Below are 56,519 nucleotides of genomic sequence, written 5' to 3'. Positions count from 1 at the left end.
ACGGCAGGTTCTGGAGGGGATAGTCGCTACTTGACGCATTCGCCGAGAAGACCCAGCTCCGCCGCGCAGGGTCGTGCGTCTCGTTGAGGCCGACGATGCTCACAGGTGCCGCCCCCCATCAACGACGATCTGGGTGCCGGTCGCGACCTTCAGATGGGTAACGCAGGCCAGGACCGCACTCGCGACATCCTCCGGCTCGACGACGCGCCCTAGCGGCGTTGCCTGGGCACCCTTCTCGAGGGCGGCCCGGTCCCGGCCGGCCACAAAATCGGTTGCCACCGCGGCGGGCGAAACGCATAAAGACCGAATTCCGAGGCCCAATGCCGTGTCAGAGACATCGTCATCGTATCGAGCGCTGATTTCGAAGCGCAATAGGCGATACTGCCTCCGGATCTCGTAAAGGCGGAGATCGAAGAAACATTGACGACGACGGCCCCACCAGCAGCTTCAGAAATGGCAGGGTCGCGCGAATAACGGAATACGGGCCTCGCGCGTTCGCGGATAGAATTCGATCGTACAGCTCGTCATCGAGCTTATCGAGATCGTATTGCGCTATTGAACGGACGGCTCTTTCCCGGCGTGTTTAAGGAGTTCGCCTCGCTACCTGTGCGCTCAGCAGAGCTGCGAAGGTTTCGAGCAGTTCTATATCCCAGCTATCCCTATTAGCAGCTCTACTCGCGAACGATCGGACAGCTCTCGTCCTTGGCCCAGTCAGCGAAGCTAAGATAATAAGCACGGACGTCATCGTATCCCGCTCGTACGGCTGCGATCGCCGCGAGTGCAGCCCGACCTCCGCCATCACAATGCGTGACGACGTGGTCGCCGGGGCGGAAAGCCCTGACGGAGCAAGGTGGCCCGTATTCCTGGAATGGTCGTCTAGCGGATGGCATCGAAGCGCAGAAGTGAAGCAACTTGTTACAAACGAGACTCTGAAAGCCATGACCGAGAAGCAGGTATTCTTATTTGATGAGAATCGCCTTACGCGCGTTTTTAGCGGCATCGAAGAGTCCAAGTTTAGCGACATAGAACATGCGATCGAATATCGCGTGAGTTCTTACGATGCGGAGACTGAGGAAGATGTGGTCCTGTGATGGCTCTCTTGGCTGCGCCCCGAAAGCTGATCAGACAGTGAGCTTCCCCAATCGCAAGGTCTGCCTGTATTCGATTGCCTCGGGCACTTCGCGGAATTCCAGAAGCTCACCTGCAAGCTGAGCAAGGTGCGCCTTAGCTTCCAATGGGGTCGCGCGAAAAAATTCCCGCCGTCGATTTACCTCGTTGACCCGGTGGCCAGCCAACCGATCATGCATGGACATTTCGATGCCTACGGCGTCGTTGGAGAAGAACAGTGCATGGACATCAAAATTGAACGGCACGGATGCGTCGCTCAATTCCCGAATGCGTTCCATCGGATCGAGACGCCTCGTCATCCCGATCTTCACCATCTTCTCGCCAAACGAGCCAATGTTGGAAATTACGTACACATACCCTGCGCGCGTGTTCGCCGCGCGAGCTTCAACGCTCGCGATAGCCGTCTCTACGTCAGAGATCTGCTCCTGAAGGCGTCTCATAACGCCACGTCACTCTCGCGGATGGTGCAAGCTCAATAGAGCGATCCAATAGCGACAACGCTTCCGAGAACTTTCTCTCAAAGAACAGAACGATTCCTAGACCCTGACGCAGACAAAAGCTGAATTTGGCTGAAGGCGTAAAGCACGTTCGGCGTATTCTCGAGATGAATCATGCTTGCCAACTAGGATTGTATAGACCCAAGAAGCGATTGCTAGCGCAGTACCATCTTCAGGATCGGCTTGGACCGCCTGCTGAGCGATCCGCTCAGCCTCAAGCACTCGTTCCCTATACGCATCCGCTTGGCATCTTCGATCCAGTTGTAGATCGTTTGGTCGGAAACGCCGCACGCAGCGACCGCCTCCACGACGGTCAGGAACAAGCGAAGGCCAGCCATTCCGTCTCCCGCCTGGCCGAGCTGACGGACGCGGTCCGCAATTCGCGCTGCATCAGCGGACAGCTGGTCAAGGGCGGCGACCAGTGTGTTTTGGTTATTAGTCATCGCGGTCATTTCTTTTGTCGGTCATTACCTGTGAGTTCATGGGAACGTTGTTTCAACCCCTTGGAGAATGTGGGCGCTAGTGATGCCGAGCGCGCGAGCGCGACCCGCATTAGTAGGCGCGCGGGAAGGACCCGCTCCGCGTGCCACGCTTGTCACGCTTGCCACGCTCCATCGGTCTGGCGTGACAGCAGGGACAACCGTGACAGCCGTTTCCATTTATCGACCCCACGCGCGCGCATCTGGTAGTAATGAGAAAAGGCCGTCACGCTTGCCACGCCTGCCACTAACTACACATCACACATCAGTGCCGTCGTTTCAGCTAGCCTAGGATCCAACTCCGGACAATCTAACAGAGTACGTCACTTTGGCTTTGAACCCCGGCGCATTTGGCTGGACATATCTCAGGCCAGTCAGTTGCACGAAAATTGGACTCGCCCAGCATTCCGCGACAGGACCACCCCAAGTCAGCGCTTGTGCCTCTAGCACTGGAAAAACGCAGCGAGGCTAACGAATTGAATCAAACATTTAGTTGGGGGACGTTCCATGGCCTTGACCAGACGAGAGACACTAAGGCTGTCGGCCGGAGCACTTCTGGCACCGACCGTTCTGCCAAGCCGTGCCGCCGGGCAGTCGCCTCGCACCAAGGTCGTCTTATTGGGAACAAGCGGCGGGCCGCCGTTGCAAGTTGCCCGCGCTGCGCCTTCAAACGCCATCGTAGCGGGCGGCGCTCTATACATTGTCGACTGTGGCAATGGCGTTGCCCGCCAAATCGTTCAAGCAGGTTTAAGGCTCAACTCGCTCAAAAGCATATTCATTACGCATCATCACTCGGACCACAATTTAGACTACGGAAACTTGTTTTACTTCGCTTGGTACTTGAGCCTTCGAAATCAAGTTGATTCCTATGGACCGCCACCACTGTCCGAAATGACCAGAAAATTCTTCGAACTTAATGCGTTTGATATCGACATTCGAATCCGGGATGAACGGAAGCCAGATCCCAGAGCACTTTTAATTCCACATGAGATTTCGTCCGCTGGCGTCGTGCTGCAAGATAGCAATGTAAGGGTGTCATGCGTCTTGGCCGACCATCCTCCGCTTCCAGTGGCGTTGTCATACCGATTTGATACAGCGGATCGCTCGGTTGTATTTTCGGGTGATACCAGAAAAACCGATGCTCTCATCGAACTCGCTAAGGGGGCTGACGTGTTCGTATGCGAGGCGCAATATCTTCCCGGAATGCGCAAAGTGCTCGACCAAGCTGTGCAGGTGGGGAGATTTGATAAGGAGACCGCGGCCGATCTTTTCAAGAGCGTTTCAGGCAACGCACTAACCGTAGAGCAAGCAGGTGAAGTGGCTCAGGCGGCGGGAGTTAAAACGCTGGTGCTCAGCCATTTCGTTCCCGGAAACGGCGCTGTTCCCGATCAGGTATTTGTTGAGGAAGCTCGTAAAGCGTTCTCAGGGGAAATTATTGCAGGACGAGATTTGCTCGAAATCTAGCCTTCGCTCGCGACGCACAATGTAGCTATGGGTCAATCGCGTCGTTCTGACACCGCGACCGCGACTTCCCGTCTTGCTCAACGAGCAGACATGGTCGGCGCCTATCTGCATGTCGCAAACGTGCCAACCCCAGTCCTTGGCCGCCAACCCATCCGAGGATATCCTACAGGTTGCAATCCCGCTGGTGGTCAGATTTTCCCTTGAACAATAGGAATTTGTTTATGACGAATAATGGAATTACCCGCCGCCGCATGCTTCGCAGTTCTGCAGCTGGCAGTCTCGCGGCAGCAGCCCCCGGCATCACAGGTGCCGCCCGCGCCCAATCAGCGAGCAAGACCTTCGTCTTCGTCAGCGGGGCTTTTTGCGGCGGCTGGATATGGCGACGGGTCACCGATCGGCTCGAACAGAGCGGCCACAAAGTATTCGCTCCATCACTGACCGGTCTAGCAGAACGCTCGCATTGTTGAGCAAGGACGTCAATCTGGACACCCACATCGCCGACGTCGTCAACCTTTTCAAATGGGAAAGCCTCGAGAACGTCTGCCTCGTGGCGTGGTCCCTTGCAGGTTATGTAGGTTCCGGCGCGATCGAAAGCATCGGCGATCGCGTCTCATCGGTTGTATGGCTTGATGCCTTCATTCCAGCCGATGGGCAAAGGGCCGCGGACACCGCGGCCGAGCCGGTTCGCAAAGGCATACAAGCGGCCATCGACAAGGGCGAGGCAGGTGTTCGTGGATCGGCAACGTATCCGCCAGCTGTCGTTGCCGAACGCGATCGGGCGTTCGCGGAGGCCAAAGTGACTCCCCATCCGGTCGGCGCCTATCTTCAGCCGATCAAGGTAACCGGGGCGCTCCAAAAGGTGTCGAAGAAGACATATATCCGTCTTCCCAAATTTCGACTGCCGCCGTTTGATAAGGCTCTGGCAGACTGCAAGAGCGACAAGTCTTGGGCCACATTCGAGCTGCCTGATGTCGGGCACATGGCCATGCTCGACGCACCAGACCGCCTAAGCGAGTTGATATTGCAAGCCGCCTGAGATCGCCCCATAGCGTAAGGTGCGGACACTGCACCGAAGTGCGTTGCCCCGCCATGGAGGCGGACGCGGGTCCGCTTTGGGTCAAACTGCGACGTCAAACCTGTTTCAGGGCTGGTCCGGTCTGGATAGCGCACGCTGCGATGGCGGTTCGCGTGAAGGTCAGCAGCGGGCCAAAGCTGTCTTAGATGCCGACAGATCTCCGCTGCGAGCAGCAATCGAATTGCAATTGCGAACAGATAGTGCCGCGGGAATATTACCCTTGGGCTACGAATACGTACCTGCTGCCATCCTTGGCTAGCCGGCCGACGTTCGGCATCAACCAGTGAGTCCCCGAAATGGTGAGCTTGTCGGCGACCGCGCGATCGAAGATCTTCCTTCGCGTTTCGACAGCTCTTTGCGGATCCTGGTCGATAGCGAGCTGCCACTCGGGATTTGTTGAAATGTGTGGCGCAAGATTGACAACGTCAGCGCTGATCAGGAACTGTTCGCTGCCGGAAGTGACCAGATGCGCGACCATTCCCGGGCTATGGCCAGGCGCCTGAACGGCGTGCACACCGGGCAGGAGTTCTGGGTTCTCCCTCAAAGGTCCTGACGTTTTTCCAGGTCGCCACCGTGGCCTGAATTCGCCGGGCGAGGCCTTTGCGCGTCGGTCCGAGATCGATCGACTCGACCCCTGGGCGCGTCCACCATTTCAATTCCGCGGCGGGCACCACGATGTCGGCATCCGGGAAGACCTGCGCATCGCTCTCATTGTTCATGAGGCCATAAATGTGGTCGCCGTGGAGATGGGAGATGAGGATCGTCTTGACGGCCTTGGGATCAAGGCCCGCCGCCGCCATGCTCTCGAATAACCGGCCGTTCCCCTCACCGTAAATCGGATGACCGCCCGTACCCGAGTCGATCAGGACCACTTGATCGCCCAGCTTGAGCGCCATGACGATAAACCGCAGGGGCGCCTGATTGTCGGGAAAACCGGCACCACGCAACACGGTCTTGACCTGTTCGACGCTGACATTCCTGACCATGCCTCCCGCAGCGGAACGTCACGCACGCCATCGATCAGAGAGAAGATTTCAATGTCGCCAACCTTGTATTTGCGGAAGGGTTGAGTGACGGACTGTTGAGCGTGAGCCGCGTCGACAAACGTGATCGGCTTGTCGAGTCCAAACGCGGCATAAGCACCGGCTGCGCCAAGTGTCACGTCCCGACGCGAGATATCGGACATCGTTCGGGGCTCCCCCTCCGACTGAATGGATCGAGCATATCAATGGGGATGTGCACTGCACAAGGTCGGCTTTGGGCAAAAGCACTGTTGGGATGATCGGCCGTCCGATTCCGGTCTACTCCGATCCGCCGACAATTTGGCGCTCCGCTGGGAGTTCGTCTTGCCAAGAATGGACGCTCCCCACGGTTCATCTGATATTATCGACTGCCTCAGCAAATACAGCTTCTATGAGATTGAAGCGGCCCGCGGGATAAACCGCGATAGCGCGCAAGCCACTCTCGGTCAGGAGCCGATTATATTCCCTTTCCGTCCGTTCCCGTCCACCTGGACCGCGCAGCATGTTTAAATCGCTCATCGCGCACGACCTGTCCGCGTCATCGGTACCGGGCAATTCCGGCATCGCACGTTCGACTAATAGCAGTCTGCCTTTTTGGGGAAGCGCTTTGCGGCAGTTTCCCAAAATGATGTGGCTGCGCTCATCATCCCAGTCGTGAATAATGCTTTTCAGGATGATCGCATCGGCCACTGCAGGCACCGCGTGAAAGAAATCGCCTGCAACAAAGTCGACGCGGTCGGAGATTCCGAGGTGTCCGAAGTGCTGGTTGGCGGCGTCGGCGCACCTCGGCAGATCGAAGACGGTTCCTCTGATGGTTGAATATGCCCTCGCCACCGCGCCCATGAGTTCCCCGGAGCCGCCTCCGACATCTATCAAGTGGGAGATCGTGCCAAAGTCGTAGGCCTGCAGTAGATCGTGCGCGACCAGCCGTGTCAGGTCCGTCATGGCTTCATTGAATATCCGCACATGCTCCGGCGAGCGCGACATCAGGTCGAAATTGTCGTCGACGTCCTGAAGTTGGGAAGCCGTCTTGCCCGACATGATCGAATCCAGAAGACCATCCCACCTCCTGGTCAGCATGGAGCCTTCAAAAATGACCCAGTTCTTGAACGATCGTCCCGCAGCACCGTCGAGTCCCGCCCCCAGTTCGGTTAGCAGGTAGCGGCCTTCGCCGGCGTGGGAGCAAATGCCGACGGTCGAGAGAGCGACAAGCAAGCGGGCAAGTGCGTCCCGATCCGCGTGGGTTCGGCTCGCGAGTTCTTCGACCGTTCGCGGTCCGTCGCGCAGCAACTCGGCGAGCCCCAGCCGGGCAGCGACATAGATCACGGCCGTCACGCGGTGCGATTGAACAAGATCCAACAACTCTTCGCGGGGATCGGTGGTCATGTGCCGCTCTAGCCTTCGATCGGGAATCCTGACGCCTTGACGATCGGTCCCCAGCGTTCGAACTCGGCGCGCTGGATATGTTTAAGTTCGTCCGATGTCGTTCCTGTTGGCTCGCACCCCATGGCATGAATCCTCGCGCGCATTTCGGGATCGCTCCCGATTGCAATGATCTCCTTTCCCAGGCGCTCAACGAACTGACGCGAGGAATGGGCAGGCGCATAGAATGCGAACCACCCGGCTGCGTCGATATCGATCCCGCTCTCCTTCAGAGTTGTGGCCTGGGGCAGGAAGGAAGATCGCACAGCGGCGGCGGTGGCGATGATGCGTATGCCACCGCCCCCATGTTGCTCCAGGAGTTCGGAAAGAAACGCCATATACAGCGGGACCCGGCCGGCCAGCACATCCGGGAGGGCAGCAGGCGTACCCCTATAGGGCGTGTGGCGCAGGTTGAGGCCTGTGATCCGGCCAAACTCGCCGCAGATAAAATGAGGTGCTGTACCTGCTCCCGGCGAGCCGTACACGGCCTGTTCGGGATTGGTCTTCATCCAGTCGATGAGTTCGTGCACCGAATGGATGGGCAGCTTCCCGCTGACCGCGAGAGCGAGATCGACCGTCATCACCTGCGAAAGCGGCACAAAGTCGCGCTCTGCATCATATCCCAGGCTCCTGAAGAGATGCGGCTGAAGTGTGAATTGCGAAGCGGAAGCAAACAGCACTGCCTCCTCTCCCGGTGCGGCATTCTTGACCGCCTGAGCGCCGATGCGCCCGCCAGCGCCGGCGAGGTTCTCCACAATCGCCACCTTGCCGAGCCTGGTATGAAGTTGCTCGGCAAACAGCCGGGCGATCGAATCTCCCGACCCACCAGGCGCGAATGGAAACACGATCTTCAGCGGCTGGTCGGCAGCAATAACGGGTAGCGGAAGAGCCAGAGCCGAAAACCCGGCCAGTATGGCGCGACGCGAGTAAAGCTGCATGGCGTTCTCCATGTGCTTGGGACAGCAATGCGACGATCCGGCCGGCATTCCATCTCGCTATTCTGAAGCAACAGCCCTATAACCCGAAATTGCATTTTCCTATCGGGCTATAACGTGAGGTGAATACCCATGCAGTGGCACGACCGCATCGGCCGACGCCTACGCCTCAAGGATCTGCATACGCTGCAGACCGTCGCAGAGGTCGGCAGCATGGCCAAGGCGTCTCGCCGTCTCGGGTTGTCGCAGCCGGCGATCTCAAAAGCTATCACCGATATGGAGCATGCCGTCGGAGCTGCGCTGCTGGATCGCACGTCGCGCGGAGTTGAACTCACTGAGTGCGGTCGCCTTCTTGTCGATCGAACGCGCGTCGTTTTCGACGAAATAAAGCTAGGTGTTACCGAGATTGTGCAAAGGTCGGATCCGGCGCAAGGGCTCGTTGCGATCGGTACAACCGAGCCGGTCACCGCTATCGTTACGGAAATTATCGGACATCTTGTCTGCAGATATCCAGGCATCAGGTATCATATCACGATAGGTGATCGGGATGCGCTGGAGCATGCTCTGCGCCAGAGAATGCTTGATCTGGCCATCACGCGCTGGTCGCCGTTGCCGGTCGCCGATGATTTGTCCGCGGAGGTGCTGTTTAGATCCTCCCTTGCGGTGATGGCGGAGCGACGGCATCCGCTCCTGCGATCGAGGAAGAAGTTGAAGCTCGCAGAACTCATGCAAGAGCAATGGACGCTCTCGCCGCCCGACAGTTTTTTGGGGCGTACCGGCGTCGAGCTATTTCGGCGACATAACCTGCCGCTTCCGCCAACGACCGTGACCACGATTTCAATCTACATGCGGTTGAATCTTTTGGCGAGCAGCCGGTTTATAACCCTATTGCCCATGCAGATACTCAGAATGCGATCGAGTAGCGCATGGCTGCGCGCGCTGAACGTCGATCTTGGCGATACTTCCGCCCCGATAGCCTCAATCACCTTGAAGGGACGACGGGCCGGAGGTGCCGTCAAATTATTCCAGGAGGCCAGTCGGGAGGTCTGTAAGGCGCTGGTTGGAGTGAACTGATTGGTCGACTGACTTCCGCAATGGGTCGGATAAGTTTGGATCACGGCTCGCGGGTCTCTTTAGGCCTAGAAAGCGGACATTCCAGCTCGTAAGAAGTCCCCCCTTGGGCATAAAAACCGCTACCGCCGATAGACACCGTTTACTCTCAAAGCCAGTGAAGGGTAGTGACCTTCACTCTCCCATTATCCCCTCCACATGCGTGTAGAGAGTGAACAAGATCAGTGATCACTACCCTTCACCGTTCACTCAGAGGGGTCGGGTCAGTCCCAGGGGGCGGTGAATCCTTGCAGAAAAAGGGGCTTCGACCGGCCCATAGGAAATCATTCATATCCACAAAATGGAGAGTTTCGCAAAGGCGGATGTCCGGTGTGTTGGCGAAACCGGACATCTGTGGAGGATCAAGGCACGTCTGCAAAGGGCAAAACTCAGACAAAAGGTTCGGAGACAATCGGTCTGCTCACTGGCCGGGTTGAGCAGGTGGGCTGGGCCAATCCGATCGCAGATTGTTCGGGTTATTCCGATCGAACAAGTCCTGCCTAATAAGGCCGGTCGGGCGAGGATCAATTGCGGACTCAATTCTGCGAAGCTCATAGCTTCGTGTGACTACGACCCCGGGTCTTTCGACGCAACTAGCAGGATAACCAGCGTGCTGGCAGTAAACTACGGCACTCCCCGTTCCAGTGCTTCCAGCTAAGAACACAATTATTAGCGACGCCGAAAACGCGATTGATCGCCGCATTTTTACCTCCGTGGCCAACCCGCGCAGCAGCGTGGGTAGGATTTTTGTCACTGGATTGCTAATCAGTCCGGCCGACTACCAGAAGTTTGATCTAGATCAATGGGGCGAAGTCTGCTCAGGGCCAATGCTCCGCATGGTTTTTCTCCTGCGCGCTTTGATCACTGTGTTGGTCATGTCTGTGACCGCGCCGATGTCCGAACAGGTGCATTAAGGGGCAGACAAGAAGCAGCAGATACGGGGCCGCTGACAACAGATGGCCGGTATGATTCCAGAGCAAATACGCACCGAGCCGCTAGCGCGAACATCGCAGCAACCCCGAGCTTTGAACCCAGAAAGCATCGCATAGTATTTGTGGATCACAGAACCAGCAGGCGCTGCTTGATTGAGATCAATCACGCAACGGCGAATGCGGAATAATCTTTAACTTCAAAGTCGACAGACGAACGTGCCATGAAGACGGGCTTATGGAAGGTTTATGCCTGTTCGCTCGCGACCACTCTGGCGATTGCATACGTGGGGTGTGCGATCTTCGACGCTTTGTTTCCACCGTACGGGATGTTGGTGGCATTCGGCCCCCACAGCCCGTAGCCGCTTTACGGAAGCCTAGTCGGGTTGCTGTCAGGATTTGTGACTTTTGGGATCGCCGGTTTTGTGCTGGGCGCGCCCGGGCAAATCTGGTCCGCCATGCCTCACTGAGCGGACCTCAACGAGGTGGGACGCTTCGTCGCTGAAGGGCCAATAGGCGACATCAAGATGGAGGAGGCCGTCAGCGCCAGCAAGCGAATGGTCTCCACCTTATTGCTCCCGGACGCCCCCCTTTCTCAGCCCATCGAGCATGTCATCGATCTCCCGACGAAACTGCGGGTTGGTTGACATTGAGTAAGCGAGATCACGATACCAATGGATCGTAAAGTCTGGCCGGAGCTTGTTCAATTCGGTCAAGCTCCGCTGTGCCTGTTCGGATTGCCCCGTGGCTCCATAAGCCGATGTCAGATCTACATAGGCGTATAAGTTCGAGTTCAGATTGACCGAGCGCCCGCATTCCTCGATGGCCTCTCCATATTGGTGCAGGTGCAAGTGTGCATGGCAGAGCCAAAAGTGCCACTGGAAAGCAAAAGGATCTCGGGGACTGAGACGGAGAGCCAACTGGACCGGCGAGAAGGCCTCGCGCGCACGCCCGGAGATGACGAGTGCAATTGCTTTGGCGGCGTAGACAGCTGGATTATTTGGATCAATTTCGAGCGCCGCATCATATTCAGTCAATGCTTCCTCAGGACGTCCAAATAGAAGGATGGTTCCCTTGGTCGTATGAGCACTCGCGCTTGCCGGGCTTTTGGACAGAACTCTGTCGATGAGGTCGATTGCTTGCTTTCTGTCTTCAACAATGAACGCAGACCATCGGTTGTTCACAGCAGCCGCTAAACACCGCGCTTTGCCAATCATGGCCTCTACGTTGTCTAGATCGAGGCGTAGCGCACGATCGAACAAGTCCTGTGCGTGAGCATTCTGGATCTTCGATTGCGGCTCATAGAGCTTTGCCCAGCCGCGCATCGTGAAGTCGATGGCGTCTGGATTCGTCGACCGGTCCACTTCGCTGCGGCGGCTTTCGGCCTGGATCAGTTCAATGTTCAACGAGCGGGCGAGCCGCGCTGTGATCTGGTCCTGCAAAGCGGCGAGGTTCGTGCGATCGCCGTCGAAACGATCGGACCAGACGTCCCGATTGTTCGCGACATCGGTAAGTGATACGTTGACCCGTACGTGATCCCCGTTGCGCCGCACCGCGCCCTGGACCGCCCAGTGGATACCAAGGTCTTTGCCGAGCGTCCTGAAGTCGATCTGCTTGTTCTTGTATGTAAAGGCCGTTCCGCGTCCGATAACGAACGCGCCGGGCATTTGCGCAAGGTCCGTCGTCAGATCGGTCGTAATGCCATCGGCGAAATAGTCCTGCTCCGGATCGTTGTTGAGGTTTGCGAATGGCAGCACGACTAGTGACAAGCGCGGAGCAATGTCGGGCCGGGCCATAGCCTCCCTCTGCGTCTGCTGCTTGTCCGGAAACACGTCAGTGCGGAGCGTCTTCCACACAGTCCAGTAGCCGACGAGGCCACCCGCAATCGCGCCGATAGCGGCAATTGGAGCGAGTGCCCCGCCGATTAACTGCAATCGCGCCCGAACGCGACCCTTGAGAGGCGATGCCGGTTTGTCCGGTAGCTCGTTATCAGATGCCTTCTCGTCCAGTGGATCATTATCGGATGCCGGTTTGTCCGGTAGGTCGCTGGGGACTTCCGAGTTCGTCACCATTGCCTCCCCGCAGGGGCCAAACGCCCGGATTATTAAGCCTAGCAGATTTTTGCGGCTTCACGTTGGTCAAGGATGCTGACTAACTTCACGCCTCTGGTTGCGGAACGGCCGGTTTGCCGACCTCGAATAGATGTCCGGTTGGGGTCAATCGCGTCGTTCTGACACCGCGACCGCGACTTCCGCTCTTGCCCAATGAGCGGACATGGTCTGCGTCTACCGGCAAGTCGCAAACGGGCCACGACCGGACTCGTGCGATACGGCAATGCGCGGCAGAAGACGAAAACCCTCACACCCGACCGGCCATCAACACCCTTGAGCGGCTCCATATTTGGCTAGGCGGCAGATGCTTGAGAACCGGCATCGGCCCCACGCCTTGAGCGAGCAGATGCGTCACGTCGAGGCCGTCATCAAGATGTTGACGCCAGCTACACTTGGGCGGATCGCGGTGAAGCGCCGGAAGCCAAATCCGAGGTTCAAGCGCGGCACCCTCGACGGGCGGGCGCTTGACGTGCTCCAGACGACCACGGAGCACGATCGCCCATTGTCTGCTTTCAGAGGCTTGCGGCCATGGTGGTGCCGTGAGGCTGCCTTAGGTCCGCAGCGAATGACCTATCTCGGGCGGCTACGTCGAATTGCTAGTGAGTTGTTTGAGCCATTATTGAATATTTTTCCGCGCTGAATTCGCTAATAGGCACGGTGCCGACCGGGATGATCGCGTCGCAGGGAACGTTAGCGCGACGCGCCGCTAGGCGGATCGCCTCTTCGTTGGGCGCCTCATAGAGACAATAGGTCTTACGTTTATCCGCACTGAGGAATGAAAATAGCCATTCGACTCCGATCTCGTCGTTAATTTGCTTAATCTGCAGATTGCTGGCATCGTTAAAGATCACATCTTCTGCGAAATTCCGCTCGATCAAAAACAGGGGCATGATCGCTCCTCTGGAATTAATGGACGCAGCGTCCGGGAAGCCACCCGGGCCGGGTTGAATGATCTGCATGTTGCCGCATAATGGTCTTAGGTGCCAGTGGCGCTCGCGGGCATGAGGCTTCAAATGGCTGTGCGAGGGGAGATTTTTGTAGGGCGTCACCGCGAGCTCGACACGTTAAGCACGGCATTGAACACCGCCTGCGACGGACATGGCCGCCTCGTCCTTGTTGCCGGCGAGCCGGGCATCGGCAAGACCCGTACCGCACTGCAAGTCGCTGCGATGGCGTCCAAGCGCGATGCCGTTATCGCTTGGGGCCGCTGTCACGAAGAGGCGGGCGCCCCGCCGTATCGGCCGTGGGCTCAACTATTGGGCGCCGTTGCTTCATCCCAAGATGCTGGCGATTTGCGTACAGACCTCGGTTCGGGCGGCCCCGATATCGCGGAAATCGTCCCAGATATCAGGGCTCGACTGCCGGATCTCGATCCGGCGGCGGCATTGAGCGATCCTTCGGAGTCGCGATTCCGACTGTTTGGCTCAATCGTTCGTTTTCTTCTCAATTTTTCGCAACGCCGCCCTCTTGTCCTTATTCTTGACGATCTGCATTGGGCGGACGCTCCAACCCTTCGGTTACTCGAATTTCTGACACAGGAAATCGCCGATAACCGGTTGCTGGTGATCGGCACTTACCGGGACACTGACGTATCGCGTAGGCACCAATTGTCGGACACCCTGGGGGCGCTGATTCGCGTGCCGCAAGCGCTTCGCCTGCATTTGTCCGGTCTCGACATCGCTGACGTCCGCCAGTTCGCCGCGACCGCCGCCGGCATGACACTGCCGCCTTGGCTCACAAGCGCAATACACAGCCAAACCGAAGGAAATCCGTTGTTCGTGCGGGAGGTCGTGCGCTTCCTCGAACAGGAGGGGCATTTAAAGCTTGCTTCGTCGGCGATGATCCCGGCAACCATTCGCCTCCCCGAAGGCATCCGCGAGGCGATCGGGCGCCGTCTCAACCTGCTGTCGGCGGCCTGCAATGACGTCCTGGCGACGGCAGCCGTGATCGGCCATGAACTTCGGCTTGACGTTCTAATCCGCGCGAGCCGTCCGTATACGGAAGAGGCCATACTTGAGGCAGTCGACGAAGCGCTTGCCACTCACATTCTGGAGGAAATCGGCTCCGCTCTCTACCAATTCACTCATACGTTAGTGCGGATCACCCTATACGACGAATTACGGACGGGCGAGCGTCGCCGGCGGCACAACGCGGTTGGCGAGGCAATCGAAATGGTACATCGCCACGATTTAACGCCCGTCCTTAGCAACCTCGCCCATCATTTTCGCGCCGCGGCCCTCGGGAGTACCGTCGATCGTGCGATCGACTATGCCACCCGCGCTGGACACAATGCGGACGCGGCGCTGGCTTCCGAAGAGGCCGTCGACCTGTTTCGAAACGCTCTCGACATGCTCGACACAAAGGAGACGGACGAACCGGAGCGTCGCTGTCATCTTCTGCTCGCGCTCGCGCAGTCGCAGCGCAAGGTGCATGACCAAGGAGCCCCGGAAACGCTGCTCGCTGCAGCCGACATCGCGCGGTCCCTGAAGCTCTACGACGTCCTGGCCGAGATTGCCCTGTGCTACGCCGAGGTCATCGTGCGCTACGTCGCGGAAGCCGCTCCTGGTCATGATGAGTTTTTGCAGGAAGTGCTCGATCTCCTCCCGCCATCCGAGCTGGGTTTGCGCATTCGTCTGATGGGATCGCTTGCCCGGGTTCGGTTGCACGCGGGTCGGCTGGACGAAGCTAGGGCGATCGGGTCGCATGCCATTGCGATGGCACGACAACAAGGTGACCCGGCGACGTTGGCGACGGCCCTCGCAGGACTGGCTGAGTTTCCCTGGCAGCCGCATGAGACGCAAGAAAATCTTCGCGACGCGATTGAGATGGCTGATGCCGGCGCGCGTGCCAACGATCTGGAGGTCGTCAGCCGAGCACAATTCCGACGCGCGATCCTGCTGCTCGAGCTCGGCGATATCAAGGGGGCATCGGCTGCCGTCGATGAGATGGCCTGTGTTAACGTCCATCTACGACAACCGTTCTTCGATGCGTATCAACATGCGATCAGAGGAAGACTGGCCCTGATGCGCGGCGCTTTCGACGAGGCAGAAGAGGCTATACGCCTCATTCAGGGGATGCGAGCACACAATATGCCCGTCAACGATCCGGCTGCGCAGATGATCTTTACCCTGCGCCGGGAGCGCGGGCAGCTGGGAGCGGTCGGTCCGGTGATTGCGATGTTCCTGCGCCAGACTCCGGCTGTCGCAGTGTGGCGGCCCGCTCTCGCGTTGATCTACGTCGAGGTTGGCGATCTCCATTCTGCGCGCACCGTCTTCGACGAGTTGGCATCGGATGACTTCCGGTCGCTCCCGGTAGACGCGCGTTGGACAACATGCGTCGCGTATCTCGCCGAAGTCTGCTGCGCGCTCGACGACCGCGCGCGCGCGTCCCGCCTCTATAGGCTCCTACTACCATGGTCGGGTCGCAACATTGGTGTAGGTCTCGAGTGTCAGGGATCGAGCGATCGTTTTCTCGGGCTTCTCGCTACGTTAGAAGAGCGTTGGGCAGACGCAGACCTGCATTTCGAGCAAGGCCTCGCAATGAACGATCGGATCGGCGCCATCGTAGCCCGGGAGCATACTAGGCGCGACTATGCCGACATGCTGGCAAGACGCGGCGCCGTCGGCGACCGTGCCAGGGCGTCGGCGTTTCTCGATATCGCGGAATCGCATGCGAAGCGGCTGGGACTGATCGCCCTTTGCCAGCGGATCGCGCTCACCCGGCAACGTCTGAATGATGCGTCGGCAAAGGGGCCGATGCCAGACAACCTTACAGGACGAGAGCTCGACGTCCTCCGCCTGATCGCCATTGGAAGGGGCAACGCAGATATAGCGCTGGCACTTGCGATCGGGCAGAGCACGGTCGCGACCCACGTGCATAATATTTTGACGAAGACCGGATGTGCCAACCGTACGGAGGCGGCGGCCTACGCTGCTCGGCTCGGTCTCACCTGAAATTCCGCATAAAGAGCGGCCCTGACGATACCGGGTGCGGATCGGTTCCGAAGCGCGCGATCACGGTTCGTTCTGGTCATGGTAGCAGGTCTCTCCACAGGCCTGTTGAGCTCGGTGGGTCCAAAACCCTGCCATCCGCCTCCATAGACCTATCGATTTTCCGCCGGGGCGGCGTGGAGCATCATCGCAGCAAGCCGGAAGGGGCCGGCGCCCAGGAGCTCCACATGCTCACTCAAGATGACGTCTTGTCGAACGATCTGCTGACCAGATTTGCCGAGCGGTGCGCGATCTACGACCGCGAGAACCGGTTCTTCAGCGAAGACTTCGTGGATCTAAAGGCCGCGGGCTACCTGACTATGAACGTTCCGGCCGATCTCGGCGGCCGCGGCCTCACCCTCGCCCAGAGCTGCCGGGAGCAACGCCGGCTGGCCTACCACGCGCCAGCAACGGCGCTCGGCATCAACATGCACATTTATTGGGTCGGTCTCATCGCCGATCTCTGGCGGCAAGGCGACAAGTCGCTCGAATGGGTGCTCAAGGAAGCTTTGGCGGGCGAAGTCTTCAACGCCGGCCATTCCGAGCGCGGCAACGACATTCCCGCATTGCTTTCGACGAGCAAAGCCGAGCGCGTCCAGGGCGGATTTCGTATCACCGGCCACAAGATGTTCGGCAGCCTGGCGCCGGTATTCACGCGTTACGGCGCGCATGCGATGTGGGCCGACGCTGAGGGTGGCCCCAAAATCGTGCATGTCTTCATGCCGCGCGATACCGCGAACTACAAGATCGTTGAGACCTGGGACACCTTGGGCATGCGGGGTACCCGGAGTGACGATGTGAAGCTCGAAGGTGTCTTCGTGCCGGATCGATATGTAGCTCGCATCGTGCCGGCCGGCGTTCCCGATGCCTTCATACTTGGGATCTTCGCTTGGGCGCTAATGGGTTTTGCGAACGTCTATTGCGGCATTGCGCAGCGCGCGATTGACCTTGCCGTGGCCTCGGCGAAAGGCAAGACCTCGCTCGCCGTCACCCGCACCATGGCCTATCATCCAGAGATCCAGCATCGAATAGCGCAGATGGTGATGGCCAACGACACGATAGCACCACATCTCGATCAGATTGCCGACGACTGGTCCAACGGCGTCGATCATGGCGCGTTGTGGCCGGCGAAGATCGTGTCCGCGAAACATCACGCTGTTGAAACGGCCTGGACAATCGTCGATTGGGCAATGGACATATCCGGTGGTGCCGGCATGTTCCGCGGAAACGAGTTGGAACGGCTGTTTCGTGATGCTCGCTGCGGGCGCTTCCATCCCGCGAACACGTTCCTTGCTCACGAGATTGTTGCCAAAACGGCGCTCGGCATCGATATGGGCGAACAACCGCGCTGGGGCTAGTTCGCAAATAGCGGTCCCGCGATCAGCCAAGCGAGTTGCGGGACCGCACACGTTCCGCAAGGGGTAACACTATCCTTTAGAGTTGCAATCGTCATTTCGGTTGGGAGGCCACTATGGGTACGATTGATGTAACCGGGCTTTGCAAAGACCACCACGCCGATGCGGCGGATCGTTGGCCTTTTCGATAACTGCCTGAGGGTGCTGTACGAATGGCAACAACGCAACGCAATGCGAGGTATCATGTATTGCTTGAGGGACAGGGAGCTTGAAGATATAGGCACGACCCGATTGCGACTTCAACCGTGTTGCAGGGCTGGTCCGGTCTACACCGGATACCGGACACTCCGGTGGTTCGCGTGAGGTCAGCGGCGGGCCAGAACCGGACGCAACCAGAGTGGTCAACGACGCAATTTAGACGCCAGAAAAATATAACGATTGCTGCTGAAAAAATATCGGTGGGCTTCGTTCAGCCGGCCAAATTCGTCGTGCCATTCCTGCAAACTTTCGGCTGAAATTTCATTTCTCTGCCCCACAAATTGCCGGATAAGGCCTGCCAGACCCTTGCTATACAGTTCGTCCTCCCATTTCAGGTTCAGGATTGGAAAGACGGCCAGTTCATCGAACCGAAGTCCCGCTTCAGTCAGGCGAAGAGCCAGTGACCTCGGCAAGTGCGGATGCGCACAATGCGCTTCCCAGCACTTCAAGACCGACCTCATGCGATCCGGCGCATCCGAATGCCATATGAGTGCGTCCCAGTCCGTTGCAACAAATACTGCTCGGCCGCCACACTTCAGAACGCGGAACGCTTCGGAAAGAACGCGGTCGACGTCGGAAACGTACTCGGCGACCTGCGTGCACACAACTACATCAAATGAAGCATCGGGCTGCGCAAGTTGAGTTGCGTCTCCCACCATGAATGACAGCCATTGCGGTGGATTGCGTCGCTTACACAACTCGATCAAGTCACTCGAAATATCGATGCCGACCACGGCACCATCGCCGCCGACAGCCGCAGCGATGCTTTCGGATAAAAAGCCGGGTCCACAGCCTATATCAAGTACTCGTTCGCCATCCAAAAGAGCGAGCCGTCGAATGGTCTCTGCCCGTTGCGCGACCACATCTCTTGTCAAGTAGAGGCTTTCGAGCCGTCGCGCAGCCTCTTCCGTGAATTCGAGTCCGCCCATGGTTACCTCGAAATTCGATCTCGACCTGGTGGAGTAAACCGCAAAAGCGACCTTGGGTCGAGAGAAACACGTCCGTTCTGGGGTCAATCGCGTCGGTTCGGCTCGGACAAAGTGGCGTCCGGTTTACCCCTCACGGCCGACATCTAGGCGTCGGGCAGAATTCGTCGCGATGGGCCACTAGCAGACAAAGAGCAGCTGACCGGAGCGCAACATTTTGCGGGGTTTTCTTTTGCCGGGAGCCCGGCTTCGCGGAGCGTCGCGTGACTCCTTGCCTGGCCGGAATTCACGCGCCTCCGACCGCTGGATTGATCACCAATAGCGTGATCTCGGAACGAAACGTAGGCCGCATCGAGGCTGTTCGGCGGCTGGCGCCGATAAGATAACGCTTCTCTCTGAGAAGAGGGTAAGCTAATCTCAAAGGACAGGCATTGTTTCCGACCAGATCATGCTGGAATTTCGGAGGCTGTGATGTATCAACCTAAGATGCAGATTACGAATGCCGCTGAAGTGCGCGCCATTCTTGGAGCGCCGTTAGGCAACCAAGCAAGAAAAGTCATTGACCATATCGACGGCCATTGCAGGTCCTGGATTGCGCGAGCACCGTTCATTGTCATTTCCAGTATCAACGCTGCGGGGGCAATGGACGTGTCGCCCAAGGGCGACTTGCCGGGGTTTGTAAAGGTTGTCGACCCGCATACGCTGGCGATACCCGATCGCCCCGGAAATCACCGGGCCGATACGCTCCTCAATGTGATCGAGAACCCCAGCGTCGGGATCATCTTCATGGTGCCGCGGCGGCGTGAATTCGTTCGTGTCAACGGGACAGCGTTGATCGTGCAAGATCCTGACCTGCTGGATGAGTTGGCAGTTAACGAAAAGGCTCCGGCATTTGCAATCGTCGTGCGGGTTCGCGAAGCCTTCTTCCACTGTGGCAAGTCCGTGATCCGGTCGGGTCTGTGGGAATCCGAGCGCTGGGGCCCTATCGATGGCCTGCCAACCTACGCACAAGCAATTAAGGATCACGCCAGTTCGACTGATGCCGTTGAGACCATCCAGGCGCGCATCGACCAAAATGATGAGCTCCTCTACTAGCCAACCGGAAGGTCTGCATTTCGATCCTGTTTGAGAGAGTATCCAACCATTGGACCTACTCGGCCGCAAGGCGACCCTGCATCCCAGGGCCGATTTCGATTTGAGTAGCTCTGAGACTGACGTAAGGTCACGGAACTCGGAATGCGGGTCCGGTATCTTGTTTTTTAGAAGTTACTGGCGGAATCGCGACCTAGCGGCGGCTGTCGATCGGCTCAGTTGGTGGCGCCCATGACAAAGGCGAGATACTTCGAGATCGGGGTGGACTGCCTCGAAATCATCGCGGTGCTGCTTGCACTCCTTGTGGCAGTGTACGTCTCTATCTGGATCGGCCTCCTCCTACTCGTCGTGCTCCTCCTGGGACTGGTCTCGCTGATTTGCAACTTTGATGCCTGGGTCGTGCGGCGGCTTTCGACGCAAGAGGACCCGCTGATCTTGCCGCTTTGCAAGACTGGATTTGTCGGCAGGCATCGGCGAATGCTGAGGCTGCTGCCCTCAGACCCGCGATGCAGGTTCTGCATGGTGCCGTTCGGCGGCGCAGGTAAAGTGTTTGGCATTAGACCGTCGGCGGCGAACCCAAATTACTGCCGAAGCTGCTTTGAGGCTATGCCGACGACAACTCACGAGCAGGAAGTTGGAATTCTTTTCGCGGACCTGCGTGGGTTCACCTCGTGGTCCGAGACCCATAGCTCGAGCGACGCGGCCGAGCTAGTGAGCCGCTTCTATACGAGTGCTAATCGAGTGCTGACCTCCGATGACGCCTTCGTTGACTTCATCGGGGACCAAGTGATGGCCATCTACCTCGTGGATATGCCCTCGCTTGGCAAGCGAACGGCGGACATCATGCTCGCAGCGACGAGACGGCTGGTCGATGCGGTGCGCCAGGATGCACAGTCTTTGCCGGTAGGTGCCGGAATGCACCTGGGCAAGGCGCAAGTCGGCTCGCTGGCCACTGGAGAGTCCAAGAATTTTACTGCTATCGGGGATGTGGTGAATACGGCCGCGCGCTTGCAGAGTGCGGCTAGAGCTAACGAGATTTTAATTTCGGAGACGGTTTACGGCGCGCTTTCCGGGGAGAAGCCGCAGGCTGATCGGACCACTCTTGTCCTGAAGGGAAAAGCCGATCTACTGACCGCCTTCGTCTTGCGCTAGCCCCGTCATTAGGTCGGGCCTGGGGAAAGGAGTGCGGGCGCATCAGCATCCTCCTGCGTCCAAAGATCATTGCCATGCTACCTCAGCTCCGCTTCGCACAGCCAGGGCCAACAGCTGACGTTGCCAATAAGCCGACGCTCTATCCCATGTCTGCTTCGGGCCAGAAGGGACATCAGCTAGTGATGGCCTTTAATATGCGGCAGACGGTCTTCGCGCGGCACTAACCCGCCATCGATGATAAAGAACTCAGTGTCCGCCGCACCTTTCCTATGCTGTCTTGCTTTCTGATACTCCGGGCTGTCGTACCAAGCCTTAGCCGCCGCCACATCAGGAAATTCAATCAGGACGACGCCTTCGAGCGAAGACATCAATTCCAACGGGGTGAGCGGTGCATAGACAGAGAGAAACTTGGCACCGCGCCCTTCGAAAGTCGGCGGGGCCGCCTTCCAATACGCTTCCAGTCTCGCTCGATCACTTACGCTTCTGTTTAGGGCGATCATATAAGCTGGCATTGTTCGCTCCCATGTGTGCGTTTCTCAGCTACGCGGCCGCTTAGCGCGAGCCCAGGCGCGTTGGAGATACTGCATTCGGGCCTGCGGCGCATCGACTTTGGCACCCCAAATCCGTACGATCTGCCGCGAGCAACCGGAAAGCTCTGCGATCTCCTTGTAACTCGCAAGGCCATTCTTGAGCATGTAAAGGGCGGCAGCCTTCGTTACGTCCCATCTTTGCTTGCGCATATTCACTGTTGGCCTGTCGGCATTGCTCGATTTGGAAAAGCTTGACCTCAAGGAAATACCGGGAGCGAGCGGAGATCAAGCTTCCATAACGTCTGCAAAGGGTCCAAAAGCGGGTGTCCGGCGCACCCGGCGGACACGTCAGCCATGGGCCAAAAGCGGAAAGTGGCCTGCTCCTCTATTGTCTTGTATGCTGCTCATTTTTAGGGAAGCGGTTATGGCAGACATCAAGCCCGACGAACTTCCGCCGCACATTCAATTAATTCAGATGGGGCGTGCCCACGTCGTCGCGAGGACGGTTTATGCAGCGGCCAAGTTGGGGTTGGCAGATCAACTAGCCGCCGGACCGAAAAGCGCTGTACAACTTGCCGGACTTCTGCAGGTGCATGCGCCTTCATTGCACAGGCTAATGCGTGCCTTGGCGAGCCTGGGTATTCTTACCGAGAGCACGGAGCAACGTTTTGCTTTAACAGCATTGGGCGATGCTCTGAAGACCGGCGCGCTCGGCTCAGCAAGAGCATCTGTGATTTTTTCTGGCAATCCGTCGCCACAGTGGTTGGGATCATATCCTCTATTCCATTGAGACGGGCCGTCCAGGCTTTGAAAAGGCACAGGGCACCACGTTTTTTGACTACCTTGCACATCATCCCGAGGAAGCATCGCTATTCAGCGAGATGATGGTCGGTCTAAATAGTCAGGAGCCTGCAGCTGTTGCCGCGGCTTATGATCTTCCGTTTTCGATACCGTTGTCGACGTCGGCGGTGCGACTGGAAACATGTTGGCGGCGGTCCTCTCCCATCATGCTCGGCCGCACGGCATCTTGTTTGATCGGCCGCACGTTGTGACGGATGCACCGAATTTGCTGAAGGCCAAACGCGTGAGCGACAGGGTGACGATTGAGTCAGGCGACTTCTTTGAAAACGTTCCAGCTGGGGCCGACGCTTACATTCTTTCGCACATCATCCACGACTGGAACGAGGATCAGTGTATGACCATCCTTGGTAATGTTCGCAAGGCGATGAAAGCGGACGGTCGGCTGCTCCTTGTTGAAATGGTGCTGCCGCTCGGCGATACTCCGCATCCGGGGAAAATCCTTGATATAACAATGCTCGTCAGTATGGGAGGTCAGGAGCGAACCGAGGTTGAATACGGGGCACTGTTGAGCAAGAGCGGTTTCAGACTAACGCGGGTCGTCTCGACCAGTTCGGCTTCGAGCGTACTGGAGGCTGCGATGGCATAGGTGCGAGGGGCAATTGGCGCCGCCTCCGGCCTAATCCTCGAGTGATCAACGCATTGCTTCCAGCACGCCACCTTTACCGGTAGTTAACGTCGGCTTTGGGTCAATCGCGTTGTTATGACACCGAGAACCGAGACTTCCGATCTTGTCCAATGAGCAGACTTGGTCTGCGCCTATCGGCATGTCGCAAACGGGCCACTTTCGGACGTGCCTGCAAAATTAGCGCGGTCCGTCGAATTAGCCCATTTTGATGGGCTCCAGTTTTCGCATCAGCCTCGTCGGGAAGCTATGCGCTCAATATCGGCCGCGCATTGATCATTAAGAAGATCACCTAGCCTGCCCACATCCTTGATACCGAAGTACACGTTGCAAGGTGTCTCGGCCAGACGGAAGTGAGGCAACCTGTGCCGGAATACTTTCACGTATCTGCCGTCACGAAAAACCGGCTCAGATTTATATGTGTCGTATCTGAGTTCGCCAAACGAGCCGACGATATGGCGGACGCTCACAGTTCCGTAGCTCCACAGGCCGGCATAGACGCGAGCGCCGTTGAGGTACCTCAAGCCGTATGTAGCAAAGCCATCCGCATCGGCGACGCTCTTGAAGTACCTAAGCCATCTAACGAACATTCTTGCCCGATCGATTTTCACAATCATTCGTTCTGTCGTGAGAATATACGCAAAGGCCCCGCCAATCCGCAGCGCGAATAACTGAGGTATGAAAGCAAATACGGCTATCACGCATACAACTATCCATCGTCCTCTTACGAGCCCTTCAATCGCCTGTTGCTCGGGTGTTAGCGCATAGATTCCATGATACGCGAACAGCGCCAGGCAAAAAGCTCCCCACGTGGGAACTGTCGTTGAGCAGAAGAAAGTACTGAACCATCCTGGCGTGCCAATCCAGATAACGCGCTCATCTTCATCCAGCTTGGGCGTCACCCCAGTGGCGTCGACCAGGTCCTTTGGTGGTTCAAATACCGACAGACCGCGCTTGATCATTGACTGGAAGCTCACTTGCAGGGCGCACGTGAAAGTCGAGATTGTCCCGCTACGTATGAACTCTTAGCACAGGCGAGGCGATAGTACACGCTCGGCGTGTGTCGGCCCGGAGCAACCGCCATCCCAATGCTGGGCGCGCGATTTGGTCCGCTACGGGTCAAAGGCTGCCCCCGCCACCAGCAGGCCGTTAGTCGGCTTACCTCTCCGAAGCAGACATCGCCGCGCCCTGCGCTGAGATCAGCCACGGGCCCAGAAGCCGTCATTCGTAACGACGTCTGCACGAGCATGCGCTCATTCGGGTACCCCCGCCTTGCGCAGTCCCTCAATATAGAGCTTCAACTTGGATACTCCGCCCCGGGCAATTAGCGCCGACAGTGTGAAGGTACGGTCGAGCTCAAGCAGACAAGCCACAGCCTCACGCGCCTCAGCATCGCGGTCGATGTGGGCACAAGCGGACGCCAGACAACGGTAAGCTACCGAATACGAACTGTTCCAACGAAGAGCTTTCCTTGCTGCGGCGATCGCCTCCTCGAAGCGGCCAAGCTCGATAAGAGCGAACCCCATACCAACAAGCGTTTGGTGCAGCATTGGATCTACCGGGCTCATACGCAAGGCACGTTCAAAGCCATAAACAGCATCCTCTGGCCGCCCCGCGGCTTCATAGACCCAGGCTCTGGCGAGCCATGCGGCACGTGAATTCGCGTTGAGCTCGACCGCCCGGTCTGCCATTTCAATCTCACCTTCGATATCGCCGACCATGAAAGCTGAGACCATCGCAGCGAACGCTAGGATTTCCGGATCGGCACCTTCGCTGTCCAATGCCAATCGAGAAAGACGAATCGCTTCTGTGCGCTCGAATTGGGGATCGCTAGCGTAACCAAAGAGAACGTTTAGCATGTGGCAGATGCCCGCCAAACCAGCAGCGACGGCGTATCGAGGGTCCAGTTCCAGAGCGCGATGGGCCAACCTGATCGCTTCGGCATGCCCTTCGCGGGTCGCTAGGTAGAACTGGTGCATACCTCGGAGAAAAAGATCGTATGCGGTCAGGTTCTCTGATCGTCGCCGTACGGCAAGTGCGATCTCTGTTTCAAGCAGCTTCGGCTGGATGGCTGACACGACTGCGACCGTGAGCTCGTCCTGTAGCGCGAATATGTCCGTCAGATCACGCTCGAACCTGTCCGCCCAAATATGCGCACCGGTCACCGCATCGATCAGCTGGCCGGTAATGCGAACTTTTCCTGCTGCCTTGCGCACCGATCCCTCCAGAACGTAGCGCACGCCAAGCCTGCGCCCGACCTCCTTGATATCGAACGCTCGGCCTTTGAATGTGAAGCTCGAATTGCGCGCAATTACAAAGAGGAACTTGAACCGCGACAGCGCTGTAATGATCTCCTCGACCATCCCGTCCGCGAAGTATTCCTGTTCGACATCGCCGCTCATATTTTCGAATGGCAGCACCGCGATAGAGGGCTTCTCTGGGCGTGCCGGGCCAATAACAGTTAGTCGGTCGATCAGTGCACCATGTGCCCCCGCGCGAACAGCAAAGGTGCGCACCGGCTTGGAGATATTCTTGAGCTGTTGCTCGCCTCGATCTTCGAAGCCAACGTCCAGCTTGGTCTCGACTTCGAGGTACACCTTTTCGGAGATGAGAATACCGCCGGGATCGGCGAGCCCTTCCAGCCGGACGGCGATGTTGATCCCGTCGCCGAATAGATCACCGTCGGCTCCGACAATAACCTCGCCGAGATTGATCCCAATCCGCAGCTCAAGAGAGCTTGCACCCGATGAGATGCTCTCCTGTATCTCCATCGCACATTGCACCGCAGCCGACGGACTTGCGAACTCGGCGATCGCGCCATCACCCGTTGTCTTGATGAGCCGCCCGTTGTGACGGGAGAGGCTAGGCTTGATCAATTCTCGAACGAGGCGCTCAAACTCAGCATACGTGGCTTCCTCGGCGCGTTGCATCAGCGCGGAGTAACCCACCACGTCAGCAGCGAAGATGGCTGCCAGTCGCCTCTGAACCGCTTGCTCGGACACGGCGCCCTCCGCTTCCGCCTCGGATAACTTCCCGGCAGGATAAGGAAGCTTAGCACCTTGTTGCTCGCGTGTAAGGCGGCAATCGCAACAGCGAGTTGCTTCTAACCTGTCGACCTACCTGCGCCACATGAACGTGGATCAATTCGAACGTCGGCTTCAGGTCAAACTGCGACATCAGTGCCTCCGGACCGGGCGTCTGCTGTACTCTCGGACTCAGACGTCTTGGCGCTGGCACCGGATACCAGCAACGGGCCACCACAGGAAGACGCCGCCAACTGAGGCGGCCTTTGGCAACCTGCCCAAGCCCACCGGCGTTTTCTTACTGAACGATTTCGGCTTGCCCTTATCGACCACGAAGACGTTGATCAGCTTCAGCGTCTTATCACCACCAATCTTGAATCCCGCGTGCGGCACGCCGCGCTGGTTGATAACTCCGGCGCCTGTAGGGTAGTTCGCGCTGCGAGCCATCTGGCAGGATCAGGGTCGCGCCCTGAATGACGTACACGATCTCCTCGCCGTAGTGTGTACGAAGCGGGAGACTTTCACCCGGCGGGACTTCAAGGCAGACCTCGATGGCTTCCATGTTAGTCCCAGCCACGTCAGACCGCTTCAGTTCTTTACGGACGATTTGAGCATTAGCGGCGGTGGCGGACATGAGCAAAATCAGCAGGGCAATACGCCGAACAATTCTGAGGTTGTTAGACGATTAGCTAAGCCGCAGACCAATGAAGAAAGACGCAAAGGCCAGTGTTGCCGATGTTGTGACGTAGCTCTTGCTAACCCCAAGCGGTATGCGTCCAAACCAAGAATGAAGCGGCGTTCGCTATTCGTATCCCGCCTTCTCCAGTCCACCGAAATAGAGTTCTCGCATCCACGCTTGAGAAATCATGGTTCTTTCGGTTACTTCTTTAAGCGTCTGCATTGGCGTGAGTGATCGGAGGACAGCGACCGCCTTCAAAGCGTCCTCACTTCTGCCGAGATGCGCAAGAGTTGCCGCCTTATAACGCCACGTCACTCTCGCAGATGGTGCAAGTTCGATCGAGCGATCGAATAGCGACAAAGCTTCCGAAAACTTTCTCTCAAAGAACAGAACGATACCTAGACCTTGGATCAAGAAATAATTGCGCGGATCAAGCGGGTTGATGCGCAGCGCTCTTTCGAAGTTTTCGCGGGCAGCGTCTAGTTCGCCGCGATAAAAATAACCAAAACCACTATTGACGCAGACAAAAGCTGAATTTGGCTGAAGGCGTAAAGCACGTTTGGCGTATTCTCGGGATAAATCGTGCTTTCCGACTAGGATTGTATAAACCCAAGAAGCGATCGCTAGCGCCGTACCATCTTCGGGATCGGCTTGGACCGCCTGCCGAGCGATCCGCTCAGCCTCAAGCACTCGCTCCTTATATGGCTGCGCGCCCATGATGCACTGTCGGCCAATACAATCAGCCAAGAGCGCAAGAGCACTGGAATATTGCGCGTCAAGGCTAGCGGCCAGGCGGAGCAATTTTTCCGCCTGTGTATAGGACTGTGGATCGAATTGCCGGATAAGAGGCTGCGCCCGCAGGAAGTAGTCGTAAGCGCTCAGGTCTGAAGCTGGTCTCCTTCTTGACCTTTCTATGTCCCTAACAAGTTTCGTAGATTCGTCGGCACGGGAGCGGCTACTTGCGCGAGATGCTGCCGAAGCCGATCGCCGATCTCGTCGCAGATCGCACGGGAATGGTGATGATCGAGAGCAAGCGGGTCGGGGGCCCGGCGTAGTTTGACCATGGCGGCACCAATGATTGCGCGAGGCATTTATTGCCTTTGCCCTGCCGCCACGGCAGCAACGCCGATCGGCTTACTTCGATCCCTGGAACTGAACTTTTTTAACATAGGGGAATTTCCCCATGGGCTTCGCACCGCGACGCAAACATGACGGGTCTTTCGGCGGGCGACGTGGTTCTGACCGTCGCAACCCTGAGCGCGGCCTTCCTGATCGAGGTCGCAGTTTTCGCGTTGAGATTGGAATGTTCTAGCCGAGCCGGCGCGAGGGCGACGCGCTGATCTACGCCGGCAAGGTCGATCATGGTTTTGACAAAGCCTCGGCCGCTGATTTGCGCAAGCGCCCCCGCTGATCCGCAAGACGCAGCCCTACACCAAGCGCATCAGGCACAAGGGAATCTGGGTCGAGCCGAAGATCCTTGCCGAGATTGAGTACCGCGCGAAATCAGCCGAGGGCAAGGTGCGGCATCCTTTCTTTCCGCGGCGTGCGAGAAGACCTCTGAGTGGGCCGGCATGCATCCTATGTGACGACACCGGCTGGGTTTGCGAGAACCACCCGGATCAGCCCTGGACTGGCAATCACGCCTGCAGTTGCGGCTGCGCCGGCGCTCCTTGCCCAAAGTGCAACAGGCCAAAGCCTGACGATGAATCTCCGCGGCTGCCGCGAGGGTTTCCGAGCATGTCCAGTAGGCGGGACAAAACGTGAGTATACACACGCAGGGAAAGCTCACCGCAATCTTCGTGCTGGAGCTGCTCGTTGCTTGCGCTGATCAGTTCATCCGAACAGCAAAGCGCCCACACCGATGATGAGAGACGCCACCGCTAAGCCAATTGGGCTGTATTCGACGCCAGCCATGCGATCGAACTCGAACATGATCACAGCCTGCGGATTGTCCGATCCGGTGGGCCCCAGCTCAGGGGGTGAGCTGGGGCTGCCGGGGCTTCGGAGGCCGCGGCGGTAGCCTCCGCTCTTTCACGCTACCGCTTTCCAGAACTTCATCCAGAAGAAATCGCAAATGCTGCGGCGCGCTACTACCTTTGCCCCACGCACGTGCCATGGTTCCTCTCACACGGCGCACCTTATCCGCCGTGGGCCACTGTGTCCCACGTAGCCCGTTTTGATCAGGCTTGCCTGGCACAATCGGTATAACGCAAACGGGCTATGCCGGCGATGATCTGGATGCTCGTGCCGCGCCCTAGCGATCTGCTACCATGTCGTCTCAACGGATAACTTCTAATCTGGTCGAGGGGAAGCTGCTCGCCGAGATCGAGTACCGCCCGAAATCAGCCGAGGGGGAAGGTGCGGCATCCGTTCTTTCGTGGCGTGCGGGAGGCCCCCGCGAACCCCAGCGATGCAGCGCTGCGATGATACGAGTTGGATCTGTGAAAACCACCAGGATCAGTCATGGGCCGGCATAACGCCGCCTTGACCTTAATCTGGCGCTTCTGCCCAAGTTACGAGACTCGCCCCCGCCGAGACGAAAGGAAGACGCCTCGGTATCATCGTTCGGCAACTAGGAAGACGTTCAGCCAAGCGCAGCTTTGAGATCGAGAATTGCTCGAAATGGCACGCTCACCTTCCCCACAAGCGCCGTTCCGTGGACCGTTGCCGAACCATCGCCGTAGGTTCCTGTAAAGCCGCATGTCACTTCGCGACCACCGAACAGAAAATTGACCCCCACCGCGTCCGCATGTTGGCCCGTTGTCAATTCACCGCGCCATTTTCCGTCCTTAAACTTGTAAGTCCCAGAGTAATAGAAATTGCTGTCGCCGCCCATGATGCGGCCGTCGATAAGAACTATGACGCCGCTAGCATGCGCGTTCGATCCGTCCTCCATGATGATCCGGATCGAATATAAGCCATCCTTGACGTCCGACATCGTGCGCCCTCCCCGGGCTCAAAGTATCGTCGCCTGACCATCGGGGCGATGACTATTATCGTCGCAGTCGCTTTCGACAGGATTACAGGATCTGTCTCGATCAGACCCAACGCCTTCGCCTCCTGCGGCTCTATATACCAGCGTGACGGAGCTTTTGCCTGATCTTCATCGCTCGGCACGTTTGATCTCAGGATGAGATTCTGAAAGCCCTCGCTCTGCATCGCGATCGAGCATTCGATCTCGTTGAGCGTCACCGTTACAGCTGCAATGCACCGTCGTTGAAGGGCCATCGATCACCAAGTTCTTCGCATGCTTGCGTTCATGGGTCACTAGACGCGTGCCGGGCGCGAGGTGACGGCGGCGCAACCGTCGAGACCTGCAATCGCGCCGCGCGAGTAAATTCGCGCTTCACGCTGTCCGGCGATTTGATCGCCCTTTGCCACGACGACGCCGCGTTCGTTGACGACGGTTTCGAGGAGGCTTCGACAGTCTCGCCGCCTCCGTCGCCCCCAGCACGGCGGGCTCAGTCGTTGACGGTTCGTCCACTGATCCGAAGCGGCAACTTTCGAACTGCGACCGCTGTTTCGAGCGCGCCAAGGAATAGCCGCCCCTCCTCGGTTATTTCCACCCCGCATCATCGCGCACCACAAACTTAGCGGAGAAGATGTTCAGGGCCGGCGCATGCTCGGCCAATCGTTTCATGCGATCGGTCCAGTCCCTGCCGCCATTCATGAGGATTGCAACGGCGTGCCGCAAATCGGCAACGGAGGCTCGCCCGGCGGACTGGCCGGCCAGCACTTTCAAGACGGTCAGTTGGAAGGACACTTCCACGTCTCCGGTCTGGCTGGTCGTGCACTTTGGATGAGATTGGTTAACCGCCAGTCAAAGAACCCGGCGCGAAGAGCTCCGCGGTGAACGGCGATAGTAAATGCCGAAGCACCTCGACCTAGTCGTCTTCGTATTCTCGCCGAACTGGAATTCGAGACCATATCTCATGAGCGCCGCACAACCCAACGCTTCTGCGTGGCTGGCACCGATTAAACCCTAGTCGCATCGACATCCCGTATTAACCAGTGGTTGCGTATGGGCATGGCGCCGTGATCTAAGCGACCGTCTAACAATAAGCTGGGGAGGCTAACCATGAAGAAGCTCATTTTGATCGGCAGTATGATGCTCGCCGGAACGGCCGCGCAGGCGCAATGGACAAATCCGTACACGCACACTTCGTCCGGGTACACCAGAAGCAACGGCACTTACGTGCAGCCCTACGTCGCGACCAATCCGAACGGCACCCAGCGCGACAATTTTAGCGCGAGCGGTAACACTAATCCGTACACGGGCGCGGCTGGCCATCGGACGCCGCGATACTGATCGCTTGAGGAGTTTTCCAATGGCGGCAGGCAGCGGCGACGAATTCTACAACCGCGTCGGTGGTGACAGAATTGGCTCTAGGCAGATCGACGAATTAGTCGGCATTGCACGAGGCCTCGTCGCAGACAATCAAATCAACCAGGCGGAAGTGGAGTTCCTGCAAAAATGGCTAGCTGCCAATCTTCACATAAGCGACCAACCGGTTGTGCGGGTGCTCTACAAGCGCGTCACGGAAATGTTGAGCGACGGGATCGTCGACGACAACGAGAAAGCCGAGCTGCTCGACACACTGAATCAGTTTTCAAATCGCGATATTGGCGGCTTGGGCGAGATTCTCAAATCAACGTCCCTCCCCTTGAATGATCCGGAGCCACCATTGACGTTTGCAGGTCAACGGTACTGCTTCACAGGCACGTTCAACTTTGGCTGCCGCAAGGAGTGCGAGCGCGTGGTCGAGAATTTGGGCGCCGAAGTCGGCAGCCTCACACAGAAAACAACGGTTCTAGTTATTGGCATCTATGCGACCGACTCTTGGAAACACTCGTCCTTCGGGAACAAGATCATGAAGGCTTGCGAATGGCGCGACAGCGGCTTGCCGATTAGCATCGTGTCGGAGACGCACTGGAGGGGATACCTTTCGACGTGAAGATCACACTTGACCGGCGAGAGGTACGTCGTGGCTTTGCTAAGCTTATTCTATGCGGCCGCCATCGAGGACCGTGGATCGTCACGGATTGTCTCGCCAGCCGACTTAACCACCAAGGCGCAAGGCGGCAGCCTCAGAACGAAGCTCTGATCGCTGGGCGCATCCTTCACGGTCGGATTGAAGCTGACCAGATCTCCGAGCCTTCCTTCCAGGCCGTGGGGATAAGCCCTCAAGATTTCGATTGGACTTCAGCACATAGCCCGAACAGATGCTGGCTAACGCCCCACATAGGTTAGCCAGCCAACCGAGCTAACTCGATGTGATAACTGATTTTTGCTTGACTGGTGGCGCTCCCTAGGGGAATCGAACCCCTGTTTCAGCCTTGAGAGAATTGCATCTCGCACTTTGGCGAACGTCGGCGAACGTCAATAACACAAACAATATCAATTGCTTAGTTCGTACACGTTTAGTACTATTCGCCAGCATCTTCGACCGCCGTTTGAAGAAAACTTGAAGAAATGGAGAACGCCGATGGCGCGCTCGGCGCGGCACTCGTCGCTTGAAACGCGGACTGCCCGCGCGAGACTGAAGACCCGACGGACGCCCTACTTCGCCAAAATCGCGAAGGGACTGCGCCTCGGCTATTACCGTGGCGCGACCTCAGGATCTTGGGTTGCGAGCTTCTATTGTGGTTCCAAAGGTTATGTGACGAAGGCAATCGGCGCGGCCGACGATACCATCGACGCAGATGAAGTGACTGTCTTTGACTTTTGGCAGGCGCAAAGCCAATCCCGCGTTTGGGCTGAGCAGCAGCGTCTTGTTGCGGCGGGGATTGTGCGTACCGGGCCGTACACGGTCGACGACGCCGTCAAGGACTATTTGGCGGAAATTGCGGCTGAGAAAAAGCCTACAGCCGTCAAAGGCGCGAAATACGTGTTTGATGCCTGGATTCTACCCGATCTTGGCTCACTCGAGATCGAGGACCTCACGGCTGAGAAGCTCGTTCGCTGGCGCAACAAGATCGCGACAGCGCCAAGGCGCGTCCGCACGAAACGCACCTCGCGGGAGCCGGCCACGCGACAGACAGCTGACGACGATGACGCGCGCCGCTGCCGGAAGGCGACCGCCAACCGGATTCTCACGGTGCTCAAGGCGGCGCTCAATCGAGCATTTTATGCAGATCGCGTCTCGTCAGACACCGCCTGGCGCAAAGTCAAGCCGTTCAAGAACGTCGATGGGCCGGTCGTTCGGTATCTCGCTCTGAGTGAAGTACGTCGCTTGGTTGAGGCTTGCCCTCAGGATTTCCGCAAGCTGGTTGAAGCGGCGCTATATACAGGCTGCCGCTACGCGGAGCTCGGCCGCCTCAAGCGCGAAGACTACAACCACGAGAGCGGCACTTTGTCCGTCAGGCTAAGTAAGGGGAAGGACCGTCATGTCTTCCTGACGGACGAAGGAAAGCTGGCGTTTCGGCACTGGACGGCCGACCTCGAACTGGGCGCTCGGATTTTCTTGAGGTGCGACGGAAGGCCGTGGGGCACTTCTCACCAACAGCGGCCACTGGATGAGGCCAGTGATCTGGCCGGAATAGCCCCCGCAGTGAACTTTCACATTTTACGGCACACGCACGCGTCCTATCTTGCCATGGCAGGAGTTCCGATGGCCGTAATCGCTAAGCAACTTGGCCATGCAGACACGCGAATGACCGAAAAGCACTATGCTCACCTCGCGCCGAGTTATGTAGCGCAGACGATCCGCGAAAACTTTCCCGTGCTTGGCTTGGGTGCGTTTGGACAGGTTGCGCAGTTTCGAAATCGAGTGGCATCGTAAGGCGTTCATTCTGGGCGTGTCGCTGGAAACTCGAAGCTAGATTTGCTCAGCTCAGGCTCTTGGGGGCGCTTCGTATCTGATGTGACTGGGGTGGGATGCTGCCAGGATGCCCAATTTCGAGTTTCTTGAATGCAACGGCGTTAGCGATTCGTCACGGTCTTGACCGACAGCGTTTGCAATGATGGTAGGCCTGTTTGAGCCGGCGTCTCTTGGGAGTCCTTGAAACCCCTTACTCATGATGCGCTTGACGCGCGTCGGCATTGGGCTTTTGTCTCGTTCCTAGCTTGTTGAGCACCTTCTTGGCATCCGCCGCATCTTCAAGCTCGAGGATCAGGGCTTCCTGTTGCGCAAGCCGCCGACTGCAGCGAAACGCTGTGCCTCAGCCAAAAGCCGTTGGAGTAATGCCCGATGCTTAGCCGCACCTTTAAACCGCACCCGCGGAAAAGGAGTTAGCCTAGTATTTTAACCGTCTTTGAGGATCGGACTGGTGCCCCAGGCTTCATTCCCACGGCCGTTGGCGCAGTCAGCCATTCTAGCATCTGTGCCGCCTCCCCGGTTCTGGCGCGCTTTCCTAAGCAGAATTGGCCGCTCGATCGCCGCGAAAGCGTCTTAGCTTGCACCAGATCTCGCCCGCCGATGCTCTTGGGAAACGGTCGATCACCCTGCCGTGTAAGATTGCAGACACCATAGTGAAGCAAGGAGTATCCGGTCGGGGCGTCCTAGAGCGGTCGCGAACCCGCCGTTAAGGCCTGAATAGGACCTTGCACCAATGGAGCCAGGTCGGATGCCAAACAACCGCCGCGAGGTCGAGAAAGCTCGCTTGCCATTTTGGGCGGCAGCATTCGTGGCGTTTGCCTGCATGGCTATTCTGGCGCTCAGTGGATGGCGGGAATGGGAGGCTCGCCAAGTCGAACTGCGCAACGCCGACGTCGACATGGCCAATCTGGCCCAGTCGCTGACGCAACATGCCGAAGACACGTTCGAGCTCGCCGACACCATCCTGGCAGGAATGGTCGACCGTATGGAGGTCGGGGGAACGAGCCCGGCCGCGCTCGAGAAGGTCCAAAGGTTCCTACAATCCCGCAAGTACAACCGGGAGCGCATCCGCGGCATCTTCGTCTATGACGAGACCGGCCGTTGGCTCGCGACGACCGAAAATGTGGATCTCGTTCATCTCAACAACAGCGATCGCGACTACTTCCAGCACCATCGCGCCTCCGCGGACCGTGCGACGCTGATCGGTAAACCGGTGAAGAGCCGGTCCGGGGGACAGTGGATCATCACCGCGACGCGCCGCTTCAATCACCCCGACGGCACCTTCGCCGGCGTCGTCTTGACGAGCATCGATGTTGGCTTCTTCACGCAGTTCTACCGGCTTTTCGACATCGGGCCCAACGGCGCACTCTCGCTGTTGAGCATCGACGGCACCATGCTCGCCAGAAGCAACGACGAGAGCGGCAGCTATGTCGGGCGCGACATGTCAGGTTCGCTCTTGTTCCGGACCATTGGCCAGCGTCCGGACGCGGGTACTTACAAATTCCAGTCTTCGCTGGACGGAGTCGAGCGGCTGAGCTTTTACCGGAAGAGCAACCGGTATCCGATCGTGGTGCTGGCGACTAAGGCAAAGATGGATGTCCTCGCCCCATGGCGCCATCAGGCGCTGACGCGCCTCGGCATCGTCACCGCGCTCACCCTGTCGATGGCCTTGATCGGCTTTTTCCTGGTTCGCTATCTCTCAGCGGCCCAGCGCATGGCGGCCGCCCTCGTCGCCAAGGAGGGGGATTTCCGCCTAATCGCCGAGCAGTGCAGCGACGTGGTGATGCGCATCGGTCTGGACGAACAGATCCTCTACGCCTCCCCGTCATGTGCCCGCACCCTCGGTCGGGAGCCGGCGAGGCTGCTGGGAGCTCACGCCCTCGCGGGCGTCAATTCGGACGACCGTCCACGCGTGGAGCAGGTCGTGGCGGCACTGAAGGCTGGAGAGGCAGAGGAGGCGCGCATCATCTATCGGGCTAGCCATCGCGAGAAGAAGGAGATCTGGCTGGAAACGGCGCTGCGGGTCACCAGGTCTTCGAAAACCCATGAGATCGACGGCGTCGTGGCGATCTCGCGTGATATGACCGAGCAGAAGGACCTGCAGGACAAGCTCTCGGCGCTCGCTACGTCCGATGGCCTGACTGCGCTCGCCAATCGTCGCCATTTCGACGACCGCCTCGCAGACGAATGGGCGCGCGCGAAGCGCGATGGCACCCCCCTCTCGTTGCTGCTGCTGGACGTCGATCACTTCAAGAAGTTCAATGACCAGTACGGCCATCAGGCCGGGGACGCCTGCCTGCGCGCGCTGGCTCGGATCCTCTCCGGCCAGGTTCGCCGGCCGGCCGATCTCGCAGCGCGCTACGGCGGCGAAGAGTTCGCGTTGATTTTGCCGAATACGGACGCGGAGGGCTGCGAATTCGTTGCTGAAAACGTGCGGCAGGCACTGCGCGACCTTGGCATGCTGCACGCACTGAACCCGCCGTCCAAGATCGTCACGGTGAGCATCGGCGGCGCGACCAACATGCCTTCGCAGGCTGCGCTGGACTGCGGCTCCCTGGTGGCGGCCGCCGATCGCGCGCTGTACGCCGCCAAAGACAGCGGGCGCGACCGTCTCGTCATGTCTGGACAGGTAGTCGCGTGGCCCGGCGCCAAAAGCGCCTAAGCCGTCTCGGCTTGCGCGACCTTCGGCCAGTTTGCTTCGGTGCGGGCAGCAAGGGCTCACCAGCAAGGCTGTCGCCGTCTCGCGCATTGACGATCTTATGCCGAAGGCGACTGTGTTTCGCTCGACTACCGGGCGTATGACGGCCAGCGCTTGCGTACGTCCTCGCCATCGCCAGAACGCGCTCCGCCCTTGAGCAAATGCGTCGAACGAGGTCAGTCAATTGTGGCGAGGAACTTAGGAGAATATTGGTCAAGAATGGAGGCCTTGGCTGCAGTGCCGCTGCCCACCACTTGCGACATCGCCCTGCTGATATCCGCTCTGACTGGCATCTAAATCAAAAATGAAGAAGTACGGCACGGACGATTAGCCGAGAAAGTTGAGGTTAACCTCGCCATGTTATTGACGCCGCGTGCATTTGCCTGATCCCATTGCAGCGGAAACTGCACACTCAGCCACGCCGGAGATCTGGGGTGTCCTTCCAGCTGACTGTTCTGAAAGTTCTGGCCGGTCAGCCTACCGGGCGGGCTTCCGTTGTCGAAATTCGACATGCAGTCGAAATCCTCATGAACAGTGGCAAGGACTGGACCGATCGCATGAGGCGGCTGGCTCAACATGCTCCGGACCTAAACATCTTTTCGGCCAAGTTCGTCCTTCGCGATGCGGCCGGTTGGGAAATCACACAGGACGGGCGGCAATTCCTGGCCGCGCTCGAAACGGCGGTCGCGGCCCGAAGATCGCCGCTTCAGTCAGTCGGCGTGCCGCCAATCAACGAACCCGCGCCTCAACCGGTGGCGGAAACGGCGAAACGGCTCGATCCTCCTCGAACTCGTCATCAAAGATCGCGGCGACGCCGCGGGAAAGGCCGATCCAATCGGCGGACGGCATGAAAGGTTTTCTGCGGCTGATATGGAAAGTGGGATGTCTGCCGAGATCAAGATCATATCCGCGCGGCTAGCGCCCGCTCACGGAGAGCCCGTAGGCGTGCGCCCGGAGAGACCGGACACCAGCCCAAGAAATAGAACGGCCCCGGCGTGGTCGGGCGTAAGCGTCGTTCTCAGGCCACGGCTTTGAGGTCGTGACGGCAATAGGCCATCGAAGCAGCTCATCGATCTTGCTGTTTGGATGGCCGTTGACGATCCTGATGAAGGCATCGGTCAGATAGACCGGTTCGCGCAGCGTGTGTGCATTCTTCCCACCGCTACCAGTGATACTGGCGCCAGAGCCTTCATGCAGCCTCACCAGCGGCAACCGGTAATGTAGAGCCAAGTCTTCAGTGAAGATGCTTTTTCGTAGGCCGGCAGGGTTCGGGGAGCCCGCGCCCATGGTAAAATCTTCACCGCCAACCACACAGTGCCGGCCATTGATACGACCGATACCGAGCACGAAGTTTGCCGGGGTGAAAATGAGCTTGCCATTTTCGTCCCGTTGACTCGCACCGGCGATCGGCCCAACTTCATTAAAGGACTCAGCGTCGAGGACCCCCAGGATGCGCTCGCGAATGGTGAGCTTGCCTTTTGCACACTGCTTTCTGATCGCCTCCTCTCCCCCTTGCACATTGGCGAGGCGACGTCGCTCATCAATTTCCGCGGCCCGCTCCTGCCAAGGTATATCGCGAGTCATTGGACGATCTCCGAATTCAACTGCTTTTCACGATGCCCATTGGCTCTTCACGACAACCAGTGGCTCGTCCTCATTCACCGTCTGGTCCGGCTGGCAAAGAATGCGCGCGACGATGCCCGTAACGGGACTCGTCAATGGGATTTCCACCTTCATCGCTTCAATGAGTGCTATTTCCTGACCGGCTCGGATCTGGTCGCCCTCGCTCACACTGACGTCCAAGATTCGCCCGGCCATTTCAGCGAGCACCATTATCTCAGCCATACGCCCTCGCAATTTCCCATAGTTCTGAAAAAGAACTAACATTGAGATTCATACTAGTCAAAAAGCTGTCCGCAGATTCTGGCTTGAGACGGTGCTTCGTCTTTCAGCTGCATGCATATTCACCAATGCAGATCGTTCTGCGATCGTGGAAGCCGGCGCCAAGTTCATAGCGCATACCAACAGCCACAAATTCCTTCTGCACGAAGATATCTGGAAAGCAACCGGTGTCCTTGATGTCACCGACAAGCTGCAAGCAGTAACTCTTTGAGACTGCTAGTCAGGTCCTAACTGCGAACATTGCGCCGATCTATGTCATTCAGCACCCGCTGAGATAGTCCACGATCCTTCATCTCGTAGTATTCAACGAATCTCCGAATAGCCGTTGATACGTAATAGCGAGTCGTGATGAGGTTGATGTCTTCATCGAAATCGTCGAAGTCCATCTGCGCACCGTCTCGGATAGCGCCGCGAATATGACGGCTCCCTTTTTTTTGCGAACGGACTCCTTGACCTTCGCGTCAATGGACTTGGCGACCTATCCCGCTTGTTCTGAAGCAACCACAAGCGAAATCGATACTTGGATTTTTCAAACATCGGACCTCACATTCCCCCTACTGAGTTGCTTAGTACTCGCGAACCGGCAGATCACCATCGCTGACACGACGATACCCCCGCAAATCCCCTCGCTTTAGCAGGATAGATCCGGTTCTCAACCTAAGCAACCAAAGCGAGCAAACTATCCGCCACGAACCGCCCGCTGCGAGCAAGCCGGTTGGGGCCGACCCGACAAAAAGTGCAACCTAAGTGACTGAGCGCACGACCTTGCTCGCCGACACAGCGCTGCCGCGCCGGGCCGCCACCACCTTGCCCAACGAACCTAAAGTTGGATTGGCGGCGCTAACCTCCATCGCGCCGATCATCGCCTGGCGGGCGTTGGCTTCCGCAGCCGGGTCATTTTGCGACCACGCGCTCGAGCCGCAGCCGACGCAGATTGCGCGCCCGCAGTTGCTTACTGTCGATTAGATGACGTCGCCTCATCCCTCCAGGATGAGGCATGTGCGCGTTGTTCGCGCCACAGTTATACCTTTTAAAATACAGCTATAGCGTGTAGCGCTGCGACCGCTTCATGACTTCCGTGCAGCCAACGCCTCCCCTACCGTTATTAATGCCACCCTTGTGGCTGCCATACGGCCAACGCTCGAGAATCAATCCGCAAGCGCGCGCTCGCATCGGTGCGTCGGCAAGAGACGAAACGTGAAATCCTTGAGACGGATCAAACTGTAGCGCGCGCCATAGGTCGTGCGTCGTGACCAGTCATCGCAACGCGCATGTTAATCTCGCGATTGGGCGGCCTTCGTTGGAGCACGCGACCTGGCTCCCCCCTCTTTGCACGCACGCCCGATAGTGCCACGGTTCGACATAGCTGCCTTCCCATATGCCTAGTTTGCCTGCTCGGAGGATTCTGCGCGCATCGTCGAGCGGCTTCATCGTGCATTCCGACAATCGGTCGGGGTTGGGCCACTTTGCAGCGACTGAATTTTTCCGACTGGTCACGCTTCCATGACTTTGCATCTGCGCTTTCTCAGCACAGCCTAATCAGACAGATGCGGCCGGTCTGCGAGCGCTGCATCGCCTTAATGGATTTACTCAACGCAATCCGCGAACGTGCTTTGACCTATCGCTTCACGTTCGCGAACGGTGGTGCGATTAAACAGATGCTCCGGGCTCGGGCCAGGCGGTCAAAGCCACTTCGACCATTCGATCAAGTACGGAACGATCGGCGCCCGCATTAGGAAAATTTACCAATGCGTGCAGCACACCAAAATAGTACCACGACAAAGTGTCGACGTCCGCATCTTGTGCAAGCTCACCAGCAGTTATGCCGCCACGCAAGACATCAGTAATTACTCCACGCTGCCTCCCGGCAGCAGCGACTGCGGCCGCATAGCCTGCGGCAGACAACTCTGCGGCCTCGTTGCAGCTTCGCGCTATCAGACAGCCATGCGGGCGATCAGGCACTAGCGGGTCCGGCAGGAACGCGCGCAGGATGGCCGTAAGCCGTTCTCTTGGCGAACTAACTTGCACCGCGTGCATTCGCAGCAAGGATCGCTCCGTGTGGGCCTGGAGTGCTTCCAGGAACAGGCCCTCCTTATCTCCGAAGCGTTGGTAAATGCTTGAGCGTGAAAGCCCTGTGGCCGCAGTGAGATCGCTGATGGAAGCGGCAGCATAGCCGTGGCGCCAGAAGACACCAGCTGCTGCTCTGATAACGGCACCTTCGTCGAATTGCGGCTTTCCGCTCACAGAAACTCCAGTTGACATCTTGGACTGATCGATCCAGGTTACTTGAACTAATCGTTCCAAGATAGCCCAAAGAGGCATTTTATGCAGACGAGGCGTACCGTCCTTGCCGCCATAGCTGGCGCCGCCCTGAGCAGATCTTCCGCACAGGCCGCCAGCACGGATCGCATTCAAGCGATTGGCTTCGACATCTTTACCATTTTCGACCCGCGCAGCCTGGACGACGCCGCTGAGACGCACTTCCCCGGCAAGGGCCGGGAGCTTGCCGGGCTATGGAAGGCAAAGCTTTTCGACTATTTCTTTCTGCGCACGCTAAATGGGCGATACGTCGATTGTCGCCAGCTGGGCGCGGATGCGCTGCGCTTCGCCTGCACCTCTAAGGGGCTGACAGCCGACCCCGAAGCCATCGCAGCCATAGTCGACGTTTTCTTCCATTTGAAGATATTTCCAGATTCCGCCGAGGCACTTCGGCGCATGCGCGATGCTGGATTGCGGCTGGCGTACGTATCGAACTTGACCGACGCAATGCTGAAATCAAGCGGCGATGCGGCCGGGATCGCCCAATTGTTCGAACATCGGCTGAGCACCGATCAGGTGCAGGCCTACAAACCCGATCCACGTGCTTACGCTATGGCCGAGCGCGCTTTCGGACTGGAACGTGGGAAAGTGCTGTTCGCTGCGACCGGCGGTTGGGATTATGCGGGCGCGAAATCGTTCGGACTGGAGACCTTTTGGGTCAACCGCACTGGTGCGTTGCGTGAGAATTTGGGCGTCGAGCCCGACGGCGAGGGCCGAAGTCTGACTGATCTCGCCAACTATGCCGTCGCCCGTGCCCGATAGCGCAGCTACTCTGAAACATTGGTCGCGCCGATTTGGACGCCACCGGGCGGGTCAGTCTGATCGGAATGTGGATTGGTCCTAGGTATCTAGTCCCGGAGTGTGGGGACTCAGCTATGCTGATTCGTCCACGTCCGGGAGGACCTAGTGACAGATACTCCATGGCAGCGCCAAGACCATGCACACCATCCGAGCGGACTATTGCGCTTTCGACGACAGCCGGATTGAAAGATGCAGGCATTGATCAACAGTCCTAAGCTTCGCCGACCCCGTTCTGGTAAATGCAAAGGCTCACGTAGGCAGCCGAAAGTAACGGCGCCCCAAAACCAGCCGCTGCACCGCGGCGCACGAGGTCGCCGATGATATTCTCTACCTCGATCGGCCGCCCCCGTTGAAGATCGCGGAACATCGAAGAGGCAAGCGGTGATCCCTTGGTGGTCAGCTGCTCCTTCGTTGTCTCCAGAAAACTGTCCGAGGGCGCTTCACCGGTTATCCTCACGATCCCTACGATCTCATCCAACAGCGAGAGTACGAACTCCTTGCCACCCCAGCAGGCCTCGATTTCGCCAATTGGCCCTCGCATAAGGCAGGTGACGCCGCCAAGCGATGCAAGCAGAATCCATTTCTCCCACATCTCACGCCGGATTACTCCTGACAGCCTAGCCCCGATTGAGGCCTGGTGCATGAACTTGTCGAGAGCAGCGATGCGCTGCGTCATTGTCCCATCCAGTTCGCCATAGGCGAGATCCTGTAGCGGGTTGAGTTGGACGATACTTCCGTCGTCTTCAAGCGTAGTCGCCACTTTCAAAGCGCAGCCAATCAGATTCCCGGGCGAGAAGCGTTTGGCAAGGACGTCCATGTGCTGCATGCCATTGAGCACGGGAATGATCATGGTTTCCTTTCCGATCGCCCGCCCTAGCTCTTCGATCGCAGATTCGAGTTGGAAGCCTTTGACCGCGAGGAGCACCGCGTCATATGACCCGCTGATGTCGCCTGCGGTGACGATCTTGGGATGGAGCACCGCATCGCCATGAGGACTCTTCAGCCGCAGTCCTTTCTCGCGCAGTTGCAGGGCACGAGCTGGCCTGACGAGAAATGCGACATTGGCGCCGGCCTGAGCAAGCCTCCCGCCGAAATAGCCACCCGTTGAACCGGCCCCTACGACCAATAGACGCATAGCATGCCTCCTTCAGTTCGGTCTCAACCACCTAGGGCGCACGGGTCGATCTCTCAATCAAACTCACGATGCTAGTGTCGCAACGCCCAACCGCGGATAGTCGGTATAGCCCTCCGCCTCTCCGCCGTAGAAGGTGGCCCTATTGTAAGCGTTAAGCGGCTCGCCTTTGCGGATCCGCTCGGGCAGATCCGGGTTGGAGATGAAGAGCCGGCCGAATCCGACAGCATCGACCCACCCAGCCGCCAGAGCCGCGTTTGCGGAAGTCGGCGCATAGTTACCTGCGGCGATTAGAACTCCGGGCCAAATGGGTCGGAACAAGCCGGAGGCCGTCGGAACATCCTTATGATCGACTTCCGCCTGGCCTGCACCACTGGCACGAGGTTCAATCAAATGCAGGTAGGCAAGATTGAGCCTGGCGAGTTCGCGAATTGCGAAGCGGTAGAGAGGCAACGGTTCCGTCCCCCGCTGTCGTTCGCGATTCCAAAGGGCGAGAGCCGTACGCCAACCCGGTCGGGCCCCCCAGACCTCAGCGACAGACCTGGTCACTTCCAGTAGGAATCGGGTTCGGTTTGCGATCGAACCACCATAGGCGTCGACGCGGACGTTCGTACGGCTCTGCAGGAACTGTTCGATCAGATAGCCATTTGCTCCATGAATCTCGACGCCATCAAACCCCGCCTCGAGTGCGTTTCGTGCTGCCTTCTGATAGCTGTCGATCACGCCCGAGATCTCTGATGTTGTGAGCGCTCTAGGCGTTTCGAACGGCACCCGCTCAAACGTTGCTGTGAAAGCATTTCCGTTAGCGGCAATGCAGACGGAGCGACCGGAAGCGCAGCCCCCGGCTGATGGGACGAGTGCGAAATGCGACCGACGTGCCAAAGCTGGAGAAATATCCGGCCACCGACGGCATGAACAGCGTCGGTCACCTTTTTCCAACCGATTACTTGGTTCGACGAGTAGATGCCCGGCGTCGCTGGCATTCCTTTTGCGGCCTCGGATATCGGCGAGCCTTCGGCAATGATGAGCCCGCCCGGAGTTGCGCGCTGGCTATAGTATTCGACGTTCAATGCGCGAGGTACATCACCAGGTCGCCCCGCGCGCATGCGGGTCAAAGGCGCCATGGCTACCCGGTGATTCAATCGGTACGGACCAACTGTCAACGGAGAAAACAGAAGTTGATCGTGCAAAGGCTCTGTCCATCTATAGCGGTGGGTGTCAGCTAACGCAGATGTCGGAACTTGTTCGGAGGCTCACGACGCTAATAGTATTATATCGACATATTATCACAAGCAGCCCTCGTGGCCTCGCGATGTCGCCACGACGCTTAGCCGTCAAGAATGCTATTCGCATCCACCAACGACCTTTAAGCCGATCTTCCTCCCCTCGTCCCCAAAACATTCTGGCGCTGGCGGTCAATCGGATGCGAAAAAGATCAGGTAGGTCACCGCACCAATTATCATGCACATGGAGATCGATAATTCCAAGCGCACCAAAGCGCCCTCCAAATCGGGGCTCATCAACGCTGAAATCTGACGAACTATCGCAATCATCGTCGTTACGTCGATACCGTGGCCAGAGACCGCGGATGGCGCGCTTACTTTATACGAGCAGCATGAGTATCCTCACAAGTATCGTAACTCCCAGAACCGATATTAAGGTCAGCGCTTGTCCGTATTGAACGTCTTCGAGCTTCACGCCGTCCATTAGCGAAATCTGGATGAATATCAATGAAGAGCATTCCATTTCCTTCCCCGATATAAGCCTGCCACCTAAGACCACACTGATGAATGTGAAGCATAGTTGCGATGAGGTGATTGCACCCAGGTCTGTAAGCTGTACGTACATTGCCCAAGAGTGACGGTGCGGAGGGTAATCCGCTATGTTTCACTAGCCCGACAGCTTGGTGAAATCAGGCAGACGCCGTTCGGCGAAGGCGGCGAAGGCCTCGCGCGCCTCGGGCGTCGTCAGACGTTCCTTGAACAGCACGCCCTCCGCTGCGATCTGCGCCGCGATGCGCTGCTGCTCGCGCATCAGCTGCTTGGTCAGGCTGAGCGAACCCGCGGGCCGCTTGGTCAGCGCGATTGCCGCGTCACGGGCTTTGTTCCGAACATCGGCCTGCGGCACCACAGCATTGGCGAGACCGGATGCCAGCGCGCCCACAGCATCCATCGGCTCGCCGAGCGCAAACATCGCATAGGCTCGCGCGTGCCCGATCCGCAAAGGTAGCAGCCAGCTCGAGGCCGCCTCCGGCACCAGCGCCAGATTGACGAACGGCGTGATCAGCCGGGCGTTCTCGGCGAGATAAACCAGGTCGCAATGCAGCAGCATGGTGGTGCCGACGCCGACCGCATTACCCTGCACCGCGGCCACCAGCGGCTTGCCGACCTTGCTGACGGTCTCGATGAAGCGATGCGCCGGACTGTCGACCGCGCTCTCGCCGCGCGCTTGGCTCGCGAAATCGGCGAGATCATTGCCCGCGGTGAAACTGTCGCCATCGCCCTGGAACAGGATCACGCGGACGGACGGATCCGCCTCGGCCTGCTTCAGCGCGTTGGACATCGCGTCATACATGGCGCCGGTCAACGCGTTCTTCTTTTCCGGCCGCTGCAAGGTCAGCGTCATGACGCCGGCGGCGATTTCGACTTTGACATGCTCGGTCATGGCAATCTCGCTTAAGCGACCGCGCGGGCCGGCCTCGTTTCAAACCTGCCGTCGAGGAAGCCGGTCAGTCGCTGCCGGATGATCGCTTCGGCCTCGGTCATGATGCGGTCGATCAGTTCCTTGACCGTCGGAATGTCGTGGATCAGGCCGACCACCATGCCGCAGCTCCAGGCGCCGGCATCCATCTCGCCGTCGATCATCACCTTGGGGTAGACGCCGGCGACCTGCTCGTGGATGTCCTCGATCTTGAGCTTGGCGCCTTTCTCGCGCTCGATCTCGAGCAGCTCGTCGACGCCCTTGTTCTTCAGCACCCGCTCGGTGTTGCGCAGCGCGCGCATCACCAGCCGGGTGTCGAGCTCGTCGGCATCGAGCAGCGCCTGCTTCACATTGGGATGAACCGGCGCTTCCTTGGTCGCGATGAAGCGCGTGCCCATGTTCATGCCGGCGGCGCCCATCGACAGCGCCGCGACCAGGCTGCGCGCGTCCGCCATACCTCCCGAGGCCACGAACGGGATTGTCAGCTCGTCCGCCGCGCGCGGCAGCAGGATCATGTTCGGGATGTCGTCCTCGCCGGGATGGCCACCGCACTCGAAGCCGTCGACGCTGACCGCGTCGCAGCCGATCTTCTCGGCTTTCAGCGAATGCCGCACCGAGGTGCATTTGTGGATCACCTTGATGCCGGCCGCCTTTAGCGCCGGCATGTATTGTTCGGGGCTGCGGCCTGCGGTCTCGACTGCCTTCACGCCACCCTCGCGGATCGCGGCGATGTATTCCGGATAGGGCGGCGCGGTGAAGCTCGGCAGGAAGGTGAGGTTGACGCCGATCGGCTTGTCGGTCATGTCGCGGCAGCGCGCGATCTCCTTGGCCAACAATTCCGGCGTCCGCTGGGTGAGCCCGGTGATGATGCCGAGGCCGCCGGCGTTCGACACCGCGGCCGCCATCTCGGCAAAGCCGACATAGTGCATGCCGCCCTGGATGATCGGATGCTGGATGCCGAACAGTTCAGTGATTGCTGTCTTCACAAGTCTCTCCCGCGTTGCCGATCAGTGGATGATTTCGAACAGGCCCGCGGCACCCATGCCGCCGCCGATGCACATGGTCACCACGCCATATTTCGCCTTGCGCCGCCGGCCCTCGATCAGCAAATGGCCGGTGAGCCGCGCGCCGGTCATGCCGTAGGGATGGCCAATCGCGATCGAGCCGCCATTGACGTTGAGCTTCTCCGGATCGATGCCGAGCTTGTCGCGGCAATAGATCACCTGCACCGCATAGGCCTCGTTGAGCTCCCAGAGATCGATGTCGTCGATCTTCAGATTATGTCGCTTCAACAGCCGCGGGATCGCGGCGACCGGGCCGACGCCCATCTCGTCCGGCTCGACGCCGGCGGCGACGAAGCCGCGGAAGATGCCGAGCGGCTTCAAGCCATTCTGGGCGGCGATCCTGTCGCTCATGATGACGCAGGCCGAGGCGCCGTCGGAGAGCTGGCTGGCATTGCCGGCGCTGATGGTCTTGCCCTCGAACACCGGCTTGATCTTGGAAAGGCCATCCGCCGTGGTGTCCGGCCGCGGGCCTTCATCCTTGGCCAGTGTCACCTGTTGGAAGCTGACCTCCTTGGTGTCCTTGTTGACCACGGCCATCTTGGTCGTGATCGGCACGATCTCGTCGTTGAAGCGGCCGCCCTGCAACGCGGCGCCGACGCGGCGCTGGCACTCCAGGCTATATTCGTCCTGCTGGTCGCGGCCGATCCCGTAACGCTCGGCGACGACCTCCGCCGTCTCCAGCATCGACATGTACATCTCGGGCTTCATCGCCATCAGCTCGTCGTCGACGGCGTGGAACCGGTTCATGTGCTCGTTCTGCACCAGGCTGATCGACTCGATACCGCCGCCGATCGCGATCTCGACGCCATCAAGCATCACCGAGCGCGCGGCGACCGCGATCGCCTGCAGGCCGGAGGCGCATTGCCGGTCGATGGTGGTGCCGGCGACCGTGACGGGAAGCCCGGCGCGGATCGCGCCCTTGCGCGCGACATTCATCACCATGGTGCCCTGCTGCATGGCGCAGCCCATCACCACGTCCTCGACCTCGCCGGGCGCAATGCCGGCGCGCTTCACCGCCTCGGCCATCACATGGCCGGCCAGGGTCGGGCCGTCGGTGTTGTTGAGCGCGCCGCGATAAGCCTTGCCGACGCCGGTGCGCGCGGTGGAAACGATGACTGCATCAGGTCTCATGCTTGTCTCTCTCTGGCTTAGGCGGCCGCGTCGACGCTCATCGCCGCCGAGTAGTTGTCCTTGATGAAGGCGCGAACCTCGTCGCGAAACGCCGCATCGTCAGGGGATAGCGCGAACTCCATCTGCCGTGCTCCCTACCACTTCTCGCCGAACGGCCGGATTTCCAATTCGAAGGTCCAGGCGCTCTTCGGCTGCTGGTAGAGCTGCCAATAGGCGCCGGCGACCGAAGCCGGCGGCATCAGGAGATCGGGATTGTCGAGTGCCTCCTTACCCCAGAGCTGCTCTCGCCGTTCTCGTACCCAGGCGGTATCGACGCCGGAATCGATGATCAGGTGCGCGACGTGAATGTTCTTCGGCCCGAGCTCACGCGCCATCGCCTGCGCCACGGCACGCAGGCCGAACTTGGCGCTGGCAAAGGCGGCATAGCCGCTGCCCCCGCGGAGCGACGCGGTGGCGCCGGTGAAGAAAATGTTGCCCGCACGACGCGGCAGCATCAGCCGCGCCGCCTCGCGACCGGCGAGGAAGCCGGAATAGCAGGCCATCTCCCAGACCTTGCGGAACACCCGCTCGGTGGTCTCCAGGATCGGGAAATTGACGTTGGCGCCGATGTTGAAGATGCAGACCTCCAGCGGAGCGCGCTTGTCGGCGTCGTTCAGGAAGGCGATGATGTCCTGCTCATTGCGCGCATCGAGCGAGCGCGCGTGGATCTCCCCGCCAGCGGTCTCGATGTCCTTGACCAGCGGCGCGAGCTTGTCGCCGTTGCGGCGGCCGGCGAAGATCGTGAAGCCCTCGGAGGCGAACTTCTTGGCGATCTCGCCGCCGATGTAATCACCGGCACCAATGACGGCCACCGTTGCGTTTTTCTTGGACAAAGCCATCTCCCTTCGTTGGATCATGCTGCCGAGCCGCGCAACACGTGCCCGTTCAACTTGACAACTCGTTTTACAAGCTTGTGACTGCAATTCTTCTGACTGACCGTTGCGGGTATCGCGTCCAACAGGATGACCTCCGCGGGACACTCGTAAGGCGCAAGCAAAGTCGCGACGTACGCCATCAGATCCGACGGTCTCGCCCTGGCTCCGCGGATGAGGTGCACGAAAGCGACGGCCTCTCCGTCCGCGGCGCGCTCCACCACCGTCGACTGCAGGACCTCGTCATGGGAGTTGAGCACGGCCCGAACTTCGGCCGGACGGACGTTGAATCCGGACCGGACGATCATCTCCTTGCTTCGCCCGACAATGTAGAGCAGGTCGCCCTCGAAACGAGCGAGATCACCGGTGTTGAACCAACCTTCGCTATCTATGAACTTCGCGGTCAACTCTGGTGCACGATAGTAGCCTCGCATGACATTCCGGCCGCGCACATGGAGCTCTCCAACCTCTCCCGCATCCGATGGAATTCCATCAAGTGTCCTTACTCGCGCTTCGACGCCCGGGAGGAGCACACCCACCGAACCGCTGGTGCGCCTCGCATCGACCCGACCGTCTGAGATGCACCCGGAACACTCGGTGGCACCGTAATCGTGCGACAGGGGCAAACCGAGCTCCGCCTCTACGCGCGATTTCAGCGCAAGATCGAGCGGCGGGTCGGCAAGGGAGATAATCCTCAGCGCACCAGGGACGAGCCGCCGCATTCCGGAAAGCGTCTTGTACTCCAGCAGGCGCTGATAGGTGGCCGGAACTCCATCGAGGATGGTAATTCCTTCTTCAGCGATCGCCCGCGAAAGCGCTGCGGGATCATAGCTGCTGACGAGACGCGCGGTGGCGCCGATCATCAGAGCCATCGTGAGTAGAGAGAGTCCCATGATGTGTGAGATGGGCAATCCGAGATAGACCTTGTCACGTGACGTCAACTTGCGGAAGATCGCAGCGGTCTTCGCACTGACCAGCAGGTTCTCGTGCGTCAGCATGACGCCCTTCGGTGCGCTTGTCGTCTCCGACGTGTAGATTAGAACCGCAACCTGCTCGGCTGAGCCCTCCTCGGTTGGCTCAACGTCCGCATCCTCATTCAATGCGCCGAACGCGATCTCATCAAACGGCCCGATCAGGCGCCGCTCGGCCCCGACGCGATCAGCGTGGAGTGCGGCCTCCCTCGAGACCGCCGCTGTGTAGAAGATGCGCCGCGATCCGCTATGATCGCGAATCTGGTCGACTTCGTGCGCCGAAAGTTTTGGATCGACGACGATCGCCCAGGCATCCAGACGGCTCATCGCCAACAGCAGGCCAGCGAGCGCAATGCAGTTTTCGCTGACGATCATCACGCGGTCGCCGCTTCGAATACCCAACAAAGTGAGAGCATCCGCGACACGACCGACGCACAGGACAAGGTTCCGGTAGCTCCATGCTCCGCGGTCGTCGATCAGCGCCACACGATCGGGGGTTCGGCCGGCCTGACTTTCCGCGACATGATGAAGCCTGCGCGGCAGATCAGCGAGGATCTGGGCGATTGCCTCCGACACGCCTTACCTCCCCGAAACGACGCCAGCCTTCAGCCGGCCTCTCAGATGCCTCGATCGATTAAACGTTCCATTTTAGAACTCGTCAAGCGCATTCGAGTGACGAGAACAGCGCTTGGGCTCAGACATTAATAGTTCGAGGCTACGTCAAATGCTATTTACAAGAACCCGGCACCGTCCTACTAATTTAGTTCTGAAATAGAACTTAAAGGGAGGAGACGAATGGCTCAGACGCGTGGTGTGGCAGTGCTCGTCGGCGCGGGAGATGCCATCGGTGCGGCAGTTGCGCGGCGATTCGCCAAAGGCGGCTACAACGTTTGCATTTGCCGCCGTGATGCCGCCAAATCACAGGACCTCGTTGACGAGCTCAAGGCTGGCGGGCACGAGATCGCGGCCTTCAGTGTCGACGCCCGCAAGGAATCCGAAGTTCAAGAGCTTTTCTCTCGTATAGAGCGGGACATCGGGCCGATCGAGGTCTGCCTCTTCAATGCCGGCTCAAACGTCAACAAGCCTCTGCTTGAAACCACCGAGAAGCTCTTCTTCAAGGCTTGGGAGCTGGCCTGTTATGCGGGATTTCTGGTCGGACGCGAAGCGGCGCGCGTGATGTTGAGCCGCGGGCGTGGAACAATTCTGTTCACTGGCGCGACCGCAAGCCTTCGGGGCGGGTATGGCTTTGCCGCCTTCGCAGCTGCGAAATTTGGCTTGCGCGCCGTTGCGCAGGCCATGGCACGCGAACTTGGCCCCAAGAATATCCACGTCGCCCATCTGATCATTGACGCCGCGGTCGATAGCGACGCAATCAGGGCGCGTCTGAAGGCCGGAAGTGGTATTGAGGCAAGGGATATCGCGCCAGATAGCCTTACAAAGACGAACTCGATTGCTGAAGCCTATTGGTTTGTCCACCAGCAAGCGAAAGACGGCTGGACTCATGAGCTGGACCTGCGTCCTTCAGTGGAGAAGTGGTGAGATGGCGAGCGCCCCTGACCTGACTTTGTGGGGAGTTGGAACCAGCCGCACCGTCCGCGCACACTGGGCGATGTTCGAATTGGATCTCCCTTACAAAACAATGCCGATCGGCCCGCGCACCGGGGAAACCAAGACTGCCGAATACACCAAACTAAATCCTCGCCAGAAGGTACCGCTTCTGCGGGACGGCGATTTTTGCATTGGAGAAAGCGCCGCGATCGTAGCCTATTTATCCCGCACTTATTCCAAACCCGATCGCGCCCTCATCCCCGACCGCCAGCGCGACTATGCGGCCTGGCTTGAATGGTGCTTCTTCATCGTCACCGAGCTGGACTCCACCAGCTTGTACGTGATGCGCCGTCATAGCGCGGATGCGCTTGGCCCTATATACGGCATTGCCCCCGATGTCGTCGCAAAGGCGGGCGAATACTTCCGGGAGCAGCTACGGCACGTCGAGGCAGCGCTTCGCGACGGGCGGACCTACCTGATGGGAGACCAATTCACCAGCGCCGACATCCTGCTGACGACCTGTCTTGACTGGGCGATCGCATACGGCGTCGGAATTTGCGATAACGCACACCCATATCGCGACCGCATCCACGAGCGCGCCGCGTATCAGCTGGGCAACAAGGCAAATGAACCCCTTGCTCCGATCACGCCTGTGATACCCCAGTCCGCCTAACCTGCCAGGCGGACCGCACTCTCCTCGACCATGCTCTTGATCGCCTGCTCGTCGTAACCTAGCTCGAGCAAGATTTCCCTGGAGTGCTCACCAATCCGGGGCGCGGGACCGGCGATCTTCGCCTCGTTCAACGTGAAGCGGGCTGCCGGCTTCGGTTGCCGCACCTTACCGACGCTGGGCTGATCGAACTCGGTGATGATCCCGCGCGCAACGACCTGCTCGTTCGCGATGATTTCGGAACGACGCAGGATGGGAGCGCAAGGGACATCGGCCGCATCCAGCCGTTCAAGCCATTCGGCAGTACTGTGTTGACCAATATACTCTTGCATCTTGTTGATCCGAGCCGTCGCATTTACGCTTCGTCCGGTCGGTGTAGCGAAGCGGGGATCGCTCGCGAGCTCCGGATCGCCACTCGCGCGACAGAAGCCCTGCCACTCCGAATCCGAGATCGTTCCACACGTAATGTAGCCGTCGCTGGTCTTGAAGACGAGGTCCGGACGGTCGTTTGGATCGCCGGCCTGCGCCTCGGCGCCAACCACCGTGTATTGCATCATGCCTTCCGGCCACAGATAGGAAATCATCGTGTCGAGCATCGCGACCTGAATGTGGTCGCCCTGTCCGGTCTTTTCGCGGGCATAGAGGGCGGCAGCCACAGCCTGCGCTGTCATCACCGCCGTCGTCTTGTCGCAAACGATAGTGCGGATCATCTGCGGCCGATTTGTAACCGGCTGAGATTGGATGTCAGCAAATCCCGACAAACCTTGAATGATAGGATCGTAGACCCGCTTCTTGACATAAGGCCCCGTCTCACCGACGCCACTGATAGACACATAGATTAGCCTCGGATGACGCAGGCGCAGCTCGTCCACCCCCAGGCCAAGCCTCTCCATCGTTCCGGGACGAAAGTTCTGCACTAGGACGTCCGCCTTCGCGACGAGCTTGGCCAGCACCTCTCGCCCGGCCGAGCTCTTCACGTCGATCGAAAGAGAGCGCTTGCCGCGGTTCGACGAGATGAACAGTGCTGAAAATTCGCCTTTCTTATCGATTGTCGCCCGGCTGCGTCGCGTGATGTCACCGGAGATCGGTTCAATCTTAAGGACATCAGCTCCCTGATCTGCCAAGAACATCGTCGCAAACGGTCCGGACACGACACCGGTCAAATCAAGCACACGCACGCCATTCAGTGGACCCGGCATAACACTCTCCCTGCTCTCTATATTCTTGGTCCAACACGTGACCGAGTTTTCCTTAAGGCTAACCGGCTCCGGCCACTGTTGCCTGCTGTCTTACGATTTCATCCTCGACATCGCGCAGCTGGTCCTTGCCGAAGAACATTTCGCTTCCCACAAAGAAGGTAGGCGACCCAAATGCGCCTCTGGCGACTGCGTCATTGGTGAGTTCAATCAGGCGCTTCTTGACATCATCCTGCTGCGCGCGGGCGATCAAGCGATCGATGTCGATGCCAGAGGATTTAAACGCCGCACGGAACACCTCCACGTCGTCCATTTTCTTCGGAACTTCCCACATGTGATGATAAGCCGCGCGGAAGTAAGGATCGAACATATTCTCAAATTGGGCCGCGACTGCACCACGCATCAACATCAGTGTGTTGACCGGGAAGAACGGATTCTGGTCGAACTTCGTGATGCTGTGCCGGCGAATGAACCGCTGCGTCTCGAGCGCCTGATACTCCGGCTTGTTCTTGATGCCACGAAGCGAGTCGCTCGGGGACATGTTGCCGGTAGCCTTATAAATTCCACCCAGGAGAACAGGTACGTACTCGAACTTGGCCCCCGTGCGCTTCTCGATGCCCGGAATCAGACATTCCGCCAGGTAGGCGTTTGGGCTACCGAAGTCGAACTGAAATTCCACCCTAATCGGATTTGTCACCAACCTCTCCTCGATAGCGCATGGCAAAGGCGGACACGAGCCATAGGCGTCACTAACCGGTCTCTTGACTATAGTTCCAAAATTGAACTGTCAATTCGGAACTGGCCAGCGGGCTAGCGAATTTTCGACCTCTTTTACTGGCAAGGTGGTTGTGTCAGCGTTAGTGCCTATTTAGAATGGCGTCACAACGCCCTCGATGCGGACCTGCGGCGATTTGGAGACTGGAATGAAATGGGACGCCCTTGAAGAGGAGCCCTGTTCGGTTGCCCGGACGATTGGCGTTATCGGCGATCGCTGGACGCTGCTGATATTGCGCGAGTGCTTTCTAAGAACGCGACGCTTTGAAGGGTTTCAATCTGCGCTCGGCATTACCCGGCATTTGCTCGCTGAGCGTCTGAAGAAGCTTGTCCGCACCGGAATTCTGCGACGCATCCCCTACCAGGAATCGCCGAAGCGCCATGAATATATCCTGACCCAGAAAGGACTCGACCTTTATCCGATCATGATGGCGATCGTCCATTGGGGCGACACCCATATGGTCGATGAGCGTGGCCGTCCGTTGCTGCATGAACACCGCAAGTGCGGGAAACTGTTCAACCCCGTGATGGTATGCTCCGAATGCGGCGAGCCGCTCGACGCCAAGGAAGTTGTTACCCGTCCCGGCCCAGGAGCGGATCCTTCGCGTCAGCGGCACGCGGCAACCCATGCCGAGAAATCCGCGGCAAAAACGAAGGTCGCCTGAACTAATCGCAACGGACATAACCCTTCCCTGACTCGCCCCCCCGACAAGCCGGCGTATCAGCCGGCTGACTCGCTGAAGCCAGGCCGTTCTATGGTCCTGTCGACCGAAGATTGTGTCAGCTCGTCACTCGTAATTCGTTGCCCCAACAGCTGCGCAAGCAACTGGGTGAATTCGGCAACCTCGGCCTCCGACAACTTGCCTGCGGTATCCGCTTCGATAGTGGCCAGGGACGACTCCGCCATGCGCTCTTGCAGGGATCGGCCGCGCTGAGTGATCGCTAGCCAAGTCGGCTTGCCTCGTGCTTGGCCGCGACGGCACACGACATGCTCCCCTTCAACCAGACACTCGATCAATCGCCATAGTTTGTATTGAGGAATGGACAGTCGGCGCTGAATTTCCGTCGACGTCAATTCTCCGCCTGGTGTGGTTGCGAGGGCAAGCAGTACATCATGCCAGATCAGCGCAGGAAGCGCTGACCGCCTCAGACGCCGCTCGACAAGCTGAGTCCAGCGACGCCGGCTCTTGGCTAACCGATGCCATACCTCCATCGATGTGATTGTACCGATCTTAGAAGCTCGGACGAAGTGCCCCTTTGGCCGTTCAGGCTCTTCCTCCAACGCTTCATTCAGCCGATTCTCGCCAGTCATGCTGATTACGAAACGAACCTGTCACGCGATCGGCGGCTTTCATACGTCTTCAGATGCGAATACGCCACAGACAGTAGCGTGGGCGAGCTTCCGGTATCGCGTGCTTTCTTCAACAAATCTCCGACGATATGATCCGCTTCAATTGGCTGCCCGGCCTCGATATCGCGCAGCATAGACGCAGTGAAGGGTGAATTGGGAGCAGTCAAAATGGACAAGTACCGATCCACGGCCGGCTTGCTCGGCGCAAAGCCGCACGAAGTCGCGATCGCGACACATTCGTCAAAGAGGGCAACGGTGAGATCGACGGAGTTGGCCGCCACAATGTCACCAACAGAGCCGCGCATGAGACTTGTCGCGCCAGCCGCCGCGGCAATGAAGATCCATTTCTCCCACATCTCTTGAACGATGTTATCAACGTAAGAGACGTCAAACTTCGCGCCGGTGAGAGCCTCCTTCACTGCCTCCGTTCGCACGGATTTCCCACCTTCCTGTTCGCCGAAGGAAATCGTGTGAAATGGCTGCAAGTGCTGTATCTTCCCTTGGTCATTCATGGTTGCCGAGATGGCGCACCATCCGCCCAGTATCTTGGATCTTTCAAAGCGCGCATTCAGCGCATCCATGTGCGACATGCCGTTGAGCACGGGTAGGATCAGCGTGCGATCGTGTACGGCGGGCGCCATTGCATCCATGGCGTCTTGAAGATCATAGGCTTTGCAGCTTAGCAGTATCAGGTCATACGGCTGATTGAGCCGATCTGCCGTGATCGTAGGCGGGTCCGGGATCGTGATGCCGCCGACCACGCTCTCAACCAGCAAGCCGGCTTGAAGCTTTATGGCGCGTGGTGGACGAACGAGAAACGCCACATCCCGCCCAGCCTCGAGCAATCGCGCCCCAAAATAGCCACCAAGCGCGCCTGCCCCGATTACGAGTATTCTCATGCGTGCACTTCCAATGTTCAATTGACCCCTTCGTAGAAGGACCACGACGAGGACCTTGCGGATCCTCGACCCAAGGTCCTCAGCCGACGGCCGATGATCGAGTTCTCGCTTCAGGTCTTCTCTGTCCAGGTCACGATGTATAATGCGTAGCGTAGCGCCTTCGCAGTTCCGTTTTCTGAATCTTCCCCGTGGCACCGTAGCTCAGAGACTCGGTGAACACGACGTCATCAGGTATCCACCATTTGGCTATTCTGCCTTCGAGAAATCCCGCCAATGTGTTCCAGGAAAGATCGGCGCCCGGCTTCGGCACAACGACAAGCAGAGGCCGCTCCTCCCATTTCGGATGGGGAATGCCGATAACAGCCGCCTCGGAGACTCCGGGACAACCGGCAACAATGTTCTCGATGTCGATCGAGCTGATCCATTCGCCTCCAGACTTAATGACGTCCTTGGCGCGATCGGTCAGCCGGATATTGTTGTCGCCGCTCATAACTGCAAGATCGCCAGTGTCGAACCACCCGTCCTGGAGTATAGTCTTGTCATCTCTGAAATAGCCGGAAATGACCCAGGGTCCGCGAACCATGAAGCGGCCGCCCGAGTTCCCATCCCTTTCCTTTTCACGCCCGTCCTCATCGGCGATCTTCACGTCGATCCCATAGATTGGGTAGCCTTGCGATGCCTTGCGTTCGCGTTGGCGATCAGCGTCAAGAGTTGCCACGAACCGTGAGGGCTGCGAAGTCGTACCGCTCGGGCTGGTTTCGGTCATACCCCAGATGTGATGGACCGAAACGCCCATCCGTTCGAAGCCCTCGATCAGGCTCGGCGCCGGCGCAGACCCCGCGACAACGATCCTCTTCAGCGCAGGCGGTTGCGTTCCCGTCGCTTCATAGTGACGTAGCAAATTCGCATAGTGTGTCGGCACACCAGCTGTAACCGTGACTTCCTCACGATCGATCAATTCGGCAATGGAGCTGC

At 58.5% G+C, this 56,519-nt stretch carries 56 protein-coding genes and 2 pseudogenes (2 of these 58 only partly in view); 21 read left to right on the top strand and 37 right to left on the bottom strand.

All coding sequences use genetic code 11. The annotated features are described in order from the left end of the window. The 3 genes from ACVIW0_RS11070 to ACVIW0_RS11060 all read right to left on the bottom strand — a co-directional run. On the bottom strand, positions 1-103 hold the beginning of the coding sequence (locus tag ACVIW0_RS11070; RefSeq protein WP_461352357.1) for a fumarylacetoacetase. Its footprint begins 644 nt before the window's first position; 103 of the gene's 747 nt are visible here — the first part of the coding sequence; it begins with the start codon at positions 101-103; its stop codon lies beyond the left edge, outside the window. Further along, a complete protein-coding gene (locus ACVIW0_RS11065) occupies positions 100-372 on the bottom strand; it encodes an SDR family oxidoreductase (RefSeq protein WP_461352356.1) in 273 nt (90 codons plus the stop codon). Before ACVIW0_RS11065 ends, ACVIW0_RS11070 begins: the two co-directional genes overlap by 4 nt. Positions 373-671: 299 nt before the next feature. After that, positions 672-890, bottom strand: coding sequence for a rhodanese-like domain-containing protein (locus tag ACVIW0_RS11060; RefSeq protein ID WP_461352355.1), 219 nt, complete (start codon positions 888-890; stop codon positions 672-674). Here ACVIW0_RS11060 and ACVIW0_RS11055 point away from each other — a divergent pair. Continuing rightward, positions 804-1,091: a hypothetical protein gene (locus tag ACVIW0_RS11055; RefSeq protein ID WP_461357559.1), complete on the top strand. Its 288-nt coding sequence runs from the start codon at positions 804-806 to the stop codon at positions 1,089-1,091. The two genes, ACVIW0_RS11060 and ACVIW0_RS11055, sit on opposite strands and share 87 nt — an antisense overlap. 30 nt (positions 1,092-1,121) lie before the next feature. Here the strand turns inward: ACVIW0_RS11055 and ACVIW0_RS11050 are convergent, their stop codons facing one another. Continuing rightward, the gene (locus ACVIW0_RS11050; protein WP_461352354.1) at positions 1,122-1,568 is read right to left on the bottom strand and encodes a GIY-YIG nuclease family protein; all 447 of its coding nucleotides are present in this window, start codon (positions 1,566-1,568) and stop codon (positions 1,122-1,124) included. A gap of 212 nt (positions 1,569-1,780) precedes the next feature. Next, complete coding sequence (locus tag ACVIW0_RS11045) at positions 1,781-2,077, bottom strand: hypothetical protein (RefSeq protein ID WP_461352353.1); 297 nt, start codon at positions 2,075-2,077, stop codon at positions 1,781-1,783. 534 nt (positions 2,078-2,611) lie between these two features. Between ACVIW0_RS11045 and ACVIW0_RS11040 the strand changes: the two genes are divergently transcribed. After that, positions 2,612-3,568, top strand: coding sequence for an MBL fold metallo-hydrolase (locus tag ACVIW0_RS11040; RefSeq protein WP_461352352.1), 957 nt, complete (start codon positions 2,612-2,614; stop codon positions 3,566-3,568). A 463-nt stretch (positions 3,569-4,031) separates the two neighbouring features. Then, the gene (locus ACVIW0_RS11035; protein ID WP_461352351.1) at positions 4,032-4,604 is read left to right on the top strand and encodes an alpha/beta fold hydrolase; all 573 of its coding nucleotides are present in this window, start codon (positions 4,032-4,034) and stop codon (positions 4,602-4,604) included. Positions 4,605-4,857: 253 nt separating this feature from the next. On the opposite strand, the gene ACVIW0_RS11030 is transcribed toward ACVIW0_RS11035, so the two are convergent. From ACVIW0_RS11030 to ACVIW0_RS11015, 4 genes are all read right to left on the bottom strand, one after another. Continuing rightward, positions 4,858-5,121: a hypothetical protein gene (locus ACVIW0_RS11030; RefSeq protein WP_461352350.1), complete on the bottom strand. Its 264-nt coding sequence runs from the start codon at positions 5,119-5,121 to the stop codon at positions 4,858-4,860. A 7-nt stretch (positions 5,122-5,128) separates the two neighbouring features. Continuing rightward, positions 5,129-5,629, bottom strand: coding sequence for an MBL fold metallo-hydrolase (locus tag ACVIW0_RS11025; RefSeq protein WP_461352349.1), 501 nt, complete (start codon positions 5,627-5,629; stop codon positions 5,129-5,131). A 387-nt stretch (positions 5,630-6,016) separates the two neighbouring features. Beyond that, a complete protein-coding gene (locus ACVIW0_RS11020) occupies positions 6,017-7,051 on the bottom strand; it encodes a methyltransferase (RefSeq protein ID WP_461352348.1) in 1,035 nt (344 codons plus the stop codon). Positions 7,052-7,059: 8 nt separating this feature from the next. After that, positions 7,060-8,025, bottom strand: a complete 966-nt coding sequence (locus tag ACVIW0_RS11015) for a Bug family tripartite tricarboxylate transporter substrate binding protein (RefSeq protein ID WP_461352347.1) — start codon at positions 8,023-8,025, stop codon at positions 7,060-7,062. 129 nt (positions 8,026-8,154) lie between these two features. Here ACVIW0_RS11015 and ACVIW0_RS11010 point away from each other — a divergent pair, with 129 nt between their 5' ends. Further along, the gene (locus ACVIW0_RS11010; RefSeq protein ID WP_461352346.1) at positions 8,155-9,096 is read left to right on the top strand and encodes a LysR family transcriptional regulator; all 942 of its coding nucleotides are present in this window, start codon (positions 8,155-8,157) and stop codon (positions 9,094-9,096) included. Between the two features lie 854 nt (positions 9,097-9,950). Here ACVIW0_RS11010 and ACVIW0_RS11005 read toward each other — a convergent pair. The 3 genes from ACVIW0_RS11005 to ACVIW0_RS10995 all read right to left on the bottom strand — a co-directional run bounded on the left by ACVIW0_RS11005 (position 9,951) and on the right by ACVIW0_RS10995 (position 13,131). Continuing rightward, positions 9,951-10,112, bottom strand: coding sequence for a DUF2933 domain-containing protein (locus ACVIW0_RS11005; protein WP_461352345.1), 162 nt, complete (start codon positions 10,110-10,112; stop codon positions 9,951-9,953). 518 nt (positions 10,113-10,630) lie between these two features. Continuing rightward, a complete protein-coding gene (locus ACVIW0_RS11000) occupies positions 10,631-12,133 on the bottom strand; it encodes a tetratricopeptide repeat protein (protein WP_461352344.1) in 1,503 nt (500 codons plus the stop codon). A 635-nt stretch (positions 12,134-12,768) separates the two neighbouring features. Next, a complete protein-coding gene (locus tag ACVIW0_RS10995; RefSeq protein ID WP_461352343.1) occupies positions 12,769-13,131 on the bottom strand; it encodes a DUF4242 domain-containing protein in 363 nt (120 codons plus the stop codon). Positions 13,132-13,185: 54 nt separating this feature from the next. On the opposite strand from ACVIW0_RS10995, the gene ACVIW0_RS10990 reads away from it, so the two are divergent. Further along, entirely contained in the window at positions 13,186-16,125 is a 2,940-nt protein-coding gene (locus tag ACVIW0_RS10990) for a helix-turn-helix transcriptional regulator (RefSeq protein WP_461352342.1), read from the top strand. 224 nt (positions 16,126-16,349) lie between these two features. Then, positions 16,350-17,519 (top strand): acyl-CoA dehydrogenase family protein, encoded by a 1,170-nt coding sequence (locus tag ACVIW0_RS10985; RefSeq protein WP_461352341.1) that lies wholly within the window; start codon positions 16,350-16,352, stop codon positions 17,517-17,519. Between the two features lie 398 nt (positions 17,520-17,917). On the opposite strand, the gene ACVIW0_RS10980 is transcribed toward ACVIW0_RS10985, so the two are convergent. After that, positions 17,918-18,703 (bottom strand): methyltransferase domain-containing protein, encoded by a 786-nt coding sequence (locus ACVIW0_RS10980; protein WP_461352340.1) that lies wholly within the window; start codon positions 18,701-18,703, stop codon positions 17,918-17,920. Positions 18,704-19,171: 468 nt separating this feature from the next. Between ACVIW0_RS10980 and ACVIW0_RS10975 the strand changes: the two genes are divergently transcribed. Further along, positions 19,172-19,795, top strand: coding sequence for an MSMEG_1061 family FMN-dependent PPOX-type flavoprotein (locus ACVIW0_RS10975; RefSeq protein WP_461352339.1), 624 nt, complete (start codon positions 19,172-19,174; stop codon positions 19,793-19,795). 228 nt (positions 19,796-20,023) lie between these two features. Further along, complete coding sequence (locus tag ACVIW0_RS10970) at positions 20,024-20,944, top strand: adenylate/guanylate cyclase domain-containing protein (RefSeq protein ID WP_461352338.1); 921 nt, start codon at positions 20,024-20,026, stop codon at positions 20,942-20,944. Between the two features lie 176 nt (positions 20,945-21,120). Here ACVIW0_RS10970 and ACVIW0_RS10965 read toward each other — a convergent pair whose 3' ends face one another. Beyond that, positions 21,121-21,456, bottom strand: coding sequence for a DUF1330 domain-containing protein (locus ACVIW0_RS10965; protein ID WP_461352337.1), 336 nt, complete (start codon positions 21,454-21,456; stop codon positions 21,121-21,123). 442 nt (positions 21,457-21,898) lie between these two features. On the opposite strand from ACVIW0_RS10965, the gene ACVIW0_RS10960 reads away from it, so the two are divergent. Both ACVIW0_RS10960 and ACVIW0_RS10955 read left to right on the top strand, forming a co-directional pair. Next, positions 21,899-22,264, top strand: a complete 366-nt coding sequence (locus ACVIW0_RS10960) for a methyltransferase family protein (protein ID WP_461352336.1) — start codon at positions 21,899-21,901, stop codon at positions 22,262-22,264. 162 nt (positions 22,265-22,426) lie between these two features. After that, positions 22,427-22,921 (top strand): annotated as a pseudogene (locus ACVIW0_RS10955) (methyltransferase); the annotation flags it as partial. 266 nt (positions 22,922-23,187) lie between these two features. Here ACVIW0_RS10955 and ACVIW0_RS10950 read toward each other — a convergent pair. The 4 genes from ACVIW0_RS10950 to ACVIW0_RS10935 all read right to left on the bottom strand — a co-directional run bounded on the left by ACVIW0_RS10950 (position 23,188) and on the right by ACVIW0_RS10935 (position 27,460). Next, a complete protein-coding gene (locus ACVIW0_RS10950) occupies positions 23,188-23,919 on the bottom strand; it encodes a hypothetical protein (protein WP_461352335.1) in 732 nt (243 codons plus the stop codon). A gap of 291 nt (positions 23,920-24,210) precedes the next feature. Then, positions 24,211-25,959: an adenylate/guanylate cyclase domain-containing protein gene (locus tag ACVIW0_RS10945; RefSeq protein WP_461352334.1), complete on the bottom strand. Its 1,749-nt coding sequence runs from the start codon at positions 25,957-25,959 to the stop codon at positions 24,211-24,213. A gap of 213 nt (positions 25,960-26,172) precedes the next feature. After that, the gene (locus tag ACVIW0_RS10940; protein WP_461352333.1) at positions 26,173-26,427 is read right to left on the bottom strand and encodes a hypothetical protein; all 255 of its coding nucleotides are present in this window, start codon (positions 26,425-26,427) and stop codon (positions 26,173-26,175) included. 355 nt (positions 26,428-26,782) lie between these two features. Further along, on the bottom strand, positions 26,783-27,460 hold the full coding sequence (locus ACVIW0_RS10935; protein ID WP_461352332.1) for a tetratricopeptide repeat protein: 678 nt from the start codon (positions 27,458-27,460) through the stop codon (positions 26,783-26,785). A gap of 517 nt (positions 27,461-27,977) precedes the next feature. Here ACVIW0_RS10935 and ACVIW0_RS10930 point away from each other — a divergent pair. Beyond that, a pseudogene (locus ACVIW0_RS10930) lies at positions 27,978-28,220 on the top strand (ATP dependent DNA ligase); the annotation flags it as partial. Positions 28,221-29,243: 1,023 nt separating this feature from the next. Here the strand turns inward: ACVIW0_RS10930 and ACVIW0_RS10925 are convergent. Together ACVIW0_RS10925 and ACVIW0_RS10920 are read right to left on the bottom strand one after the other, a co-directional pair. Next, the gene (locus tag ACVIW0_RS10925) at positions 29,244-29,597 is read right to left on the bottom strand and encodes a GrlR family regulatory protein (RefSeq protein WP_461352331.1); all 354 of its coding nucleotides are present in this window, start codon (positions 29,595-29,597) and stop codon (positions 29,244-29,246) included. Positions 29,598-30,215: 618 nt separating this feature from the next. Next, on the bottom strand, positions 30,216-30,422 hold the full coding sequence (locus tag ACVIW0_RS10920) for a hypothetical protein (RefSeq protein ID WP_461352330.1): 207 nt from the start codon (positions 30,420-30,422) through the stop codon (positions 30,216-30,218). Between the two features lie 315 nt (positions 30,423-30,737). Between ACVIW0_RS10920 and ACVIW0_RS10915 the strand changes: the two genes are divergently transcribed. From ACVIW0_RS10915 to ACVIW0_RS10895, 5 genes are all read left to right on the top strand, one after another. Then, positions 30,738-30,968, top strand: coding sequence for a hypothetical protein (locus tag ACVIW0_RS10915; RefSeq protein ID WP_461352329.1), 231 nt, complete (start codon positions 30,738-30,740; stop codon positions 30,966-30,968). Positions 30,969-30,987: 19 nt separating this feature from the next. After that, positions 30,988-31,614 carry a BRCT domain-containing protein gene (locus ACVIW0_RS10910; RefSeq protein WP_461352328.1) on the top strand — a complete coding sequence of 209 codons (627 nt, stop codon included), beginning with the start codon at positions 30,988-30,990 and terminating at the stop codon, positions 31,612-31,614. 531 nt (positions 31,615-32,145) lie between these two features. Continuing rightward, positions 32,146-33,441 (top strand): tyrosine-type recombinase/integrase, encoded by a 1,296-nt coding sequence (locus ACVIW0_RS10905; protein WP_461352327.1) that lies wholly within the window; start codon positions 32,146-32,148, stop codon positions 33,439-33,441. Positions 33,442-34,225: 784 nt separating this feature from the next. After that, the gene (locus ACVIW0_RS10900; RefSeq protein ID WP_461352326.1) at positions 34,226-36,139 is read left to right on the top strand and encodes a diguanylate cyclase; all 1,914 of its coding nucleotides are present in this window, start codon (positions 34,226-34,228) and stop codon (positions 36,137-36,139) included. A 470-nt stretch (positions 36,140-36,609) separates the two neighbouring features. Next, on the top strand, positions 36,610-37,026 hold the full coding sequence (locus ACVIW0_RS10895; RefSeq protein WP_461352325.1) for a hypothetical protein: 417 nt from the start codon (positions 36,610-36,612) through the stop codon (positions 37,024-37,026). Positions 37,027-37,090: 64 nt separating this feature from the next. On the opposite strand, the gene ACVIW0_RS10890 is transcribed toward ACVIW0_RS10895, so the two are convergent. The 3 genes from ACVIW0_RS10890 to ACVIW0_RS10880 all read right to left on the bottom strand — a co-directional run bounded on the left by ACVIW0_RS10890 (position 37,091) and on the right by ACVIW0_RS10880 (position 38,273). Continuing rightward, complete coding sequence (locus ACVIW0_RS10890) at positions 37,091-37,759, bottom strand: transposase domain-containing protein (protein ID WP_461352324.1); 669 nt, start codon at positions 37,757-37,759, stop codon at positions 37,091-37,093. Between the two features lie 27 nt (positions 37,760-37,786). Further along, the gene (locus ACVIW0_RS10885; RefSeq protein WP_461352323.1) at positions 37,787-38,020 is read right to left on the bottom strand and encodes an acyl-CoA carboxylase biotin carboxyl carrier protein subunit; all 234 of its coding nucleotides are present in this window, start codon (positions 38,018-38,020) and stop codon (positions 37,787-37,789) included. Between the two features lie 103 nt (positions 38,021-38,123). Next, on the bottom strand, positions 38,124-38,273 hold the full coding sequence (locus ACVIW0_RS10880; protein ID WP_461352322.1) for a hypothetical protein: 150 nt from the start codon (positions 38,271-38,273) through the stop codon (positions 38,124-38,126). Positions 38,274-38,824: 551 nt separating this feature from the next. Here ACVIW0_RS10880 and ACVIW0_RS10875 point away from each other — a divergent pair. Further along, positions 38,825-39,043: a hypothetical protein gene (locus tag ACVIW0_RS10875; RefSeq protein ID WP_461352321.1), complete on the top strand. Its 219-nt coding sequence runs from the start codon at positions 38,825-38,827 to the stop codon at positions 39,041-39,043. Positions 39,044-39,727: 684 nt separating this feature from the next. On the opposite strand, the gene ACVIW0_RS10870 is transcribed toward ACVIW0_RS10875, so the two are convergent. Further along, complete coding sequence (locus ACVIW0_RS10870; RefSeq protein WP_461352320.1) at positions 39,728-40,321, bottom strand: TetR/AcrR family transcriptional regulator; 594 nt, start codon at positions 40,319-40,321, stop codon at positions 39,728-39,730. A gap of 81 nt (positions 40,322-40,402) precedes the next feature. Here ACVIW0_RS10870 and ACVIW0_RS10865 point away from each other — a divergent pair, with 81 nt between their 5' ends. After that, entirely contained in the window at positions 40,403-41,158 is a 756-nt protein-coding gene (locus ACVIW0_RS10865) for a haloacid dehalogenase type II (protein WP_461352319.1), read from the top strand. Between the two features lie 250 nt (positions 41,159-41,408). Here the strand turns inward: ACVIW0_RS10865 and ACVIW0_RS10860 are convergent, their stop codons facing one another. From ACVIW0_RS10860 to ACVIW0_RS10825, 8 genes are all read right to left on the bottom strand, one after another. Beyond that, positions 41,409-42,332 (bottom strand): ketopantoate reductase family protein, encoded by a 924-nt coding sequence (locus tag ACVIW0_RS10860; RefSeq protein ID WP_461352318.1) that lies wholly within the window; start codon positions 42,330-42,332, stop codon positions 41,409-41,411. 63 nt (positions 42,333-42,395) lie between these two features. Next, entirely contained in the window at positions 42,396-43,052 is a 657-nt protein-coding gene (locus ACVIW0_RS10855) for an oxidoreductase (RefSeq protein ID WP_461352317.1), read from the bottom strand. After that, on the bottom strand, positions 43,049-43,453 hold the full coding sequence (locus tag ACVIW0_RS10850; protein ID WP_461357294.1) for an oxidoreductase: 405 nt from the start codon (positions 43,451-43,453) through the stop codon (positions 43,049-43,051). Before ACVIW0_RS10850 ends, ACVIW0_RS10855 begins: the two co-directional genes overlap by 4 nt. A 766-nt stretch (positions 43,454-44,219) precedes the next feature. Then, positions 44,220-44,993, bottom strand: coding sequence for an enoyl-CoA hydratase-related protein (locus ACVIW0_RS10845; RefSeq protein WP_461352316.1), 774 nt, complete (start codon positions 44,991-44,993; stop codon positions 44,220-44,222). A gap of 11 nt (positions 44,994-45,004) precedes the next feature. Continuing rightward, positions 45,005-46,015 carry an NAD(P)H-dependent flavin oxidoreductase gene (locus ACVIW0_RS10840; RefSeq protein ID WP_461352315.1) on the bottom strand — a complete coding sequence of 337 codons (1,011 nt, stop codon included), beginning with the start codon at positions 46,013-46,015 and terminating at the stop codon, positions 45,005-45,007. A gap of 21 nt (positions 46,016-46,036) precedes the next feature. Beyond that, the gene (locus tag ACVIW0_RS10835) at positions 46,037-47,224 is read right to left on the bottom strand and encodes an acetyl-CoA C-acyltransferase (protein ID WP_461352314.1); all 1,188 of its coding nucleotides are present in this window, start codon (positions 47,222-47,224) and stop codon (positions 46,037-46,039) included. Between the two features lie 134 nt (positions 47,225-47,358). Continuing rightward, complete coding sequence (locus ACVIW0_RS10830) at positions 47,359-48,096, bottom strand: SDR family oxidoreductase (RefSeq protein WP_461352313.1); 738 nt, start codon at positions 48,094-48,096, stop codon at positions 47,359-47,361. Between the two features lie 20 nt (positions 48,097-48,116). After that, positions 48,117-49,682 carry a class I adenylate-forming enzyme family protein gene (locus ACVIW0_RS10825; RefSeq protein ID WP_461352312.1) on the bottom strand — a complete coding sequence of 522 codons (1,566 nt, stop codon included), beginning with the start codon at positions 49,680-49,682 and terminating at the stop codon, positions 48,117-48,119. A 219-nt stretch (positions 49,683-49,901) separates the two neighbouring features. Between ACVIW0_RS10825 and ACVIW0_RS10820 the strand changes: the two genes are divergently transcribed. Both ACVIW0_RS10820 and ACVIW0_RS10815 read left to right on the top strand, forming a co-directional pair. Continuing rightward, positions 49,902-50,645, top strand: coding sequence for an SDR family NAD(P)-dependent oxidoreductase (locus ACVIW0_RS10820; RefSeq protein ID WP_461352311.1), 744 nt, complete (start codon positions 49,902-49,904; stop codon positions 50,643-50,645). A gap of 1 nt (position 50,646) precedes the next feature. Next, positions 50,647-51,327 carry a glutathione S-transferase family protein gene (locus tag ACVIW0_RS10815; protein WP_461352310.1) on the top strand — a complete coding sequence of 227 codons (681 nt, stop codon included), beginning with the start codon at positions 50,647-50,649 and terminating at the stop codon, positions 51,325-51,327. On the opposite strand, the gene ACVIW0_RS10810 is transcribed toward ACVIW0_RS10815, so the two are convergent. After that, a complete protein-coding gene (locus ACVIW0_RS10810) occupies positions 51,324-52,523 on the bottom strand; it encodes a CaiB/BaiF CoA transferase family protein (RefSeq protein WP_461352309.1) in 1,200 nt (399 codons plus the stop codon). The genes ACVIW0_RS10815 and ACVIW0_RS10810 overlap by 4 nt on opposite strands. Before the next feature lie 58 nt (positions 52,524-52,581). Next, positions 52,582-53,217, bottom strand: a complete 636-nt coding sequence (locus ACVIW0_RS10805) for a DsbA family protein (RefSeq protein WP_461352308.1) — start codon at positions 53,215-53,217, stop codon at positions 52,582-52,584. A gap of 226 nt (positions 53,218-53,443) precedes the next feature. Between ACVIW0_RS10805 and ACVIW0_RS10800 the strand changes: the two genes are divergently transcribed. Next, positions 53,444-53,959, top strand: a complete 516-nt coding sequence (locus ACVIW0_RS10800; RefSeq protein ID WP_461352307.1) for a winged helix-turn-helix transcriptional regulator — start codon at positions 53,444-53,446, stop codon at positions 53,957-53,959. A gap of 56 nt (positions 53,960-54,015) precedes the next feature. On the opposite strand, the gene ACVIW0_RS10795 is transcribed toward ACVIW0_RS10800, so the two are convergent. The 3 genes from ACVIW0_RS10795 to ACVIW0_RS10785 all read right to left on the bottom strand — a co-directional run. Further along, complete coding sequence (locus ACVIW0_RS10795; protein WP_461352306.1) at positions 54,016-54,606, bottom strand: MarR family winged helix-turn-helix transcriptional regulator; 591 nt, start codon at positions 54,604-54,606, stop codon at positions 54,016-54,018. 5 nt (positions 54,607-54,611) lie between these two features. Next, positions 54,612-55,544 carry a 2-dehydropantoate 2-reductase gene (gene panE / locus ACVIW0_RS10790; protein ID WP_461352305.1) on the bottom strand — a complete coding sequence of 311 codons (933 nt, stop codon included), beginning with the start codon at positions 55,542-55,544 and terminating at the stop codon, positions 54,612-54,614. A gap of 130 nt (positions 55,545-55,674) precedes the next feature. Then, positions 55,675-56,519 carry the 3' portion of a long-chain-fatty-acid--CoA ligase gene (locus tag ACVIW0_RS10785; protein WP_461352304.1) on the bottom strand. 775 nt of this gene lie beyond the right edge of the window, so the window shows 845 of its 1,620 coding nt (coding positions 776-1,620); its start codon lies beyond the right edge, outside the window; its stop codon occupies positions 55,675-55,677.

This window comes from Bradyrhizobium sp. USDA 4454, assembly GCF_054822705.1.
This window is presented reverse-complemented; position numbering and strand designations above follow the sequence as displayed.

Bases quoted from the DNA above. Each gene is read 5' to 3' on its own strand.
- panE (WP_461352305.1), bottom strand. From the start codon at position 55,544: ATGAGAATACTCGTAATCGGGGCAGGCGCGCTTGGTGGCTATTTTGGG.
- ACVIW0_RS10900 (WP_461352326.1), top strand. From the start codon at position 34,226: ATGCCAAACAACCGCCGCGAGGTCGAGAAAGCTCGCTTGCCATTTTGG.
- ACVIW0_RS10965 (WP_461352337.1), bottom strand. From the start codon at position 21,456: ATGCCAGCTTATATGATCGCCCTAAACAGAAGCGTAAGTGATCGAGCG.
- ACVIW0_RS10985 (WP_461352341.1), top strand. From the start codon at position 16,350: ATGCTCACTCAAGATGACGTCTTGTCGAACGATCTGCTGACCAGATTT.
- ACVIW0_RS10845 (WP_461352316.1), bottom strand. From the start codon at position 44,993: ATGACCGAGCATGTCAAAGTCGAAATCGCCGCCGGCGTCATGACGCTG.
- ACVIW0_RS11030 (WP_461352350.1), bottom strand. From the start codon at position 5,121: ATGGTCGCGCATCTGGTCACTTCCGGCAGCGAACAGTTCCTGATCAGC.
- ACVIW0_RS10910 (WP_461352328.1), top strand. From the start codon at position 30,988: ATGGCGGCAGGCAGCGGCGACGAATTCTACAACCGCGTCGGTGGTGAC.
- ACVIW0_RS11055 (WP_461357559.1), top strand. From the start codon at position 804: ATGCGTGACGACGTGGTCGCCGGGGCGGAAAGCCCTGACGGAGCAAGG.
- ACVIW0_RS10865 (WP_461352319.1), top strand. From the start codon at position 40,403: ATGCAGACGAGGCGTACCGTCCTTGCCGCCATAGCTGGCGCCGCCCTG.
- ACVIW0_RS10925 (WP_461352331.1), bottom strand. From the start codon at position 29,597: ATGTCGGACGTCAAGGATGGCTTATATTCGATCCGGATCATCATGGAG.
- ACVIW0_RS10990 (WP_461352342.1), top strand. From the start codon at position 13,186: ATGGCTGTGCGAGGGGAGATTTTTGTAGGGCGTCACCGCGAGCTCGAC.
- ACVIW0_RS10890 (WP_461352324.1), bottom strand. From the start codon at position 37,759: ATGACTCGCGATATACCTTGGCAGGAGCGGGCCGCGGAAATTGATGAG.
- ACVIW0_RS10950 (WP_461352335.1), bottom strand. From the start codon at position 23,919: ATGATCAAGCGCGGTCTGTCGGTATTTGAACCACCAAAGGACCTGGTC.
- ACVIW0_RS10905 (WP_461352327.1), top strand. From the start codon at position 32,146: ATGGCGCGCTCGGCGCGGCACTCGTCGCTTGAAACGCGGACTGCCCGC.
- ACVIW0_RS11020 (WP_461352348.1), bottom strand. From the start codon at position 7,051: ATGACCACCGATCCCCGCGAAGAGTTGTTGGATCTTGTTCAATCGCAC.
- ACVIW0_RS10960 (WP_461352336.1), top strand. From the start codon at position 21,899: ATGGCAGACATCAAGCCCGACGAACTTCCGCCGCACATTCAATTAATT.
- ACVIW0_RS11015 (WP_461352347.1), bottom strand. From the start codon at position 8,025: ATGCAGCTTTACTCGCGTCGCGCCATACTGGCCGGGTTTTCGGCTCTG.
- ACVIW0_RS10860 (WP_461352318.1), bottom strand. From the start codon at position 42,332: ATGCGTCTATTGGTCGTAGGGGCCGGTTCAACGGGTGGCTATTTCGGC.
- ACVIW0_RS10915 (WP_461352329.1), top strand. From the start codon at position 30,738: ATGAAGAAGCTCATTTTGATCGGCAGTATGATGCTCGCCGGAACGGCC.
- ACVIW0_RS10975 (WP_461352339.1), top strand. From the start codon at position 19,172: ATGTATCAACCTAAGATGCAGATTACGAATGCCGCTGAAGTGCGCGCC.
- ACVIW0_RS10970 (WP_461352338.1), top strand. From the start codon at position 20,024: ATGACAAAGGCGAGATACTTCGAGATCGGGGTGGACTGCCTCGAAATC.
- ACVIW0_RS11040 (WP_461352352.1), top strand. From the start codon at position 2,612: ATGGCCTTGACCAGACGAGAGACACTAAGGCTGTCGGCCGGAGCACTT.
- ACVIW0_RS10810 (WP_461352309.1), bottom strand. From the start codon at position 52,523: ATGCCGGGTCCACTGAATGGCGTGCGTGTGCTTGATTTGACCGGTGTC.
- ACVIW0_RS11000 (WP_461352344.1), bottom strand. From the start codon at position 12,133: ATGGTGACGAACTCGGAAGTCCCCAGCGACCTACCGGACAAACCGGCA.
- ACVIW0_RS10815 (WP_461352310.1), top strand. From the start codon at position 50,647: ATGGCGAGCGCCCCTGACCTGACTTTGTGGGGAGTTGGAACCAGCCGC.
- ACVIW0_RS11050 (WP_461352354.1), bottom strand. From the start codon at position 1,568: ATGAGACGCCTTCAGGAGCAGATCTCTGACGTAGAGACGGCTATCGCG.
- ACVIW0_RS11010 (WP_461352346.1), top strand. From the start codon at position 8,155: ATGCAGTGGCACGACCGCATCGGCCGACGCCTACGCCTCAAGGATCTG.
- ACVIW0_RS10940 (WP_461352333.1), bottom strand. From the start codon at position 26,427: ATGGCTCGCAGCGCGAACTACCCTACAGGCGCCGGAGTTATCAACCAG.
- ACVIW0_RS11060 (WP_461352355.1), bottom strand. From the start codon at position 890: ATGCCATCCGCTAGACGACCATTCCAGGAATACGGGCCACCTTGCTCC.
- ACVIW0_RS10800 (WP_461352307.1), top strand. From the start codon at position 53,444: ATGAAATGGGACGCCCTTGAAGAGGAGCCCTGTTCGGTTGCCCGGACG.
- ACVIW0_RS10885 (WP_461352323.1), bottom strand. From the start codon at position 38,020: ATGGCTGAGATAATGGTGCTCGCTGAAATGGCCGGGCGAATCTTGGAC.
- ACVIW0_RS10795 (WP_461352306.1), bottom strand. From the start codon at position 54,606: ATGACTGGCGAGAATCGGCTGAATGAAGCGTTGGAGGAAGAGCCTGAA.
- ACVIW0_RS10980 (WP_461352340.1), bottom strand. From the start codon at position 18,703: ATGGGCGGACTCGAATTCACGGAAGAGGCTGCGCGACGGCTCGAAAGC.
- ACVIW0_RS10995 (WP_461352343.1), bottom strand. From the start codon at position 13,131: ATGCAGATCATTCAACCCGGCCCGGGTGGCTTCCCGGACGCTGCGTCC.
- ACVIW0_RS10850 (WP_461357294.1), bottom strand. From the start codon at position 43,453: ATGGCGCCTTTGACCCGCATGCGCGCGGGGCGACCTGGTGATGTACCT.
- ACVIW0_RS11025 (WP_461352349.1), bottom strand. From the start codon at position 5,629: ATGGTCAGGAATGTCAGCGTCGAACAGGTCAAGACCGTGTTGCGTGGT.
- ACVIW0_RS10835 (WP_461352314.1), bottom strand. From the start codon at position 47,224: ATGAGACCTGATGCAGTCATCGTTTCCACCGCGCGCACCGGCGTCGGC.
- ACVIW0_RS11045 (WP_461352353.1), bottom strand. From the start codon at position 2,077: ATGACCGCGATGACTAATAACCAAAACACACTGGTCGCCGCCCTTGAC.
- ACVIW0_RS10820 (WP_461352311.1), top strand. From the start codon at position 49,902: ATGGCTCAGACGCGTGGTGTGGCAGTGCTCGTCGGCGCGGGAGATGCC.